The organism is Kitasatospora sp. NPDC085895 (genome assembly GCF_040702125.1).
Taxonomy (GTDB): Bacteria; Actinomycetota; Actinomycetes; order Streptomycetales; family Streptomycetaceae; genus Kitasatospora; species Kitasatospora arboriphila.
Window position 1 is genome coordinate 1 of sequence record NZ_JBFBJY010000025.1, and the last position, 56,413, is coordinate 56,413.

Annotated in this window: 52 protein-coding genes and 3 tRNA genes (1 of these 55 cut by a window edge); 34 read left to right on the forward strand and 21 right to left on the reverse strand. The window is 73.3% G+C overall.

Translation table 11 applies throughout. The annotated features are described in order from the left end of the window. Window positions 1–384 precede the first annotated feature (384 nt). From AB0442_RS17855 to AB0442_RS17915, 13 genes are all read left to right on the forward strand, one after another. Window positions 385–456 (forward strand) — tRNA-Arg (locus AB0442_RS17855). A 10-nt stretch (window positions 457–466) separates the two neighbouring features. Then, window positions 467–551, forward strand: a tRNA-Ser gene (locus tag AB0442_RS17860). 27 nt (window positions 552–578) lie between these two features. Further along, a tRNA-Tyr gene (locus tag AB0442_RS17865) sits at window positions 579–658 on the forward strand. A gap of 350 nt (window positions 659–1,008) precedes the next feature. Continuing rightward, window positions 1,009–2,652 carry an AMP-binding protein gene (locus AB0442_RS17870; RefSeq protein WP_366163848.1) on the forward strand — a complete coding sequence of 548 codons (1,644 nt, stop codon included), beginning with the start codon at window positions 1,009–1,011 and terminating at the stop codon, window positions 2,650–2,652. A gap of 229 nt (window positions 2,653–2,881) precedes the next feature. Beyond that, on the forward strand, window positions 2,882–3,202 hold the full coding sequence (locus AB0442_RS17875; RefSeq protein WP_366163850.1) for a phosphopantetheine-binding protein: 321 nt from the start codon (window positions 2,882–2,884) through the stop codon (window positions 3,200–3,202). Then, entirely contained in the window at window positions 3,199–4,611 is a 1,413-nt protein-coding gene (locus tag AB0442_RS17880; RefSeq protein ID WP_366163851.1) for an FAD-dependent oxidoreductase, read from the forward strand. Before AB0442_RS17875 ends, AB0442_RS17880 begins: the two co-directional genes overlap by 4 nt. 159 nt (window positions 4,612–4,770) lie before the next feature. Then, window positions 4,771–6,477, forward strand: coding sequence for a class I adenylate-forming enzyme family protein (locus AB0442_RS17885; RefSeq protein ID WP_366163853.1), 1,707 nt, complete (start codon window positions 4,771–4,773; stop codon window positions 6,475–6,477). 6 nt (window positions 6,478–6,483) lie between these two features. Then, window positions 6,484–7,899, forward strand: coding sequence for a lysine 2,3-aminomutase (locus AB0442_RS17890; protein WP_366163854.1), 1,416 nt, complete (start codon window positions 6,484–6,486; stop codon window positions 7,897–7,899). Window positions 7,900–7,936: 37 nt separating this feature from the next. Then, window positions 7,937–9,004 (forward strand): hypothetical protein, encoded by a 1,068-nt coding sequence (locus AB0442_RS17895; protein WP_366163856.1) that lies wholly within the window; start codon window positions 7,937–7,939, stop codon window positions 9,002–9,004. Between the two features lie 5 nt (window positions 9,005–9,009). After that, complete coding sequence (locus AB0442_RS17900) at window positions 9,010–10,227, forward strand: AMP-binding protein (protein WP_366163858.1); 1,218 nt, start codon at window positions 9,010–9,012, stop codon at window positions 10,225–10,227. After that, window positions 10,224–11,528, forward strand: a complete 1,305-nt coding sequence (locus AB0442_RS17905) for an MFS transporter (RefSeq protein ID WP_366163860.1) — start codon at window positions 10,224–10,226, stop codon at window positions 11,526–11,528. Before AB0442_RS17900 ends, AB0442_RS17905 begins: the two co-directional genes overlap by 4 nt. Continuing rightward, on the forward strand, window positions 11,525–12,394 hold the full coding sequence (locus tag AB0442_RS17910; RefSeq protein WP_366163861.1) for an SDR family NAD(P)-dependent oxidoreductase: 870 nt from the start codon (window positions 11,525–11,527) through the stop codon (window positions 12,392–12,394). Before AB0442_RS17905 ends, AB0442_RS17910 begins: the two co-directional genes overlap by 4 nt. Before the next feature lie 186 nt (window positions 12,395–12,580). Then, window positions 12,581–13,831 (forward strand): phenylacetate--CoA ligase family protein, encoded by a 1,251-nt coding sequence (locus AB0442_RS17915; RefSeq protein ID WP_366163862.1) that lies wholly within the window; start codon window positions 12,581–12,583, stop codon window positions 13,829–13,831. A 42-nt stretch (window positions 13,832–13,873) separates the two neighbouring features. On the opposite strand, the gene paaI is transcribed toward AB0442_RS17915, so the two are convergent. Together paaI and AB0442_RS17925 are read right to left on the reverse strand one after the other, a co-directional pair. Next, window positions 13,874–14,311, reverse strand: coding sequence for a hydroxyphenylacetyl-CoA thioesterase PaaI (paaI, locus tag AB0442_RS17920; protein WP_366163863.1), 438 nt, complete (start codon window positions 14,309–14,311; stop codon window positions 13,874–13,876). 190 nt (window positions 14,312–14,501) lie between these two features. Then, on the reverse strand, window positions 14,502–14,855 hold the full coding sequence (locus AB0442_RS17925; protein ID WP_366163865.1) for a hypothetical protein: 354 nt from the start codon (window positions 14,853–14,855) through the stop codon (window positions 14,502–14,504). Between the two features lie 335 nt (window positions 14,856–15,190). Between AB0442_RS17925 and AB0442_RS17930 the strand changes: the two genes are divergently transcribed. From AB0442_RS17930 to AB0442_RS17945, 4 genes are all read left to right on the forward strand, one after another. Further along, window positions 15,191–15,994, forward strand: a complete 804-nt coding sequence (locus tag AB0442_RS17930; RefSeq protein WP_366163867.1) for a methyltransferase domain-containing protein — start codon at window positions 15,191–15,193, stop codon at window positions 15,992–15,994. A 172-nt stretch (window positions 15,995–16,166) separates the two neighbouring features. Further along, window positions 16,167–16,679, forward strand: a complete 513-nt coding sequence (locus AB0442_RS17935) for an SUKH-4 family immunity protein (RefSeq protein ID WP_366163868.1) — start codon at window positions 16,167–16,169, stop codon at window positions 16,677–16,679. Window positions 16,680–16,824: 145 nt separating this feature from the next. Next, on the forward strand, window positions 16,825–17,415 hold the full coding sequence (locus AB0442_RS17940) for a hypothetical protein (RefSeq protein ID WP_366163870.1): 591 nt from the start codon (window positions 16,825–16,827) through the stop codon (window positions 17,413–17,415). After that, window positions 17,403–17,558 carry a hypothetical protein gene (locus AB0442_RS17945; RefSeq protein WP_366163871.1) on the forward strand — a complete coding sequence of 52 codons (156 nt, stop codon included), beginning with the start codon at window positions 17,403–17,405 and terminating at the stop codon, window positions 17,556–17,558. Before AB0442_RS17940 ends, AB0442_RS17945 begins: the two co-directional genes overlap by 13 nt. Window positions 17,559–17,806: 248 nt before the next feature. Here the strand turns inward: AB0442_RS17945 and AB0442_RS17950 are convergent, their stop codons facing one another. Continuing rightward, window positions 17,807–18,367 carry a TetR family transcriptional regulator gene (locus tag AB0442_RS17950; RefSeq protein ID WP_366163872.1) on the reverse strand — a complete coding sequence of 187 codons (561 nt, stop codon included), beginning with the start codon at window positions 18,365–18,367 and terminating at the stop codon, window positions 17,807–17,809. Window positions 18,368–18,449: 82 nt separating this feature from the next. On the opposite strand from AB0442_RS17950, the gene AB0442_RS17955 reads away from it, so the two are divergent. Next, window positions 18,450–19,304, forward strand: coding sequence for a patatin-like phospholipase family protein (locus tag AB0442_RS17955; RefSeq protein ID WP_366163874.1), 855 nt, complete (start codon window positions 18,450–18,452; stop codon window positions 19,302–19,304). Between the two features lie 515 nt (window positions 19,305–19,819). After that, window positions 19,820–20,524 carry a hypothetical protein gene (locus tag AB0442_RS17960; protein ID WP_366163875.1) on the forward strand — a complete coding sequence of 235 codons (705 nt, stop codon included), beginning with the start codon at window positions 19,820–19,822 and terminating at the stop codon, window positions 20,522–20,524. 103 nt (window positions 20,525–20,627) lie between these two features. Here the strand turns inward: AB0442_RS17960 and AB0442_RS17965 are convergent, their stop codons facing one another. Continuing rightward, the gene (locus AB0442_RS17965) at window positions 20,628–21,335 is read right to left on the reverse strand and encodes an HU family DNA-binding protein (RefSeq protein WP_366163876.1); all 708 of its coding nucleotides are present in this window, start codon (window positions 21,333–21,335) and stop codon (window positions 20,628–20,630) included. Window positions 21,336–22,238: 903 nt separating this feature from the next. Further along, window positions 22,239–23,393, reverse strand: a complete 1,155-nt coding sequence (locus tag AB0442_RS17970; protein WP_366163963.1) for an MFS transporter — start codon at window positions 23,391–23,393, stop codon at window positions 22,239–22,241. A gap of 331 nt (window positions 23,394–23,724) precedes the next feature. Between AB0442_RS17970 and AB0442_RS17975 the strand changes: the two genes are divergently transcribed. Further along, a complete protein-coding gene (locus AB0442_RS17975; RefSeq protein WP_366163877.1) occupies window positions 23,725–24,366 on the forward strand; it encodes a DedA family protein in 642 nt (213 codons plus the stop codon). Window positions 24,367–24,445: 79 nt separating this feature from the next. Here the strand turns inward: AB0442_RS17975 and AB0442_RS17980 are convergent, their stop codons facing one another. After that, window positions 24,446–24,823: a hypothetical protein gene (locus AB0442_RS17980; RefSeq protein WP_366163878.1), complete on the reverse strand. Its 378-nt coding sequence runs from the start codon at window positions 24,821–24,823 to the stop codon at window positions 24,446–24,448. Window positions 24,824–25,025: 202 nt separating this feature from the next. Between AB0442_RS17980 and AB0442_RS17985 the strand changes: the two genes are divergently transcribed. After that, window positions 25,026–26,465 carry an MFS transporter gene (locus tag AB0442_RS17985; protein ID WP_366163879.1) on the forward strand — a complete coding sequence of 480 codons (1,440 nt, stop codon included), beginning with the start codon at window positions 25,026–25,028 and terminating at the stop codon, window positions 26,463–26,465. Next, the gene (locus tag AB0442_RS17990; protein WP_363549158.1) at window positions 26,462–27,034 is read left to right on the forward strand and encodes a TetR family transcriptional regulator; all 573 of its coding nucleotides are present in this window, start codon (window positions 26,462–26,464) and stop codon (window positions 27,032–27,034) included. The genes AB0442_RS17985 and AB0442_RS17990 overlap by 4 nt, the downstream gene beginning before the upstream one ends. Window positions 27,035–27,297: 263 nt before the next feature. Here the strand turns inward: AB0442_RS17990 and AB0442_RS17995 are convergent, their stop codons facing one another. Beyond that, window positions 27,298–28,047: a helix-turn-helix domain-containing protein gene (locus AB0442_RS17995; protein ID WP_366163881.1), complete on the reverse strand. Its 750-nt coding sequence runs from the start codon at window positions 28,045–28,047 to the stop codon at window positions 27,298–27,300. A gap of 126 nt (window positions 28,048–28,173) precedes the next feature. On the opposite strand from AB0442_RS17995, the gene AB0442_RS18000 reads away from it, so the two are divergent. The 4 genes from AB0442_RS18000 (at window position 28,174) to AB0442_RS18015 (ending at window position 30,922) form a co-directional block, all read left to right on the forward strand. After that, window positions 28,174–28,764: a DUF2231 domain-containing protein gene (locus tag AB0442_RS18000; protein WP_366163883.1), complete on the forward strand. Its 591-nt coding sequence runs from the start codon at window positions 28,174–28,176 to the stop codon at window positions 28,762–28,764. A 173-nt stretch (window positions 28,765–28,937) separates the two neighbouring features. Further along, window positions 28,938–29,654 carry a GTP cyclohydrolase I FolE gene (gene folE / locus AB0442_RS18005; protein ID WP_366163884.1) on the forward strand — a complete coding sequence of 239 codons (717 nt, stop codon included), beginning with the start codon at window positions 28,938–28,940 and terminating at the stop codon, window positions 29,652–29,654. 60 nt (window positions 29,655–29,714) lie between these two features. Next, window positions 29,715–30,389 carry a helix-turn-helix domain-containing protein gene (locus tag AB0442_RS18010; RefSeq protein ID WP_366163886.1) on the forward strand — a complete coding sequence of 225 codons (675 nt, stop codon included), beginning with the start codon at window positions 29,715–29,717 and terminating at the stop codon, window positions 30,387–30,389. Window positions 30,390–30,421: 32 nt separating this feature from the next. Continuing rightward, window positions 30,422–30,922, forward strand: a complete 501-nt coding sequence (locus AB0442_RS18015) for a DUF3291 domain-containing protein (protein WP_363549146.1) — start codon at window positions 30,422–30,424, stop codon at window positions 30,920–30,922. A gap of 833 nt (window positions 30,923–31,755) precedes the next feature. Here AB0442_RS18015 and AB0442_RS18020 read toward each other — a convergent pair. Continuing rightward, entirely contained in the window at window positions 31,756–32,763 is a 1,008-nt protein-coding gene (locus AB0442_RS18020; protein WP_366163888.1) for a hemopexin repeat-containing protein, read from the reverse strand. Between the two features lie 319 nt (window positions 32,764–33,082). Between AB0442_RS18020 and AB0442_RS18025 the strand changes: the two genes are divergently transcribed. Then, window positions 33,083–34,003: a phosphatidylinositol-specific phospholipase C gene (locus AB0442_RS18025; protein WP_366163890.1), complete on the forward strand. Its 921-nt coding sequence runs from the start codon at window positions 33,083–33,085 to the stop codon at window positions 34,001–34,003. A gap of 118 nt (window positions 34,004–34,121) precedes the next feature. Here AB0442_RS18025 and AB0442_RS18030 read toward each other — a convergent pair whose 3' ends face one another. Next, window positions 34,122–35,231 carry an acyltransferase gene (locus tag AB0442_RS18030; protein ID WP_366163892.1) on the reverse strand — a complete coding sequence of 370 codons (1,110 nt, stop codon included), beginning with the start codon at window positions 35,229–35,231 and terminating at the stop codon, window positions 34,122–34,124. Window positions 35,232–36,155: 924 nt separating this feature from the next. Here AB0442_RS18030 and AB0442_RS18035 point away from each other — a divergent pair. From AB0442_RS18035 to AB0442_RS18050, 4 genes are all read left to right on the forward strand, one after another. Beyond that, window positions 36,156–37,676: an alpha/beta hydrolase gene (locus tag AB0442_RS18035; protein ID WP_366163894.1), complete on the forward strand. Its 1,521-nt coding sequence runs from the start codon at window positions 36,156–36,158 to the stop codon at window positions 37,674–37,676. A 304-nt stretch (window positions 37,677–37,980) separates the two neighbouring features. Next, the gene (locus tag AB0442_RS18040; protein WP_366163896.1) at window positions 37,981–38,946 is read left to right on the forward strand and encodes a DMT family transporter; all 966 of its coding nucleotides are present in this window, start codon (window positions 37,981–37,983) and stop codon (window positions 38,944–38,946) included. Between the two features lie 96 nt (window positions 38,947–39,042). Next, a complete protein-coding gene (locus AB0442_RS18045) occupies window positions 39,043–39,513 on the forward strand; it encodes a GNAT family N-acetyltransferase (RefSeq protein ID WP_366163898.1) in 471 nt (156 codons plus the stop codon). Window positions 39,514–39,704: 191 nt separating this feature from the next. Further along, the gene (locus AB0442_RS18050; protein WP_366163899.1) at window positions 39,705–40,949 is read left to right on the forward strand and encodes an MFS transporter; all 1,245 of its coding nucleotides are present in this window, start codon (window positions 39,705–39,707) and stop codon (window positions 40,947–40,949) included. 136 nt (window positions 40,950–41,085) lie between these two features. On the opposite strand, the gene AB0442_RS18055 is transcribed toward AB0442_RS18050, so the two are convergent. From AB0442_RS18055 to AB0442_RS18080, 6 genes are all read right to left on the reverse strand, one after another. Next, window positions 41,086–41,640 carry a DinB family protein gene (locus tag AB0442_RS18055; protein ID WP_366163901.1) on the reverse strand — a complete coding sequence of 185 codons (555 nt, stop codon included), beginning with the start codon at window positions 41,638–41,640 and terminating at the stop codon, window positions 41,086–41,088. Between the two features lie 205 nt (window positions 41,641–41,845). Continuing rightward, window positions 41,846–42,349: a DUF1877 family protein gene (locus AB0442_RS18060; RefSeq protein WP_366163902.1), complete on the reverse strand. Its 504-nt coding sequence runs from the start codon at window positions 42,347–42,349 to the stop codon at window positions 41,846–41,848. A gap of 116 nt (window positions 42,350–42,465) precedes the next feature. After that, window positions 42,466–43,311, reverse strand: a complete 846-nt coding sequence (gene bla, locus AB0442_RS18065) for a class A beta-lactamase (RefSeq protein WP_366163964.1) — start codon at window positions 43,309–43,311, stop codon at window positions 42,466–42,468. Window positions 43,312–43,707: 396 nt separating this feature from the next. Further along, window positions 43,708–44,193, reverse strand: a complete 486-nt coding sequence (locus AB0442_RS18070) for an NUDIX domain-containing protein (protein WP_366163904.1) — start codon at window positions 44,191–44,193, stop codon at window positions 43,708–43,710. Then, window positions 44,163–45,140, reverse strand: a complete 978-nt coding sequence (locus tag AB0442_RS18075) for an aminoglycoside phosphotransferase family protein (RefSeq protein ID WP_366163905.1) — start codon at window positions 45,138–45,140, stop codon at window positions 44,163–44,165. The genes AB0442_RS18070 and AB0442_RS18075 overlap by 31 nt, the downstream gene beginning before the upstream one ends. Next, window positions 45,137–45,646: an NUDIX domain-containing protein gene (locus AB0442_RS18080; protein ID WP_366163906.1), complete on the reverse strand. Its 510-nt coding sequence runs from the start codon at window positions 45,644–45,646 to the stop codon at window positions 45,137–45,139. Before AB0442_RS18080 ends, AB0442_RS18075 begins: the two co-directional genes overlap by 4 nt. A 1,282-nt stretch (window positions 45,647–46,928) precedes the next feature. On the opposite strand from AB0442_RS18080, the gene AB0442_RS18085 reads away from it, so the two are divergent. Continuing rightward, complete coding sequence (locus AB0442_RS18085) at window positions 46,929–48,635, forward strand: ricin-type beta-trefoil lectin domain protein (RefSeq protein ID WP_366163907.1); 1,707 nt, start codon at window positions 46,929–46,931, stop codon at window positions 48,633–48,635. Between the two features lie 58 nt (window positions 48,636–48,693). Here AB0442_RS18085 and AB0442_RS18090 read toward each other — a convergent pair whose 3' ends face one another. From AB0442_RS18090 to AB0442_RS18100, 3 genes are all read right to left on the reverse strand, one after another. Beyond that, window positions 48,694–49,059, reverse strand: a complete 366-nt coding sequence (locus AB0442_RS18090) for a hypothetical protein (RefSeq protein ID WP_366163908.1) — start codon at window positions 49,057–49,059, stop codon at window positions 48,694–48,696. Between the two features lie 716 nt (window positions 49,060–49,775). Then, window positions 49,776–50,657 (reverse strand): NADP-dependent oxidoreductase, encoded by an 882-nt coding sequence (locus tag AB0442_RS18095; protein ID WP_366163909.1) that lies wholly within the window; start codon window positions 50,655–50,657, stop codon window positions 49,776–49,778. 148 nt (window positions 50,658–50,805) lie between these two features. Beyond that, window positions 50,806–51,201 carry a MerR family transcriptional regulator gene (locus AB0442_RS18100; RefSeq protein WP_366163910.1) on the reverse strand — a complete coding sequence of 132 codons (396 nt, stop codon included), beginning with the start codon at window positions 51,199–51,201 and terminating at the stop codon, window positions 50,806–50,808. 269 nt (window positions 51,202–51,470) lie between these two features. Between AB0442_RS18100 and AB0442_RS18105 the strand changes: the two genes are divergently transcribed. Beyond that, a complete protein-coding gene (locus AB0442_RS18105; protein WP_366163912.1) occupies window positions 51,471–52,241 on the forward strand; it encodes a hypothetical protein in 771 nt (256 codons plus the stop codon). Between the two features lie 350 nt (window positions 52,242–52,591). Here AB0442_RS18105 and AB0442_RS18110 read toward each other — a convergent pair whose 3' ends face one another. The 3 genes from AB0442_RS18110 to AB0442_RS18120 all read right to left on the reverse strand — a co-directional run bounded on the left by AB0442_RS18110 (window position 52,592) and on the right by AB0442_RS18120 (window position 54,483). Then, entirely contained in the window at window positions 52,592–52,756 is a 165-nt protein-coding gene (locus AB0442_RS18110) for an ATP-binding protein (RefSeq protein ID WP_366163913.1), read from the reverse strand. After that, window positions 52,746–53,366, reverse strand: coding sequence for a hypothetical protein (locus tag AB0442_RS18115; RefSeq protein ID WP_366163914.1), 621 nt, complete (start codon window positions 53,364–53,366; stop codon window positions 52,746–52,748). The genes AB0442_RS18110 and AB0442_RS18115 overlap by 11 nt, the downstream gene beginning before the upstream one ends. Before the next feature lie 325 nt (window positions 53,367–53,691). Beyond that, window positions 53,692–54,483 (reverse strand): DUF3050 domain-containing protein, encoded by a 792-nt coding sequence (locus AB0442_RS18120; RefSeq protein WP_366163916.1) that lies wholly within the window; start codon window positions 54,481–54,483, stop codon window positions 53,692–53,694. 935 nt (window positions 54,484–55,418) lie between these two features. On the opposite strand from AB0442_RS18120, the gene AB0442_RS18125 reads away from it, so the two are divergent. After that, window positions 55,419–56,413: the 5' portion of a peptidoglycan-binding protein gene (locus AB0442_RS18125; RefSeq protein ID WP_366163918.1), read on the forward strand. It continues 493 nt past the right edge of the window; only the first 995 of its 1,488 coding nucleotides appear in the window; the start codon lies at window positions 55,419–55,421; its stop codon lies off the right edge, out of view.

Genomic DNA, 56,413 nt, shown 5'->3' on the forward strand with positions numbered 1-56,413 from the left:
GGCCCCCCCCCCGCCCCGCCCGGCGCCCCCCCCCCCCGGCGGGCGCCGCCGTCCGTCCGGATCGGGCCCGGAGAAATGCCCTCGGGGCGGCCGGTGACCGGTTCACGGGAAGACCGGTTCGGACCGAACGGGCAGGGGTGGCACCGGTGGGGGAGGAAAACCGTTTGTCCGTCGCGGCGATGGTGCGACAGAGTGGGCACATCGCGCCGCACAGGCCCAGGAAGGAGCGCGAACATGAACATCCTCGACCGTGTCCAGTCGTATCGACGCTCCTCGAGTCCCCGGATCGGCGGGACGTCCTCGTAGCGCGCTGACCGGCCCCGTTGCCGGGTCGCCCGCGGGGTCGCGCCCCGGTCGGGCGGCCCTTTCCGTGCGCCCGGCAATGCCGGACGGTGCAGCCGGAAGCACGCCTGACCGCGGATCAGGAAGGCCGAGGTTCGAATCCTCGTCCGGCCGTGCATGACCGGGAGAGTTGGCCGAGTGGTAAGGCAGCGGCTTGCTAAGCCGTCGTCGGGGTCACACCCGCGCGCGTTCGATCCGCGCACTCTCCGCGCACGTTTCACGACCTTCTCCACCAAGGGCGAGCTGGGCAAAGGAGAGCCCAAGGGCCTGTAAAGCCCCCGCTCCGGCTGTGGCGGTTCGAATCCGCCCTCGCCCACCCGTGATGCCGTCGCCGGCGGCCGACCCCGCCGCCGGCGCGCGCCCGGAGGTCGGGAGCCGGTGGCGCTCGGCAGGGTTGTCGGTGTCGCCCGTGCCGGCCGCCGAGGACCGGCCCCGTTCTGCTGCCGGATCGTCAACTCCTGCTCTCAGTAGCGGAAACCGTTGCCCAAGAGGGCCGGATCCGGCAAATGGGCGGGAGTGGGCGGCGAGCGGCCACACCCGTTCACGTTTCAAGCACAAGCTCTCGCACAGATCAACTCAACAACCATTGTGGCTACGCATGTTCGAAGGTAGAGTCCCGGTTCGCCGAGCGCGGAGTCGCTCGCGAGCATTCAATTTGGGGCGGGCATGTCAAAGATTCGAGGCGTCAATGGGGTCGCCTTCGACCTGTTTGACGCGTTCACGGAAATCGCTGGGCGATTTCCCGAACGTCCGGCGATCGTGCACGGCGGCCGCGCCGTGAGCTACCGCCGGCTGCAGGAGCTGGCGAACACCCTGGCAGCGCGCCTGGGGCCGGAGCCGGGCGCGGTCGCCGTGGAGGCGACCCACACGCCGGGAACGATCGTGGCGCTGTTGGGAGTTCTGGCGGCGGGCGGCACCCACTGCCCGGTCGATCCGGCCTTCCCGATCGAGCGGCAACGGGCGATGACGACCGCGGCCGGCTGTCGCACAATGGTGGCGCCGGGGCCCGGCTCCGCGGCCCGACTCGGCCTGGAATTAGTGGAGTCAGGCCCACTCGACGATTCCGCGGCAGCCCCGCGGGGAATCCCGGGAACCGGTCTGCCGCAATCCCCGGCCGACGGCGGTCCGTCCGCAGCGGACGCGCCCGTGGTGCCGGCCCCGCGCTCCGCCCCGAGCGCACACCGGGCCGACGCACCGGCCTACATCCTCTTCACCTCGGGCTCCACCGGGCAGCCGAAGCCCGTGGCGACCCCGCGGCGGGCGGTGTCCGCCACCGTCCACTCGCTGCGCGGACTCTTCGGTCTCACCCCCGAGGACCGCGTGCTGCAGTTCGCCTCGCTGAACTGGGACACCAGTTTCGAGGAGATCCTGCCGGCCCTCACCACCGGAGCGGCCCTCGTCCTGGACGACGACGCGTACGCCGGATCCTTCCCCCGCTTCCTGCGGACGGTCGAGCGCAACGGCATCACCGTCCTCGACCTGCCGACCGCCTTCTGGCACGAACTCGTGCTGCACCTCGCCGAGGACGGGCTCGCCCTGCCCGGCTGCGTGCGGACCCTCGTCATCGGCGGCGAGGCCGCGGCGCCCGCCCGGCTGGCGGACTGGAGCCGTCTCGACACCGGCCGGATCCGCCTGGTCAACACCTACGGCTGCACCGAGACCACCATGATCACGCACGCGGTCGACCTGCACGGGCCCGAGGCCCCGGCCGGCCTGCCCGCGTGGGACGGCACGGCGCGGGCACCGATCGGCCGCGCACTGCCGCACGTGGTGCAACGCATCGGCCAGCAGGACGAGTTGCTCATCGGCGGTCCCGCGGTCGCGCTGGGCTACGTCGGTCTCCCCGAGGCCACCGCGGCCCGGTTCACCGTCATCGACGGCGAGCGGTACTTCCGCACCGGCGACCGGGTCGTCGAAGCGCCGGACGGCGTACTCACCCACCAGGGCCGGTTGGACGGGGAGATCAAGGTGCGCGGCATCCGCGTCGACCCCGCCGAGGTGGAGGCGCACATCGCCGGTCACCCAGGCGTGGCCGCCGTCGCGGTGGCCGGGGCGACCCTCGCCGGGCGCTCGGTGCTGGTCGCCTACGTGGTGCCCCGCGCCGGGGCGGCCGGCCGCACCCTGGACGCCGACGTCCTGTCGTACCTCCGCACCAGGGTGCCCGCCCACCTGGTGCCCGGCCGGATCACGGTCGTCCCCGCCCTCGTCCACACCGCGAGCGGCAAGGTGGACCGGGCCGCCTCGCACCGGCGGCACTCCGCGCCCGCGGCAGTCGCCGCACCCGGCACGGCACTCGCCGCCAGCACCTGACCCCGCGCACCTCGGGTCCACCCGCCGCCCGCCCGCACCACCGGCGAGCCACCGCACCGGCAGCACGCTGCCCGCGTCACCCGCACCCGGCACCGCCGCACTTCACCGCACCGCCGTACCTCTCCGCACCGCCCGCCGCCGTCCGACACCCCGGAACGCGGCACCGACGCACAGCACCGCCGTGCCCGTAACCCGGCACGGGGCGCACGACAGGTCAAAGGAGACCTCCATGAGCGTTGACACCACCGACGCCACCCACCCCGCCACCGCCGATGCCATCGCCGATGCCGCCGGCGCAGCCGCCGACCCCGGGGCCCCGGCCGCGGCCGGTGACCGGGCCGAGGCGGTGGCGGCGATCTTCCGGCGGGTGCTGGAGACCTCCGACGTCACCGCGGACTCCGACTTCTTCGAGCTCGGCGGCGACTCGCTGATCGCCACCCGGGTGCTGAGCGCCGTCGCCCGCGACCACGGGGTGGAGCTCACCTTCGAGGACTTCCTGCTCGCCCGCACCCCCGAGGGCCTGGCCCGGGCGATCGAGGCCGCCCGGTGAGCGGCACCGAGCACCCCGCCGGCGGCCCTCCGGCCCCGTCCGGCGCCCCGAGAACGAGCAGGGCCCCGAGAGCGAGCAGGGCCCCGCGCACGAGCAGCGCCGTCGTGGTCGGCGCCGGGCTCGCCGGACTCACCGCCGCGGCCGGCCTGTCGGCGCACGGCGTCGAGGTCACCGTGCTGGAGGCCCGCGACCGGGTCGGCGGGCGGATGCACGGCCTCCAGGTCGCTCCGGGCAGCTGGGTCGACGCCGGCGCCGCCTACCTCGGTGAGCGCCACACCGAACTCCTCGCCCTGACGGCCGACCTGGGCCTCAAGACCACGCCCACGACGATGCTCGGCGCCAGCCGCTTCGCGCTCGGGGCCGAGGACGCCACCCGGGACGGCCGGTTCCCGCCGCTGAACGCCGTCGCGCTCGGCGACCTGTTCGAGCTGCTGGACGAACTCACCGCCGCCGTGCGGCCGGACGCGCCCTGGCTGACCCCGGACGCCGTGCGGCTCGACACCACGACCGCCGCCGCGTGGGCGGACCGGCACCTGACGCACCCGGACGCCCGGCTCTTCTTCCCGCTCTTCCTGGGCGAGATGATGGCCGCCGACCCGGCCGACGTCTCCGTCCTGCACATGGCGTTCTACCTGTGCTCCGGCGGCGGTCTGCGCTACCTCAACGCCTTCGAGGGCGGTGCCCAGCAGGACCGGATCGCCGGGGGCGCCCACCTGGTCTGCGAGCGGCTGGCCGCACGGCTGGGCGGGCGGGTGCGGCTCGGCGAGCGGGTCACCGCCGTCCACCAGGACGAGGACGGGGTCACCGTGCACGCCACCGGAGGCCCGTACCGCGCCGACGTCGTGGTGATGGCCGTGCCGCCGCTGCTCGCGGACACCGTGGAGTTCAGCCCGGCCCCGCAGGTCGGCCGCGCCGGAGAGCGGACGGCCCGAGGCTGCGCGGTCAAGGTCAGCCTGGTCTACCCGGCGCCGCTCTGGCGGGAGCACGGGCTCTCCGGCTGGTCGGTGAACGCCGAAGGCCCGCTGCTGTCGACCGTCGACGACTCGCCGGCCGAGGGCGGGGTCGGCGTGCTGACCGGCTTCGTCACCGGCAGCGAGGCGCACCGGTTCGCAGCCCTCGACCCGGACCGCCGGCGGGCGGCGGCCCTCGCACAGGCCGCCCGGCTGTTCCCGATGCTCCCGGAGCCGATCGGCTTCCACGTCACGGACTGGGTGAACGAGCCGTACAGCCGCGGCTGTTACGCGGCCCTGTTCGGGCCGGGGGACTGGCTCCGCAACGGGCCCGCCCTCACCGCTCCGCACGGCCGCGTCCACTGGGCCGGCACCGAGACCAGCACCGAGTTCTTCGGCCTGATGGAGGGCGCCGTCCGCTCCGGCCACCGGGTCGTCGCGGAGATCACCGCCCGCTGAGGCCGGCAACCCGCGGCGGACACCGCCGCACCCCGTGCAGACCGGCGCCACCACAAGCCCCCCACCTGCACCGATCCGCCCAACCGCACCCCCACCGGTGCCACGCACCAGCAGATCTGACGTGCCGTCAGACCGTCCCGCCCACTTCAGGAGAGCGACATGAGCGAGCAGACGTCCATCGCCCCCCTCGCCGCCCGGCAGCAGCTGATGACCGAGCCCGAGCTCGGCGCCGGCAACTTCCTCGACCACGCGATCGCCGCCAACCCCAACCGGTCGGTGCCGTACCTGTACACCCACCGCACCGACCACCGCGGCGCCGTCGTGCTGCGCGGCCACAGCCTGCTCGACGTCGCCGCGCTCCGCGACCGGTACGCCGCCTGGTACGTCGCGAACGGCGTGCGCCCGGGCGAGCCGGTCGGCATCGTCGTCGGCGAGGGCCTGGAGCCGCTGCTGCACTTCCTCGCGCTCACCGCGCTCGGCGCCGTCCCCGCCCTGATCAACGACGCCATGCGGCACGACGTGATGGTGCGCTACCTCGACCACGTCGGCGTGGTCGGCGTCGTCGCGGACGACCCGACCCGGCTCGCCGCCGCCTACCGCGAGGACCCGCAGCGCCGCCCGCGGTTCATCGCGATGGCCGCCGAGATCCAGGCCTTCGACGCCTCCGCCGTGCAGCTGCCGGAGCAGTACCCGTACCGGCACGCCGCCGAGGACGTCGTCGCGCTGATCCACTCCTCCGGCACCACCGGCACGCCGAAGTCGACCATGCTGGCGCACCGCCAGTTCTGGGACGGCAAGCAGCCGCGGATGGTGCGCTTCCCCGCGGAGCCGTACGACCGGCTGATGTCGCTGATGCCGCACACCCACGCCGGAGGGCTCAGCTACTTCCTCACCGCCACCCTGCTCGGCCTGCCCACGGTCGTCATGTCCGACTGGCGGCGCGCCGTCGTGGAGCCCGTCATGGAGGCCTTCCGGCCGACCATGGTCGCCTCCTTCCCGCGCACCTTCGTCGAACTGGCCACCGGGGAGCTGCCCGTGGCGGGCGCGGCGAAGGTGCACTCCTGGTTCAACACCGGCGACAGCGCCCACCACGGGCACATCCGCAGGCTGGTCCAGCTCGGCGAGCGCCCCTCCGGCCTGATCAAGCCGTGGCTGCTGCCGCAGGAGCAGGCCGAGCAGCCCGCCCTGTCCGGCTCGCAGTTCATCGACGGCCTGGGCTCCTCCGAGATGGGCATGGCCCTGTTCGGCCAGGTCACCACGCCCGAGACCGTCCGCAACGACCGCTGCGTCGGCAAGCCGCTGGAGGTGGTGACCCGGGCCGCCGTGCTCGACGAGAACGGCGAGGAGGTCCCCGACGGCACCGTCGGCATGCTCGGCGTCGTCACCCCGTCCCGCACGCCCGGCTACTGGAACAACCCCCGGCTGACCGCCACCTTCGAACTGTCCGGCTACTGGCTCACCGGCGACGTCGCCCGCCGCGACGCCGACGGCGCCTTCTACCACCTCGACCGCACCGTCGACGTCATCGACACCGCCCACGGCCCGGTCTACAGCCTGCCGATCGAGGAGGTGCTGCTCGCCGACTGCGACGACCTGGTGCAGGACTGCTCGGTGATCGGCGTCCCCGGCGCCGGGGGGGAGGGCCAACGGCCCATTGCCGTCGTCCGGTTGCAGGCCGGCGCCGCCGAGGCCGCCGCCGAGGACGTCCAGCGGGCCGCCAACAAGGCGCTCGCCGAGGCCGGACTCGCCGGACTCGCCGCCGTCAGCATCGCCCGGACCCCGGAGGACTTCCCGCTCGGGCCCACCGGCAAGGTGCTCAAGCGCGAACTCCGCACCCGCTTCGCCACCCACTTCACCGGCCAGTAGCCCCTGATGGACCACCACACCGTCCGGCAGCCGTACCAGTACGTACGGACCGCCCTGACCGAGCCGGACTGGCGCCGGCTGCCGGGCTGGCGCGACGTCACCGAGGCCCAGTGGCGCGACGCCCAGTGGCAGCGCGCCCACTGCGTCAAGAACCTCCGACAGCTGCGCGCCGTCGCCGGCCCGCTGCTCACCGACCGGTTCTACGAGGAACTCGCCGCCGACCAGGCCGAGTCCGCCACGATGCCGATGCTGCTGCCGCCGCAGATGCTCAACACGGTGGCACCGCACGGCCCGACCGAGCCGCAGGCGTTCACCGAGGCGTTCCTCACCGACCCCGTGCGGCGCTACATGCTGCCCGTGCGCGCCGACCGGCACCCGCGGTGGCCCAGCCACCCGAAGGCCGAACGCGACTCGCTGCACGAGGCCGACATGTGGGTCGCGGAGGGCCTCACCCACCGCTACCCGACCAAGGTGCTGGCCGAACTGGTCGCCACCTGCCCGCAGTACTGCGGCCACTGCACCCGGATGGACCTGGTCGGCACCTCCACCCCCCAGGTCGCCAAGACCCGGCTGGTGCTGCGGCCCGTCGACCGGCAGGAGCAGATGCTCGACTACCTCAAACGCACCCCGGCCGTGCGCGACGTGGTCGTCTCCGGCGGCGACCTGGCCAACGTGCCCTGGCCGCAGCTGGAGTCCTTCCTCGTCCGGCTGCTCGACCTCGGCTCGGTGCGCGACATCCGCCTCGCCAGCAAGGCCGTCGTCGGCCTGCCGCAGCACTGGCTGCAACCGCACGTCCTCGTCGGACTCGGCCGGGTCGCGGCACTCGCCGCCCGCCGCTCGGTGAACCTCGCCGTGCACACCCACGCCAACCACGTGCAGTCGGTGACCCCGCTGGTCGCCGAGGCCGCCAGGGCGCTGCTGGACGTCGGGGTCCGCGACGTCCGCAACCAGGGCGTGCTGATGCGCGGCGTCAACGACACCCCGGAGGACCTGCTCGACCTCTGCTTCGCCCTCCAGGGCGAGGCGAACGTCCTGCCCTACTACTTCTACCTCTGCGACCTGATCCCCGGCGCCGAACACTGGCGGACCCCGCTCCACCGGGCCCAGCACCTCCAGGAGGCGATCATGGGCTACCTGCCGGGCTACGCCACCCCGCGGCTGGTCTGCGACGTCCCGCACGTCGGCAAGCGGTGGGTGCACCAGGCGGTCGCCTACGACCGCGAACGCGGCATCTCCTACTGGACGAAGAACTACCGCACCGCGCTGGAACTCCGCACCCCCGACGGCGCCCCCGACGGCTCCGCGACCGAGGACCCGCTGGAGCGGCGCCACCCCTACTACGACCCGGTCGACACCCTGCCGGAGGCCGGCCGCCGCTGGTGGTCCGAGCAGTCCGCACCGCCCGGCGACCGAGCCCGCTGACGCACCCGCCCGCCTGCCGCACCCCGTGAGGACGACGATGACCCCACCCGCCCCGCACCTGCCGGACACCGGACCCGACACCGACACCGGACCCGGCGGCCCGCTGCGCCGGATGTGCTGGATCTTCCCCGACCGCGAGTCGACCCGCACCGGCGCCATGTGGAAGCACTACTTCTGGGACATGTACGCCGAGGTCGCCGAGGCGATGGGGATGAGCTGGACGCGGCACTCGCCCGACGCCGTCACCGTCGACGGCACCGACCTCCGCCGGCCCCGGGTCTACGTCGACGACCAGGAGGTCACCCCGCAGGACACCCTCTTCGTCACCGCGCTCTACTCGCTGCCCTACCAGTCGATGGACGTCTTCAACCAGTACGCGCTGTACGCCGTGCTGGAACAGGCCGGCTTCTACCTGCCGTTCCCGCCGCAGACGTCGCTCATCGGCAACGACAAGCTGGCCACCCTGCTCCACCTCGCCGACTCGCCCGTCCCGCCGATCCCGTCCGTGCGGATCGGCTCCGGCCGCGACGTCGGCAAGCACCTGTACGAGGTCGCGCTCGGCGGCATGACCTACCCGGCCATCGTGAAACCGGCCGGATGGTGCGGCGGCGGCGGGATCAACCTGGCGCGCAGCGCCGAGGACGTCCGCGGCCTCGCCAGCCTCGCCCAGGGCGGCGACACCACGCTCGTCGTCCAGCCCTACCTCGGCGACGGCACCGTCGACCACCGGGTCTACGTCGTCGACGGCAAGCCGTACGCCCTGCTCAAGCGCATCCCCGAGGACGGCTCGCCGGTCGCCAACGCCAGCCGCGGCGGCACCATGCAGTTCGCCGACATCCCGGACGAACTCGCCGCCGCCACCGCCTGGTTCGCCGAGCGGCTGCCGATCCCGTTCTTCTGCGTCGACTTCCTGCACGACGGCGAACGGTACTGGTTCTCCGAGTTGGAACCGGACGGCGTGATCGCCCCCGACTTCGACGACCCGAACCGCTCCGTCCAGCGGGACGTCACCCGGGCCCGCTTCGCCGCCTACCGCGATGCCCACGCGAAGTGGCTCGCCGACCGCGGCGAGGCCCCCACCACCGCCGAGCCGGAAGCGAGCTGACACCCGTGTTCTCCCTCACCCCCGAGGCCGCCGAACCGCGGCTGCACGTCGCCCGGCGCACCCTCGGACGGCTGCGGACCGTCCCCGCACTGGCCGCCCGCTACACCGGGCACGCCGAGCCGCACCACCTCGACGACCTGGCCGCGCTGCCGCCGCTCGCCAAGGACGACCTCAACACCGCCCTCGCCCACCTCGAACCCAAGGCCGAACACGGCGCCACCTGGCTCTTCCAGAGCGGCGGCAGCACCGGCGCCCCCAAGATCGGCTACGCACCCACCGGCTTCTACATGGCCGGCGTGCACGCCCACTGGCAGCCGCTCGACCCCGACGACGTCTTCGTCAACGCCTGGGGCGCCGGCCGGATGTGGGGCGCCCACTTCCTCGCCGCCGCGCTCGCCGACCTCTCCGGCTGTCAGATCATCGCGGTCGGCTCGGTCGCCGCCGACGAGTACCCCGACTGGCTGTCGTTCTTCGCCGCCCGCCGGGTCACCGCCATCGGCGGCACCCCGAGCGTGCTGCGGCTCTGGTTCGCCCGCGCGCGCGCCGCCGGCATCACCCTGCCCGACCTGCGCAAGGTGCTCTGGCTCGGCGAGGCCTGGCAGCCGCAGCTCGCCGAGGACATGGCCGCCGTCGCCCCGCGGGCCCGCCGACACGGCATGTTCGGCAGCACCGAGACCTGGGTGGTCGGCACCAACGGCCCCGAGTGCCCCGCCGACACCTTCCACACCCTGCCCGAGCAACTGGTGCACGTCGGCCCCGACGACCTGCTCGACTTCACCACCCTCAACCCCGAGATGCTCAACCCCGTGCTGCGCTACCGCACCGGCGACGCCGGCCGCCTGGTCGCCTGCCCCTGCGGCCGGCCCGGCCCCGCGATGCAGGTGCTCGGCCGCCGTGACAGCGTCGTCCAGGTCCGCGGCCTCGGCCTGCACGTGGAGCAGGTCGTCGCCCGGGCCGAACGCGAGCCCGGCGTGACACAGGCCCAGGTCCTGGTCACCGAGCAGGGCGGCCGTGCCTCCTCCGTCGAGGTGCTGCTGCTCACCGCCCCCGACGCCGAGGTCGACACCGAGCGGCTGCGCAAGGAGATCCTCTCGGCGACCTTCACCCTCAGCACCGCCTTCCAGCACGACCCGCAGTGCTTCCGGGTGCGCACCGTCGACGCACTGATCAGCAACGGCCGCACCGGCAAGACGTCCGACCTCGTCGTCCGGGAGGACTCGTGAAACCGCGCCTGCCCGCCTCCCTCGGCCGGAGCTTCAACCTGTTCTGGGCCGGTCAGACCATCAGCACCGTCGGCGACCGGGTCACCGTCTTCGTCGTCCCCACCCTGATGATCTTCGTACTGCACGCCTCCGCCCTCCAGGTCGGCATCGTCGCGATGGCCCAGTACCTCGGCATCCCGCTGCTCGGACCGATCGCCGGCGTGCTCGTCGACCGCTGGGACAAGCGGTGGACGATGCTCGCCTGCGACCTCGTCCGGCTGGTCGCCGTCGGCGTCATCCCGCTCGCCTACTGGCTCGGCCGGCTCTCCACCCCGCTGATCTTCGGCTGCGTCGCGGCGATCAGCGGTGCGACCATCTTCTTCACCGTCGGCTACCTGATCGCCGTCCCTGCCGTGGTGCCGAAGGACGACCTCGTCCGGGCCTACTCCCGACTGGAGGGCAGCCGCTCCGTCTCCGAGGTCTCCGGCCCGTCCGTCGCCGCCGCCCTCTACAGCGCCCTCGGCGTCGCCGCCCTCCTCGTCGACGCCGCCAGCTACCTCGTCTCGGCGCTCTGCCTGCGCTCGATGCCCTCCTGGGGCGACCGCACCCCCGTCACCGGCTCCGTCCGGGAGCGCCTCACCCTCGGCTTCCGGCTCAACTGGTCCGACCCGGTGCTGCGCCGGGTCGTCGTCGCCGCCATCACGCTGAACTGCGGCGGTCCGATCTTCGTCACCGTGCTGCCCGTCCTCGCCTACCGCGGACTCGGCGTCTCCGTCGCGGTGTTCGGCGCGGCCATGTCGGTCGCCGCGGTCGGCGCACTGCTCGGCGCCGTGGTCGCCCCCAAGCTCAGCGAGCGGTTCGGCACCGGCCGGACGATGGCCTACGGCCTGCTGCTGCACTGCCTGGTCGGCCTCGGCGTGCTCGCCGCCCCCGCCCTGCCGACCGGCCCGGTGATCGCCGTGACCATGGGCTGCTACGGCTTCTTCATGTCCTGCATCAACGTGTGCAGCGCACCCGCCCGGCAGTCCCGGATGTCCGCCCAGAACCAGGGCGTCATGCACGCCGCCTACCGCACCGTCACCTGGGGCGTGATCCCGCTCGCCGCCCTCGTCGGCGGCTGGGCCGTCAGCCTGCTGACCGACTCCCTCGGCATCCTCGACGCCGCCCGCGTCGTCATGGCCGGCGGCACCCTGCTCGCCGCGTTCTCCTTCCTGCCCGCGATCCGCATCCAGCCCCTGCTGGACGCCGCCGAACGCGAGAAGGCCCGCGCGGCGGCCGAGGACGGGGCGGCCGACGCGGCCCTCGCGGAGCGCACCTCATGACCACCACGCGCAGGACCGTCCTCATCACCGGAACCTCCTCCGGCATCGGCCTGGCCACCGCCGTCGCCGCCGCGCGGGCCGGGTACGCCGTGGTGGCCACGATGCGCGACCCCGACCGCGCCGGGGCCCTGCGCGAGGCCGCAGGGCGGGCCGGCGTGGAGGTCGACGTCCGCCGACTCGACGTCACCGACGCCGACTCCGTCACCGCCTGCCTCGACGCCGTCGCCGAGGAGCACGGAGGGCTGGACGCCGTCGTCAACAACGCCGGCATCTCCAACTTCGACCCCACCCTGGAGATGTCCACCATGGCCGCGCTGCGGACCAACCTGGAGGTCAACTTCTTCGGGGTGATCGCGGTCAGCCGGGCCGCGATGCCGCTGCTGCGGGCCGCCCGCGGCAGCCTGATCACCATCGGCAGCGTGCACGGTGTCGTCGGCCAGCCCTTCAACGAGGCCTACTGCGCCGCCAAGTTCGCCGTCGAGGGCTTCATGGAGAGCCTCGCCCCGGTCGCCGCCGCGCACGGCGTCCGGGTGTCCCTGGTGGTGCCCGGATTCGTCCGCGGCACCAACTTCGGCATCTTCCCGGACGTCAACCGCACCACCGTCCAGGCCGCCTCCGGCCCGTACGCCGACACCTTCGCCGACTACGTCGACTGGGTCCGCACCAAGGGCTGGGAAGGCGCCGGCCAGCAGCCCCAGGACGTCGCCGACGTCGTGGTCGACACCCTCGGCGCCGACGACCCGCCGTTCCGGATCCCGGCCGGCCGGTGGGCCGCCGACTACCTCGACCAGAAACTCACCGACCGCGACGGCACCCACGTGCAGACCCTCGCCCGCACCTGGATCGGCCGCCCCGACCTGCCCTAGCGACCGTTCTGCCACAAGGGGCGCGGGGAACTGCGCAATCCGGGAGCGGGTGCTCCTGACGAATCCGGCTCACCCCTGGTCCGCACGGTGGTCCACATCCGAATCGCGCAGTTCCCCGCGCCCCTGCACAGCACCCGTGCGCTTCGAGACACGCTCCAGCCGCCCCGACCCCCGTCCGGAGGACCCGTGCCCGCCAAGTCCCTGCAGGAACTCGTCGACCTCGCCCGCACCCACTCGCCGTTCTACGCCGAGGCCTACCGCGACGTCCCGCGGACCGTCTCGCACATCACCCAGCTGCCCCTCGTCGACCAGGACGCCTTCTGGACCGCGACCCGTGACAACCGCCTGCTCACCGGCCCGCTCACCGACGCCGGCGTCTACAAGTCCGGCGGCACCACCGGCGCCCCCAAGCTCTCGCCGTGGACCCGCACCGAGCACGCCGAGGCGCTCACCGCCTTCGGCGCGGGCATGGTCCAGGCCGGTCTCAAGCCGGGCCACCGGGTCGCCAACCTGTTCCGCGCCGGCGAGCTCTACAGCGGTTTCCTCTTCATCGAGGGCGCCCTGCACCACGCGCCGGTCGACAACGTCCGCCTGCCGGTCGGCGGCTCCGCGCCCAACGACTACATCGCCGACCTGGTCAACGGCTTCGGCGTGCACGTCCTCGCCGGCGAGCCGATGAAGCTCAGCGCCGTCGCCGAACACCTCGTCCAGCGCGGGGAGAGCGCCGAATCGGTCGAACTGCTGCTGTTCGGCGGCGACCTGCTCTTCACCGACCTGCGGCCGCTGCTCGCCCGGGCCTTCCCCAAGGCGGCGATCTCCTCGGTCGGCTACGCCTCGGTGGACGCCGGCCTGGTCGCCTCGCCCGTCCCCGGCGACGACGTCCGGGTGCACGAGGCCTTCTCGAACCGCACGCTGGTGGAGATCGTCGACAGCACGACCGGTGAGCCGATCACCACCCCCGGTGTGCCCGGACGCGTCGTCGTCACCAACCTCTTCCGCACCCTGATGCCGATCCTGCGCTACCCGGCCGGCGACCGCGCCGAATGGCTCGACGCGGACTGCCGCCGCTTCCGCCTGCTCGGCCGCTCCGAGGAGGGCGGCCGGGTCGGCATCGTCTCCATGCCGAGCGAGGACGTCCGTGCCGTCCTCGTCGCCGCCGACCCCGAACGGCACATCGCCGGCATGCAGATGGTGCAGCGCCGCCGGGACGGCCGGGACGGCATCGTCCTGCGCCTCGGCTGCACCGGGCAGCCGCCCGCCGACCTCACCGAGCGGTTGATCGCCGCCGTGTACGCCGCCCGCCCCACCTACCCCGAGGAGGTCGCGGCCGGCGCGATCCACCCCCTGACGATCGAGTGGGTGCCGCGCTCCGAACTCGTCACCAACCCACGCACGGGCAAGCTGCGCCAGGTCGTCGACGAGCGCCCCGAAGACTGAGGCCCGACCCGCCGGGCGGGGCGTCGCGCCCTCCGGAACTCCTCAGCCGTCGAGCGGCTTTCCGGAGAGCGTGACGCTCTGCCCGCGGAATTCCGCGACGACCTTCCCGGTGGATTGCCGGACGGTCACGTCGTAGATTCCCTGCCGCCCCGAGCGCGAGCGCTCGGCCGCCTCCGCCACCAACTCGTCGCCGACCGCCGCCGGAGCGAGGAAGGTGACCTGGGCGGCCTGCGCCACGGTGACCGGGCCGTAGCTGTTGCACGCGTACGAGAACGCGGCGTCGGCGAGCAGGAAGATGAAGCCGCCGTGCGCGATGCCGTGGCCGTTCACCATGTCGGCCGTCACCTTCATGCCCATGCTGGCGTGCCCCGCCGACACCGCGTCGAGGGAGATTCCCAGCGACCGGCACGTCCGGTCGCGCTCGAAGAGCGCAGCCATCCTGGAATTCCCGACAGTGTCGGGCTCCGCATTCTCGCCCATATTCCCCTGCCTCCCCCGGGACCGGCCCGAAAAACCCGATGATCCGCTCCCGGGAATTACATCGATCCGCACCGCCGGCTGTCAACGGTGACCCGATCCTCCCGCGGACACCGTGCGGCCGGGTGAATTCCGCAGGAGTCCGCCGCACCGGGGGAATGAACGGCGGGCAGTACCCGCACGACGCCACCGTTCACGAACTCCCGGCGCCCGCACCGCCGCCGTCCACGGCCGCGCGTGCGACCGTGACCGTGCCGTCCGGACGGAGCGTGAACCGCACGGCCTCCCCCTCGGCGGTACGGGTGTCGCTCGCGCCGTACGCCCTGAGCGTGAGGTCCTCGGCCTTCCCGTAGTGCAGGTCGGCCTCGGCCGCGTCCGCCCAGTCGTTCACCCGGACGCGGACGGACCAGTGCTCCAGCTCCTGCGACCGCCAGGCGCCCCAACTGGCCTCCGGCAGCAGCCCCGCCGCTGCGCCGCCCCGCACCCCCAGTCCGGCGAGCACGAGTGCGCAAGCCGTCGCCCCACCGAGAACCCCCCTCAGCTTCATGATCGTGAGCCTACCGGGCGGGGCTACCGGCGCTCTTGCGCATACGCCCTGATCCACGCCAGGGAACGGCCCGGCAGGACACGCCACGGGCGGGGCCACTCACGATCCGCCAAGAAGTCGGCCTTCTCCGGGTGCGTCACCGCGACCGTGACGGCCAGGGCGTCCTTGACGGTGAACCTCGGGCCGGGGCCGTCACCGACGACCCCGTGCCGCGTTGTGAGGGAGTGCGGCACACTGGCTGCGGACGACCGCGAAGGAACCGCACGCACGACGACGATCACTCTCCAGGCAGGGGTGGCACGGTGGCAGACGGTACCCGACAGGCGGAGCCCGCCATGAATCCCGCGGTGCGCGACACGTACGGCCCGGCGGACCTCGGCAACAACCCCGTGTTCGCCGGAGGGTTCATCAACTTCGGCCACTGGCAGGCGATCGACCTCGACCGGCCGCTCGACGAGGCCGACCGGATCCGCAGCCAGCAGGACCTCTACCGCCAGGTCCTGCGGGCCGCCGCACTGCCGGACGAACCGGAGATCCTCGAAGTCGGCTGCGGGCTCGGCATGGGCTGCGCCCTGACGCTGAGCGAGTGCGGGCGTGCCACCGTCACCGGCATGGACATCCACCCCGAGCAGCTGCAGCGGGCCCGCGACGCCCACGCCGACCTGCTGCGCCGGGAGCCGGACCGGCTGCGGTTCGTCCAGGGCGCGGCCGAGCGCATGCCGGTGGAGGGTGACGGGTTCGACGCCGTGATCAGCGTGGAGGCCGCCCAGCACTTCCCGGACCTCCGGGCCTTCGCCGAGGAGACGTCGAGGGTACTGCGGCCGGGTGGCCGGGCGGCCTTCGCCAGCTTCTTCACCGTCGACGGCGCCCCCGGCCGGCCCGGGGAACTCGCGGCCCTGCTGGACACCTTCGCCAACGGCCTGGACATCGCCCGCCCGGTGCAGCAGCTCGCGGACGCACTCACCGGGGCCGGTCTCGCCGGTGTGCACGTCGAATCGATCGGACGGCACGTCTGGCCGGGCTGGGACCGGTGGCTGAGCCGGTGGTGGGCCCCGGAGACCTGGCCGCGGAACTTCCTGCGGGCCTACGAGCGGGGAATCCTCGACTACTACCTGGTCACGGCGGAGCAGCCCCGGTAGCGGCCCGGCGCGACGGCCGCCGATCGCATCCCCGACGGCCTCCGGGCCCTGGTCGAACGGGCTGCCGGACCGCGGTCGAACGGCGTCGGCACCGGGCCGCCCGGCAAGTGGTCGCGCCCTCTCGACCGGAAAGGTGTCACCCGGGAGGGTCCGGTGCGGGAGGATCCCTCCCGTGAGCCACCACCCCCTGCCGCCCCTGCCGGAGCCCGCGTACGCCCTGATCCGCGTCGAGGCCCCGCCCGGGGTGCCCGCCCGGATCGCCGACCGCCTCCGGGAGCCCGGCATCCCGGCCGGTCTGATCGGCTACGAGTACCGGCCGCTGGGGGAGCCGCGGTTCCTCGGCGCGGTCGGCGAGCAGGGAGCGGTCGCCGTCGCCACCCGCGGCCTGTTCGGGTACATCGCCGTCGACGTGGCCACCGGGCGCATGGTGTACGTGCCCCGTGCCGACTCGGCGGAGGCCGGTCACGTGAACGGCGACCTGGACTCGTTCACCCGGTGCGTCGAGGCCGTGATCGCCCGCTTCCCGTTCTACGCGGCGGACGACGAGGGTGGTTTCGCGGAGGTGGCGGACGAGCTCCGCGCCCTCCTGCCCCGCATCGACCGGACCGCTCTCGCGCACAGCGGGTTCTGGGAGACGTTCTGCGACGACGTCGAGATGGGGAGTTACCCCGACGGCGACGACTGATCCACCGACGCCGGCCGTACTCGCAAGGGCTCCCGCCACCACCTCGGGACGGTGTCGGCACCGGCCCCTACAGTGACCCGGACCGACGGCGTCCGGCCCCGCAACCCGGCCGTGCGCCGCCCCCACCACCGAGGAGCCGCAGACCGTGGGGTACCACACCGAGTTCACCGGCCGGATCGAGGTCGTGCCGCCGCTCAACGCAGCCGAGCGGAGCTACCTGCGGAGGTTCGCCGGAAGCCGGCGGATGGACCGGGACGCCGGCCCCTACTACGTCGACGGCCCGCCGCACAGGCCGTTCGACCGCTCCGGACAGGCGGGGAACGACGACGTCCGCGACGCCGACCGGCCACCGGAAGGACAGCCCGGCCTGTGGTGCCACTGGGAACCCGTCGAGGACGGAAGCGGAATCGAGTGGAACGGGGCGGAGAAGTTCTACTTCGCCACCGAATGGATGAGCTACCTCGTCGACCACTTCCTCAAGCCCGGCGCGGCCGCCCAGGGCCACCCCGGGTTCGAGCACTTCACCTTCGACCACGTCCTCAACGGCACGGTCGAAGCGGTCGGCGAGGAACCGGGGGACGCGTGGCAGCTCCTCGTCCGGGACAACACCGTCAGCGCGATCGAACACGACCCCGGGGAGCCGGACCGGATGTGCGAGACCTGCCTGCGGATCGTCGAGAGCGAGGACACGGCCTGCTGCGTCCACGCGGAGACGGTGCCGGTATGGCCGGCCTGACGACCCGGGGCGGCCGTACTGCTGCCATGGCCGACGACGGCGAAGCCCCTCGTGCGGACAGCCTGCCGCCCGCGGCCCGGTACGTCGCCGCGGTCCTCGCCGACCCGCGCACCCGTGCCGAGGTGAACTCGAACGGTGGCTGACCGGCCTGGAAGCGCACCGGCCGGGGCTGCTCCACACCCACGCGGGAGACCCGGGTTCCTGGAACCTCGGTCGCGTGCTGCGGGCCCGGCGGGCGGGCGACGTCGTCCGCTCCCGCCCCCTGTTCATGGTCGGTCGTTGGGCGGAGGCCACCTGGGACCACCTCCCGGGTACCGAGTGGTCCCGCTGCTGACCGCCGCGGGCTCGAAGTCCCCGGTCGTCGCCTGGGCTCGTCGTCCCCGGTCGTCGTTCACGGCCGGAGGAGTGTGCAGAAGCGGTCCAGGGCGAGGTCCGTGCGGTGGCGGTCCCCGGTGGTCGTGAGATCGAACAGGAGGCCGCGGACGACCGCCATGACCAGAGTGGGAGTGACGGTGTCGCCAGGGCCGGTGGTGACGCCGCAAAGGGCGGCACCGAGGGTGTCGAACCATCCCGTGATCGCCTCGGCCCGGTCGGGGTGGTGCTCGGGGTGGGCGAGGCCGTCGGCGTGCACCTCGAAGATCAGGCGGACGTACGGGGCGCGCTCCGGTGCGCTGATCCAGGCCCAGATGCCGCGCAGGTGCTCCTCCGGCGAGGCCGCCTCCGCCGGCAGGCCCTCGGCCAGGCGGGCCGCACCGCGGCGGCGGGCCTCGGCCAGCACGGCGGACACCAACTCCTGCTTGCTGCCGAAGTCGTAGAGCAGCATCCGGGGGCTGGTCCCCAGTGCGGCGGCCAGCGGCCGCAGGCTCAGTCCGGCGAGGCCGTGCGCCAGCACGTAGTCGGTCGCCCGCGCCAGCGTGGCCTCCCGTCGGCCGGGATCCGGAGGTCGCCCCACGGTGGATCGTCCTTCCAGCAGCGAGAACCTGAGTCAACGTCAGTATATGGTACGACTGTTTCACTCATGAGGGGAGACAGTCATGCACGCACCGGACCGGGCACTCGTCCTGGGTGCCGGAGGGCCCGTCGGCACGGCCTGGACGGCCGGGTTCGCCTGCGGGCTGCGCCGCAGCGGAGTGGACCTCGGCGCGGCCGATCTGATCGTGGGCACCTCGGCCGGCGCGATCACCGCCGCGCTGCTGGCCACCGGTGAGGACCCCGGCCGGCTCGCCACCCCCGTACGCCCCGACGACGCGGGCAGCACTCCTCCCCGGGTGGACGGACGCCGACTCGGCGAGGCCTTCGCCGTGCTCGGCGCTGCCGCCTCGGACCCGGCCGGCGCGCGGCGCCGGGTCGGCCGGATCGCGCTCGAGGCCGAGACCGGCCCCGAGCAGGCACACGTCGAACGGATGCGCGCCATGGTCGGCGCCGACCGATGGCCCCACCGGCGGTTGCTGATCACCGCGGTGGACACCGGGACCGGCGAGCAGGAGGTCTTCGACCGCACGAGCGGCGCACCGCTGGCCTCCGCCGTGGCGGCGAGCACGGCCTTCCCCGGCATCTACCCGCCGATCACCGTCAACGGCCGCCGCTACATGGACGGGTCCCTGCGGTCGGCGACCAACGCCGGACTCGCGGCCGGAGCCCGCACGCTGGTCGTGATCGACCCGCAGGCGCACCTGTTCCCCCGCGAGCTCCTCCAGCAGGAGCTGGCGGCCGCCGCCGCACACACCGTGGTGACCGTCGGGCCCGATGCCGGATCACTGCGCGCCTTCGGCTCCGACCTGAACGACCGGGCGGCCTGGGAACCGGCCTACCGGGCGGGTCTTCGCCAGGCCGCCGACGCCGGTGAGCAGCTCCGCCTCGTCTGGAACACCGGCTCCGGCACGGACTGAGCGCAGCCCATGACCACCTCGTCCGGCGGATCGGCCGCGCCCTGCCGGCAAACCGGTCGTGCGACCGGCGGCGGGGTCCGTACGATCGTGGCAGCGGGACCGCGCGATCCCGCAGGATGCGGCCCGTGACAGAGTGGCCCATTGCCATCGGTGCACCGGAGGCACCCCGGGTATCGATCGGTGGAGGAGGAGCGGTCCTGCTCCGATCCCGCCCGTGGGTTCGAGTCCCACCGGCTCCCGCATCCGCCCTCCGCGCCGCGGCAGGGCCTTGTGTTCGTAGGGATCCGCCGCGCTGCGAGCGCGCCGCCGGACAGGCACGGTTGAGGTGCTCGGCCCCCGCCCGAGTGCGGCCTCACCGCGGGCCGTTGTCCGTTCAACCGCCGCCCCGCCGGGTAGGTGGGGCAGGGCAGGGTGCCGGGCTCGCAGGGCCAGCGGACCGGTGCGCGCTTCGGCTATCGTTCCGGCAGATCGCCGCCGCTCAGGCACGGCGATCCCAGGACCGATCGGGGGACTTGATGCAGTATCCGTCGCAGGACCCGCCACCGCACTGGACCCCGCCGCACCAGACCCCGCCGTCCGGCCCGCCGACGGCCGGATCGCCGACGGCCGGTCACCCGGCGCCGCACCGCTCGAACGCGAAGACCTGGGGCGTGGTCGCCGCGGTGGTCAGCGCCGCAGCGGGCGTGGCCAGCGCGATCGCGGCGTTCACGGGCGGCGGTTCGGGGCCCTCCGCGGCGCCCGGACCGGCACCGCAGGTCACCGTCACGGTCGCCGGGCAGGGTGCGTCGGCGGGCACGGGCGATGCTGCGACCGCCGTCTCCCCGGCGCCCGCGGGGGCCGGCGCGGGCGCCGCGGTGCGCTGGTCGGGGAAGATCCTCTTCGGCATGGAGGGCATCGACCTGTCCGCCCTGCCGCCCCGGAAGGGCGCCGGCGCCGTCAACTTCCCGAGCGCCCAGCGCAGCGGCAGCAGCGGCATGAAGATCAAGGGTCAGGTCGCTCCCTGGGAGGGGCCGGGCGAGCCCACGGCGGAGGGCTGCCGGGACCTGCTGCAGACGCGGGCGCGCCAGGAGGTCGACGTCGCCGAGGGCGACCGGGTCTGCGTGGTGAACGAGAGTTCGCCGATCGGCCTGGTGGCCGTCACCGGGACCCACTACGACCAGGGCAGCTACGGAGAGCTGGACGCCGACCTGAAGGTCTGGAACCTGCGGCTCGCCCACTGACCGTTCCTGCGCCCCGGTGCTGCCAGGGCGTTCGTGGCCGCGCAGGGGAACGGGCCGGCCCCGGTACCGAGTACCGGGGCCGGCCCGTCCTGATCGGGCCGTTTCAGGCCGTCGTGCGGCGGGTGGCCCGCTTGGCCGGTGCCGCCTTCTTGGCGGTGCGCGGCGCGGTCTTCTTCGCGGTGGCGGCCTTCTTGGCGGGCGCGGTCGACTTCTTCGCCGCCGCGGTGGTCTTCCGCGTGGTGGTCTTCTCGGCGGGTGCCGCGGTCTTCTTGACCGCGGTGGCGGCCTTCGTCGCGGTGGACTTCGTTGCCGTGGCCCTGGCCGCGGTGGCCTTGGTCGGAGCGGCCTTCTTGGCCGTGGTCTTCCCGGTGGTGGTCCGCTTCACGGCGGCCGGCGCGGTGGCGGCGGTGGTGGCAGCGGCGGCGGTGCGCTTCGCCGCCGTCCGCTTGCGGGCGGGCGCGGCGGCGGCGGACTTGCCCGCGGTGAGCGAGCCCTTGGGGGCCTTGGCCGTGGCGGGGCCGGACTTCGGCAGCTTCTTCGCGCCGGAGACCAGGTCCTTGAAGCCCTGGCCGGGGCGGAAGCGCGGCACGTTGGTCTTCTTGACCCGCACGCGCTCGCCGGTCTGCGGGTTGCGGGCGTAGCGGCCGGCGCGCTCGACCTTCTCCAGCGTGCCGAAGCCGGTGACCTGCACCCGCTCCCCGGCCACCACGGCACGGACCATGGCGTCGAGGACCGCGTCCACGGCGTCCTCGGCGGCGGTGCGGCTGCCGAGCTGCCCGGCTACCGCCTCGACGAGTTGTCCCTTGTTCATGACGACATCTCCACAACCACATCGGGGATGGTTTGTCCTGTTTCATCCTCAACATAGAGGCCATCCAGGCGCTCCGCCCGCCCAACGGGCCCCATTCGGGCACCTCGTGCCGCGGATTTCGGGGTCGGGGACGCCGATCGGCGACCCCGCGGCGATGCCACCTGCGTCAACGGACCGGACGGGCACCGGCGATAGGCGGGTTCCGTACCGGTTGCCGCCGACCCCGGGAGCCGGTCCGGCCGGGCCGGCGGCGGCAGTTGCCGGGTCGGGTGCGGGCCGGTCGCAGGCGATGAACGGCGCGGTCCTCGCGGTGCCGTCCTCGGCGAAGCGCGGGCGGGTTCCGGGCCGCCGATGAGGTCCGCCGTGCGGCTCCCGGGGGCATCCGTGCTGGTGACGGGGCCGCATCGGCGACTTCGGCGCGGTCCGCGGCATCCCGCGGGACGCCCTGCTGTCGCGGCGCGGTCCGTCGGGCGCCAACTACCGGGCGCCGTCGCAGCCAGGCTGCCGGCGCGGTTCCTCGGCCGACCGGACGTGGCGGACCTCCGACCGGCCGCGCTGCGCCGTCGGCGACGGCAGGGGATCCGAGGACCACGTACACCGGCCCCGGTGGTGCGGAGTCCGTCGGGCCCGCCGGCCGCAGGACGTTCGGCCGTTCGCGTGGCCGCGGCCGTCGCGCGGGGCGGTGCCACGGCCGGGACGCAGGCTCCGAGCCGACGGACGGGGGAGTGCGTGGCCGGACGGACGCGGCTGCCGGTGCCCGACGAAGGCGCGGACGCGCACGGCGAGGCCCTCGGCGCTGTCGGTGTCGGAGTCCGCCGCCAGCAGCCCACGGCGGGCCAGGAGTTCCAGGGGCGCGATCCGGGCGCGAAGGCCCGGGCGCTTCCCGCCGCCGCGGACGATCCCCTACACGGCCGACGGATCCTCGGGCGGTGCCTGCGCAGGGCGCCGGGCGGCCACCGGTGCGGCGAGTGCGACCAGCGCGGCCAGCACCGCGAAGCCGGCGCCGAGCGTGGTCGCCGAGGCGGCCGATGCGAGGACCAGCGGGCCCCCGGCGTCGCCGAGTTCGCGGCCCAGTTCGGCGGCGCCCATGGTCTGACCGAGCCGCTCGGCGGGCGCCGCGGCGGCGAGCGAGGCGAAGGCGAGCGGGGTGACGAGACCCGTGCCGGCGCCGACGGCCACGGCCGCGGTCAGCAGACCGACGAGGCCGGGAACCAGCGCTGCCGCCAGGCCGGCGGCGGTGAGCAGGAGGCCCGTGGCGATGCCGGTCGTCAGGCCGATCCGTCCCGTGTCCAACGCCCGGCCCGCGCGCGGTTGGGCGATCGCGGCGCAGAGCGCCAGCAGGGACACCGCGGCACCGGTCGCGACCGGTCCGAGGCCGGCCCGGTGTCCGATCACCGGCAGGAAGCCGACCCCGGCCGACAGCGCGGCCGTTGCGCAGGCCAGTGCCAGCGTCGGCCGCACGAAGGAGCCTTCGGCGAGGTGACGGGCGAGGTCCAGGACGGTCTGGCGGGCGCGCGGCAGCGGCGCCACCACCGGCACCGTCACGGCGGCCCGGACGGTGACCGCCCCGGCGAGGGCGGCGGTCACCGCGAATAGCAACGGCAGTCCGCCCAGCCGCACCAACGCGCCGCCGAGCAGCGGGCCCGCGGTGTAGCCGATGCTCTTCCAGAAGCCGTAACCGCCGTACGCACGTCCGTGCCCGGCCCGCGGGTTGAGCCGGGCCACCAGCATCGACGCGGCCGGGGAGAACGCGGAGGCGGCGGCGCCCTGCCCGAGCCGCGCGAGCCACAGGAGTTCCGCGTCCGCGGACAGCGCGAAGCACGCCGAGGCGGCGGCGAAGGCGATCAGGCCGCCGAGGAGCACCGGCCGCGGCCCGACCCGGTCGGCCAATGTGCCGAACACCGGCTTGAGCAGGACCTCGGCCCCGTCGTAGAGCGCGAGCAGTCCACCGAGGACCAGCCAGGACGCGTGCCGTTCGGCCGTGAAGCCGCCCAGGTTGGCGGCGATGCCGTGCGCGCCGAAGGCGGTGGTGAACCCGGCCGCGTACAGCGGTCGCATCTGCCGCCGTACGGCTCGTTCCCCGGTCCGCGCTTCGGCCACGACCGCACCTTCCGTGTCAGCCCCGACGGAGAGCGGAGAGGCCCTGCCCGATGCGGTCGTCCGCCCGGGCCGTGGCGAAAGGCCCGTGGACCCCCACCGCCGGAGCCCTGTCTCCGACCGGCCCCTCGGACGGCTCCCGCTGCGCCGCGACCCGCTGCCGGGGCGGCTCCGCCGGGAGGGACACGAGCGGCAACGCGCATCGTCGGCGGGGATGCGTCGTCATATCCCCCAAAGTAGCAACCGCTACATTAGGGGAGGAAAGGGGCGCCGATCCCGAACGAGGTGGCTGATGCACTCGATCACCGACTGGCTCTCCGGCCTGTCCGGTCCGGTCGTGTACGCGGTCGTCGCCGCCCTGGTCTTCGCCGAGGACGCGCTCTTCTTCGGCTTCGTCATCCCCGGCGAGACGGCCGCCGTCCTCGGCGGCGTCCTCGCCCACCAGGGCAAGGTCTCCCTCGGCCTGATGATCCTCGTGGTGGTGGGTGCGGCGATCCTCGGCGACTCCGTCGGCTACGAGGTCGGCCACCGGGCGGGCCCGGCGATCCTCGGCACCCGCCCCATGCGGCGCCACGGCGAGCGCATCGCCAGGGCCCAGGACCTGATCCGCCGACGCGGGCCGGCCGCCGTCTTCTTCGGCCGGTTCGTCGCCTTCTTCCGCGCGATGATGCCCGCCCTGGCCGGCATCTCCCACATGCCCTACCGCCGCTTCCTGCTCTTCAACGCCCTCGGCGGCCTGGCCTGGGGCGTCGGCTTCACCCTCCTCGGCTACTTCGCCGGAGCCGCGTACACCCGCGTCGAGGGACTGGTCGGCCGTGCCCTCGCCATCGCCCTCGCCGTCCTGGTGGTGGTGGCCCTGACCGTCTGGCACCTGCGGCGCCGCCGGCACGAGTCCCGCTCGCCGCAGCCCGACGGCCACGACGAGCGGTCCTGACGCCGGACGGGCGCCCCGCCCGGCGCGCCGTCAACGGCTCGCGGCGCCGACGGAGTTGCGGCCACGGGCCCCGGCGTCGCTACTCCACACCCGACCCGTGCGCCGCGAGCACCTCGTGCACCGCCGCGGCCAGGGCCGCCCGGTCCTCGTAGAACGCCATGAAGGTGTCGTAGCGGGGGTCGATCAGGCGCAGTGCGGCCGCCTTGGTCAGCTCCACGTTCTCGGTGTCCTCGGTGAGCGGGGCGCGCAGCACGTCGAGCATCACCGTCCGGAGCGCCGGGTGGTCCTGGTCCTGGACCAGCTGCACCAGGGCGATCCGCCGCGACCAGTCGTCCAACGTCCAGTAGAACGCCGCGAGGGCCTCGACGTGCCCGGGCCGGACGGCGGGACGGGCGAACTCGATCTCGACCCAGGACAGAGACCGGACGAGGGACCGGAACCGCTCCAGCGCGTACATGCGCCGCATCCTATGCCGCGGCCGCAACCCGGTCGGGTGCCCGCCCCGCTGGCGTGCCCGGCCCCGGCCCCGGCCCCCTCCCGCAGCCGTCCGACCGCATGTCATCATGTGAAGACATCGCATGATGACAAACGAGCGGAGAGGCGGACCGGCCATGCGGGCGAGCGCGGAGACGGGCGCGGGGGGACGGCAACGGGCACTCGTGCCGGTCCTGGTCTTCCTCGGCACGGTGGTGGCCGTGATCAGCAGCCTCGGGGCACCGATGGTCCCGACGATCGCCGCCGTCGACCACGTCTCCCTCGCGGACGCCCAGTGGTCGCTCACCGTCACCATGCTGGTCGGCGCGGTGGCCACCCCCGTCATGGGACGGCTCGGCGACGGCCCGCACCGCCGCACCGTGATGCTGGCCGCCGCCGCGACCGTCCTCGCCGGCAGCGTGCTCGCCGCCCTCCCCCTGGGATTCCCCGCACTGATGGCCGGCCGCGCCCTGCAGGGCGTCGGACTGGGCCTCACCCCGCTGGCCATCGCCACCGCCCGCGACAGCGTGCCCGGCGAACGCTCCCGCTCCGCCCTCGCCGTCCTCTCCCTCACCACGGTCGCCGGCGTCGGCCTCGGCTACCCCCTCACCGGACTGATCGCCCAGTCCCTCGGCGTCCACGCCGCCTTCTGGTTCGGCGCCGCCATCAGCGCCGCCGCGCTCACCGCCGGCATCCTCGTCCTGCCGCCGACCACCCACCGCCCCGCCCGGCCGCTCGACCTGCTCGGTGCCTGCCTGCTCGGCACCGGCCTCGGCGGACTGCTCCTCGCCCTCAGCGAGGGCGAAGTCCTCGGCTGGACCTCCCCGGCCCTGCTCGCCCTCGCGGCCGCCTCCGCCCTCCTGCTCCTGTGGTGGGTCCGGCACGAACTGCGCACCCCGCACCCGCTCGTCGACCTCCGCTCGCTGCGCAACCCGGTGGTGCTCACCGCCGACGTGGCCGGCCTGGTCGCCGGCATCGGGATGTACCTGCTGATGTCCCTGGTGACCCGGTTCGTCCAGACGCCCGCCTCCGCGGGGTACGGCTTCGGCGCCACCGTCACCGTCGCCGGACTCGCACTGCTGCCGTTCTCCGCGGCCAGCATCCTGACCAGCCGGATCGCATCCCGCCTCGCCCGGCGCACCGGCACCGCGGCGATCCTGCCGATCGGCTGCGCGGTCTCCCTGCTCGCCACCCTGGCCTTCCTGTCCGGCCGCGACCGGCTGTGGGAGCCGTTCGCCGTCATGGGCCTCGCCGGGCTGGGCGTAGGCCTGACCTTCGCCGTCATGCCCGGACTGATCGTCGGCGCCGTCCCCGCCCACGAGACCGGCAGCGCCATCAGCTTCAACCAGGTGCTCCGCTACGTCGGCTACTCCACCGGCAGCGCCCTCAGCGGCGCGGTGCTCCAGGCCCACACGCCCGTCGGGCACGCCCTGCCCACGGGCGACGCCTACACGGCCGCCGCGCTGATCGGCTGCGCGGTCTGGGCGGTGGTCGGGGCGGCTACCATCGTCCTGCCGCGGCGCGGGGCCACGGCGGCCACCGGGAACGGACTGCGCATCACCGTCCGGGCGGCGGGCGGCGAGGCCGAGGGCGAGGGCGCCCGGGAGGAGGGAGCACCCGCGTGAGCGAGGCGAGTGCGGGGGAGCGGCGCCGGGACGCGGCGCGCAGCCGGGAGCTGCTGCTGCGGGCGGCCATCGAACTCTTCGCCGAGCGCGGCTTCGACCGCACCACCATCCGCGAGATCGGCGAACGGGCCGGCGTCGACCCGGCGCTGATCGCCCGTTACTACGGGGGCAAGACCCAGCTGTACCTGGCCACCGTGCAGGCCGAGCACGGCGACGCCACACCGGCCGACCTGCTCGACGAGGAACGCCTCGCCGGACTGCTCGACCGCTTCGAGCAGCGCGGCCCCGGGCCCGCCTTCCAGACCGTCGTCCTGCCCTCCGACGACTCCGCCGTCCAGGACGCCGTCCGGGCCCACCTGCACCGCCGGCTGGTGGACCCGCTGCGCGAACGCCTCGAACGCGAGGGCCTGGACCGCCCGCAGCTGCGCGCCGAGCTCGCCGTCGCGGCCTTCACCGGCGTGGTCCTCGCCCGCAGCGGCGGCGGCATGCCCGAACTCGCCGCCGCCGACCCGGCCGAGGTCCGCGCCCTCCTGCACGACCTCCTCGCCGCCACCGCAGGCACGGCCTGAGGCGTGTCCCCAAGGGCGCTCGGGTGGCCACACCGGGGGCGCGTGGGGGTACTTCCCGGCCGCCGGGCCGGGGGAGAGCCGCGCGATGCGGCGGCGGGCAGCCGTGCGGACAGGGGTGAGCCGGATGCGCCAGGAACGCCACTCCCGGGCCGAGCGGCTCGCCCCCGGCCTCCGGCCGGGAAGTGCTCCCGCGCGCCCCTGACATCTACCGTCCGGGCGCCCGTCGAAGGCAACTGCCGGGCGTTCCTCCGGGGCCGGCCGTCTCAGCGGTCGGCGCCGGGCGCGGGGGGAGCGGGCTGCAGGCGGACGCAGCACTCCCCGGGAACGGGGTCGAGGACGGCTTCGACGCCCGGGACCTCCAGGCCCCGGAGGTAGCCGTCGAGGAAGGCGTGGTTCATGCCGCACACCAGCTCCGGCGCCTTGGCGGCGAGCGGGTGGAACGGACAGTTGCGCAGCCGGACCTCGGTCGGCGACTCCCGGACGGGCTCGTACCCGTAGGTCTCCAGCATCTGCTCGCACATCGTCAGCCCGCGTTCCACCCCGAGCCGCCCGGGACGCCCGGACTCGCGCTCCTCCTCGCCGAGCCGGCGGCCGCGGCCGGCCGCCACGTCCACGGCGGCCCGGGCCGCGCTGCCGCCGCCGCTCTGGGCCAGGACGGCGTCCAGGAGCAGGTCGGCCAGCAACTCGTGGCGACGGTCGGGGATCGAGACGGTGATCTGGGCGTCGGTCGGCTCGTAGACCTTGGGCTGGCGGCCCACCTTGCGGACGGCCCCGGGCGCGCCGTAGCGGGCCTGCAGCAGACCGGCGTCGACGAGCTTGTCGAGGTGGAAGGCGGCGAGCTTGCGGGAGATGCCCACGCTCGCGGCCGCCTCGTCCCGGGTCACCGGCCGGCCGGCGCGTCGGACGAAGGCGAACATCCGCCGACGCGACTCCTCGCCGAGCACGCTCACCGACCGGATGCGGTCGGCCGGCTCCTGCGGTGCCGTGCCCCGGTCGCTCTCGTCACTGGTCACCTGTTCACGATAACTCCCACGCACGGCGACACGCCCCCGTTGGTGGAGCTGTGGCCTGCCCGTCTTGACGGGCGACCCGAATAAGGACAACACTTGTTGGTGAAAAGGCGGAGAAAGGGGCCCGGCATGACCAGCGAGCAGCAGACCCGGGCGAAGCAGTCGGGAGAAGCGGCGCGGCCGGGTGAAGCGACGCGGCCGGCGGAGGCGAAGCGGCCGGTCGGTGCGGTGGTGGCAGGCCCCCACGGCCACCCGTTCCACCCGATGCTGGTCACCGTCCCGATCGGGGCGTGGGTGGCCGCCCTGGTCTTCGACACCGCCTCGCACCTGGTGGACGACCCCGCCTTCCTGGCGCGGGGAGCGATGTGGCTGATCGCGGTGGGCGTGCTCGGTGCGCTGGCCGCGGCACTGGTCGGGTTCCTCGACCTGCTCACCATCCCGCGCGGCACCCCGGCGATGCGCACGGCGCTCGTGCACATGTCGCTCAACCTCCTGGTGACCTGCGCGTACGCCGCCGGCTTCCTCTGGCGGCACGCCGACGGCGCCACCGGCAGCGTCGGAGCGGGGAAGCTCGCGCTGTCGGCGGTGAGCCTCGCCGTGCTCGGCGTCTCCGGGTACCTCGGCGGCGAGCCCGCCCACCGCTACGGCGTCCGGGTCGCCGACGGGGCCGCCCGGGCGGAGGGCTGCACCCTCACTCGGACCGGCCCCGACCGCACCTGATCGCCCCTCGGCCGAATCCCGGCCTCGCCCGCCGGCCGCCCCTCGAACCGTCCCTTCCGGAGGGTCCCCCGTGGACATCGCAGCTCTCGTCACCCGGCCGATCGAAGCGCCGACCGGCCCCGTCGGGGCCGCCGGCCGGAACGCGCCCGTTCTCGACACCACCGGCCGCTGACATGAGCAGCCACCCCGCTCCCGACCTCTCCGCGGTGATCGCCATGTACGACTTCTCGACACCCGAGTCCACCACCACGTACGACTTCCCGACCCGTGCGTCGGCTCCTGCACCGGTCCCGGCGCCGGCCGCGGTGCCGCTGCACGTCGTCCACGACGGCGACGGCGTCGACCTCGCCGCGGCGGAGGACGCCGCCGCCCGGTTCCTGCACGCCCTGGGCATCTCCACCGACTCGGAGAGCCTGCGCGGCACACCGGGCCGCATGGCCCGCGCCTACGCCGAGATGTTCAGCCCCCGGCCGTTCGACCTGACCACCTTCCCCAACGACGAGGGCTACGACGAACTCGTCCTCGCGCGCTCGATCCCGCTGCGCTCGGTCTGCGAACACCACCTGCTGCCGTTCGTGGGCACCGCGCACGTCGGCTACCTGCCGGGCCGGCGGATCCTGGGCCTGTCGAAACTCGCCCGGGTCGTCGAGCACTTCGCCTGCCGCCCGCAGGTCCAGGAACGCCTGACCAAGCAGGTCGCCGACTGGCTGCAGGACCGACTCGCCCCGAAGGGCGTCGGGGTGGTCATCGAGGCGGAGCACACCTGCATGACCCTGCGCGGCGTCCAGGCCGGCGGCTCCAGGACCCTCACCTCCACCCTGCTGGGAACCCTGCGGGAGGACGCGCGCTCCCGCGCCGAGTTCCTGATGCTCACCGGTCTGTCCCGGTGACCCCGCGGAGGTAGCGGCCGCCTTTCTATCTCCTACCTGCATTGTTCCTAGAATGGCCGGATGGAGGACATCGACGCGATCGCCGTGCTGCAGGATCCGGTGCGGCGCCGCCTGTACGAGTACGTGGCCGCCCAGGGGCGCGAGGTCGGCCGCAACGAGGCCGCCGAGGCGACGGGAGTGGCGCGCACGCTCGCCGCGCACCACCTGGACAGACTGGCCGAGGCCGGGCTGCTGGAGACCGGCATGCGCCGGCTGACGGGACGTTCCGGGCCGGGCGCCGGCCGCCCCGCCAAGGTCTACACGAGGGCGAAGGCCGAACGGTCGGTGTCACTGCCGGCCCGCGACTACCGCACCGCCGCCGAACTGCTCGCCGAGGCGGCCGAACAGGCCGGTCTGGACGCCGGGCTGTGCGAGGCGGCGCGCCGGCGGGGCGAGGCGCTGCGCGGTTCGGCCGCACCCTGCGGGGGCCTCGACGAGGCCGTGGCGGTGCTGGCGGCCCGCGGCTACGAGCCGCACGCGGAGGGCGGCGGCGAGGGAGCCGCGGCGCGCGTCGTCCGGATGCGCAACTGCCCCTTCCACGCGGTGGCGGAGCGCTTCCCACCGTTGGTGTGCGGCATGAACCTCGCCCTGCTGGAGGGGTTGCTCGGCGCCGACGGACCCGTCCGCGCCCGTATGGACGCCAGGCCGGGGGAGTGCTGCGTGGTGGTCGAGGATTCTAAAAACAATGATGATTGACATAGAGAGAGCGACCGTGCTGGGATGACACCATGACCGCATCCACGCGCGCCGCCCACCTCGCCCAACTCAACCTCGCCACGCTCCGGTACCCCCTCGAAGACCCCCGCATCGCGCCGTTCGTCGAGATGTTCGACCCGGTCAACACGGCCGCGGACGCGGCGCCCGGCTTCGTGTGGCGGCTCGTGGGGGACGGCGAGACCAACGCCGCCGCCCTGCGTCCGGCAGGCGAGGACGTCATCGTCAACCTGTCGGTGTGGGAGAGCCAGGAGGCGCTGTGGGACTTCACCTACCGCAGCGGGCACCTGGAGGTCATGCGGCGGCGCCGCGACTGGTTCGAACGGCACGTCGAGGCGCACCTGGTCCTCTGGTGGGTGCCCGCCGGCCACCTGCCGCCGGTCGGTGAGGCCCTGGAACGGCTGGCGGAGCTCCGGGCGAACGGTCCGTCCCCGCGCGCCTTCACCTTCGCCTCGTCCTTCACCGCGGAGGAGGCCGCCCGGCACCTCCCGCCCGTGCCGACGGCGCGGGCCTGACGTGCCGATCGGCGGCAACCGCCTGCCTGCCTGACCGCCTGCCTGCCGGGCGTGGTCGCCGGAGGTTCCGGCAGGTCCGCGGCGCCCGCCGTCGGCGGGGCGTGTCCGGTCGGTCGTGGATGCCGAAGGCCAGGACGGTGGCCCAGTCGTCGGTGACCGGCAGCAGGTTGCGCCACTGGATGCTGCCCGTGTGCGGGCCGCCGACGTCGTCGGAGCATCGGACGGGCCCCGGGTGCGCCTCGATCAGGTCGCAGACACGATCGGCGAGTTCGCCCGTCCGCCGGAGCCGGGCGGGCGTGCGCAGGCCGGGATCCGAGTACCGCCGGGCGGGCTGCATGAACCCGTCGGTCACCTGACGGCGGAGAACCTCCCGCCGGGCCTGCGGTGACTCGAACGGCTCGACCGGCGTCCCCACCCGGTATCCACCGGGCCCCGCGTCGTACACGGCCTGAGCGAGACGCCTCATCGGGTCGGGACCGGGTGCCGTCCCGGTGACGGGGAGGACGTGGCACAGCTCCACGGACGCCACGTGGTTGCAGTCGTCGAGCAGGTCCTCGAGCGGTTCGGCCGCGGCCGAGACCGCCGCCGGGGCGTCGAACGGGTTCAGCATGGGCGTCCGGATCCTCCGTGCCGCTCTGCGCGTCGGCCTCAGTGTGTCAGCCCGGCGGAACGTCCTGCCGCGGGATCCGGGAGGCAAGGGGCCCGCGGGTTCGCCTCCCGGTGGTCTCGGCAGCGGCCGGGGGTCGAAGACCTGGGTCCCCGGCCGCTCCGGGCACCCGCAGGTGACGCCGACCCTGCGCGATCGGCGCTCGCCCGGCACGGTCGGGTCCAGGTCAGCGCACCCGGACGTACTGGTCGCCCTTGAAGAAGTACAGGTCGCCGGTGCCGCCGGGGACCCGGCAGGCGTCGTCGAGCCCCTTGGCGAAGACGCCGTCGATGCCCCAGAGCGACGCCAGGCTCTTGGGTCCGGAGGTGATCTTCTCGTCGCGGGTGCGGTAGAGCACGTACTGGTCGCCCTTGAACAGGTACAGGCTGGTCGGCTCGCCGGGAACGCTGCAGGCCGCGGAGACGCCGGTGGCGAAGGCGGTGCCCTTGAGGCCGGACCAGCCTTCCGCGAGGCTCTTGGGTCCGGAGGTGATCTTCTCGTCACCGGTGCGGTAGCGCAGGTACTGGTCGCCCTTGAACAGGTAGACGTCGGTGGTGTTGTCCGGGACGAGCGAGGCCGCGTCGATGCCGCTGGCGAAGGCGGTGCCCTTGAGGCCGGACCAGCCGTCCCCGAGGCTCCTGGGCCCCGAGGCGATCTTCTCCTCGGCGACCTTGTAGCGCAGGTACTGGTCGCCCTTGAAGAGGTACAGGTCGGTGGCGTTGTCCGGTACGCCGCACACGGCGTCGATGCCGGAGGCGAAGGCGGTGCCCTTCAGGGCCGGCCAGCCGTTCGACAGCGACTTGGTCTGGAGGGTCGCAGGGGCGGAGGACGTCGTGCCGGCCGCCGTCGCCCCGTTGACCTCGCGCGTGAGCGTCGAGCTCCAGGGGCACCAGAAGCAGCCGGGCAGGAAGGCGCCGCAGGCCTCGTCGAGGTGGTCCTCGACGTACGCGGGGCTGGCGTCGCACACCTCGATGGCCATCTCGAAGAAGCTGATGGTGGTCGGGTCCATGTGGTAGCTCCAGCCCGGGTTGTAGGAGGCCGGCCGCTTGACGAGCCGCCCCGTCACATGGACCTTGTCCTTCTGCTCGCCGCGGAGGATCTTGCGTGCCTCCTCGATCTTCGCGTCCTCGGTCAGCTTGAAGACGAACTCCTGCGAAGTGGGAAAGCACTGGAACGCGAAGTAGGCCTCAGCCATCGGATGCCCCTCTCAGTCATTTGTGCACGCACGGTTGGGTGCGGCGCACCGCCCAACGACGCGCGCGCGGCGCGGTTACGCAGGCTCGGGCATCCGGGGCAGGGTGTGGTCGACCGCGTGCCGGCGGTGTGCACCACCACCGTGGACCTCGTGGACCTCGTGGACCTCGTGGTCGAGGAGGCGCGGCGCGCCCGGAGGGGACGCCGCACACCCGGCGGCCGTCCGGCGGGTTGCGTCGCGGGTCTGGCCGGAAGGTCGGACCGCCGCCAATAATGGGCATGCCCATGACCTGTCGGACCGTCACCAGGAGGTTGACCCCTTGTCCCTGTCCGGTACTCCGATCACCAGACGCACCTTCGCCCGCTCCGCGTTCGCCGCCACCCTCGCCGGCGCCGGGCTCGGGCTCGGTGCGCCGCGGGCCTCCGCCGCCCGGGCCGCGGCCGTCCCCGGCGGAGCCGACTGGCTCGGCGCCCTCGGCCCCGACGCGGTGCTGTCCCGGCTCACCCTGCCCGGGACCCACGACACCTGCGCCCTGTACGGCGGGGCGCTGGTGCAGACGCAGACCCTCGGAGTCCCGGACCAACTGGCCGCGGGCGTGAGGTTCCTGGACATCCGGTGCCGGGCGATCGACGGAGTCTTCGCGATCCACCACTCGCAGTTCTTCCAGAAGATCTTCTTCGGTGACGTGCTCAACCAGGTCGGCGCCTTCCTCGCCGCCCACCCCGGCGAGACCGTGGTGATGCGGGTCAAGCAGGAGTACTCCAGCGTCTCCGACGCCGACTTCGGGGCGATCTTCGCCGACTACCAGCGCCGCTGGCCGGGCCTGATGTGGAGTGAGGACCGCATACCGCGGCTCGGCGACGTCCGTGGCCGGATCGTGCTGCTCGCCGACAACGGCGCGCTCCCCGGCATCCGCTGGGGCGGGTCGAGGACCGACATCGAGGACGACTACGACATCGGCACGATCTTCGACTTCTACAACCGCAAGTGGCCCGAGGTCTCCGCGCACCTGGACGCCGCCCGGGCCTCCGGCGACCCGAACCGGCTGTTCCTCACCTTCACCTCCAGCTCCGGCTGGGGCCTGTGGCCGCGCCAGGCGGCCGACGCCGCCGCCTCCAAGCTCCGCGGCTACCTCGGCGGACTCGACCACGCCTCGCGCCCGGTGCTCGGCACCGTCCCGATGGACTTCGTGACCGCGGACTCCGTACGCAGCCTCTACGCACTGAACTTCGGCGGCTGACGGCCGAGGCACCCGCTCCGGCCGCCGCACCCCCGGCGGCCGGGGCGGGCGCCAGCCGCGCGGACGACCCGGCCCGGGGCGGTGTCCACCCCTGGGGTCCGCTCCCCGAACGGTCGGCTCAGCGGTGCCGCGCGCGGCTCGCCCGCGGCCGCCGCGGGTAGGGGAACAGCCGGGGTCTGCGCTTCGCAGCGAGGTCCTCGATCCAGCCGAAGGTCACGATGCACAGGCCGATCAGCGGCCAGGCGAACGCCATCGCCAGCCATTCGCTGTCGAGCAGCCACGGCACGTTCTCGGCGAGCAGCGGCACCCCCCAGGTGAGTCCGATCAGTCCGATGGCCGCGGTGATCGCCAGGTTGTGCCGGAGGTGGACGGTGACGGCGCGTGAGTTCAGCAGGCCGATCCAGCCGCTCCAGCGCCGCAGCGCCTGCGGCCGCTCCTGCCAGTTCGGCGCGGCGTTCAGCAGGATCAGCACGTAGCCGAAGGACCAGACGGCCCGGCCGAGGGTGCTGTCCTCCAGGGTGTTCGGCCCGCCCGTGTCGTTGGTGCCGTTGAGCGTCCACCAGAGCACGGCGGCCATCACGAACGGGGTGATGGACGGCACCAGGAAGCGGGGGATCCGGGCGAGCACGCCCTCCTGGTAGGCCAGCCGAGCAGCCAGCAGGAGCCGTAGATCGCCGGGCCGTCGACGATGCCGTACAGCTCCGGGCGCAGGTCCACCCAGCCCGTTTCGAGGACGCCGCAGAAGAGCATCGGCACCGGGACGACCAACCGCGGCACGCGCCGCAGCAGCGGGAGCACCAGCGGGGAGATCAGCACGAACCACAGGCAGGCGCGCAGGTACCAGAGCGGGTCCGGCGGCGTGCTCGCCCCAGTAGGTGTCCAGCAGCCCGTGCACGCCGGGCAGGTGCTCGGCGTACGGCGGGTCGGCGACCGGCAGGATCCACAGCAGCATCCGGCCCCACCAGCCCGCCACGCCGTGGCCGGAGCCGGCCGCCGTCCAGCCCTGCAGCAGCATGCCCGGTACGGCGATGGCGCCCATCAGCCACAGCGGCGGCAGCAGGCGGCGCAGCCGGCCCCGGATCACCGAGAGGGCGGGCCGGGAGAGCGAGCGGGCCATCAGCGAGCCGGCCAGCGCGAACATGACGCCCATCGACGGGAAGACGATCGGCAGCCACGCCCAGGCGAACATGTGCAGGAAGACGACGCGGACCAGCGCCAGCGCACGCAACAGGTCGAGGTAGCGGTCGCGGCCCGGGCCGGCCGGGCGGCCTCCTGCCGGGGTCCGACACCGGAGCCGGGCGCAGCACCCGAGCCGGAACCAGACGTCGGCGCAGGAACGGGCACGGGAACGGGAGCGGGAGCGGGGGAGCCGGCGGACGGCCCGGTGCCGGGCGGGGAGTACCCGGAGTGGGCAGGCGCGGTCATGGTGGCCTTTCGGGTGGTGGGGAGCAGGACCGGGGCAGGTCGGAACGGCAGGGGGAGCGGGTCAGACGGCGACGGGCGCGTCGACCTCGCCGGTGCGCCGCAGCTTCTGCCAGCGCAGCCGGCCGCCGGTCAGCGCGGTGATCCAGGACTGCAGCATGTCGGACGGAATTACCGGACGGGTCCTCAGGAATACGCGGACGAATGGTGCTCACGTGCGCCTGGCCAAATTTCGAGGTCCCGCGCCGGACCGGTGGCGCCTGACGGCGCCGGCCTTCGGGCGGACGGGTGGGGCGGGCACCTTCCGAGGAGCTCCCGCACCTCGGCGGCCTTGCGGGACGGCCTGTCGCCCATGATGCCCACCCCGTGCTCGGCGGTCGTACGCTACGCGCGCTGGATGATGGAAAACTGAACGACCAGTCCGGTATGTCAGATCACGTCTCGATCGTCATCAGACGTGATCGGCTTTTTGGAACCCTTTTACCATTGATCTGATGGGGTCTCGTCAGAATTCTCCCTCAAGGGCCACCGGCGGATATTCCGCGAATTCCACCGAACGAATTCCTGACACCGGGTCAGGGTGCCCGGGCGGCCACCTCGGGGCCGCACATGGGCGCACCGCCGACCCCGGGGTGGGGCGAGCCCCCGGATGCGGGTGAAGCCCGCACCAGGCCGGATCCGGGTGCCGACAGGATCGCCCCGCCGATCCCGGCCGCGAAGACTGCTCGGCATGCGAATCGCCCACGCCACGGCCGCGACGGCCGCCGCCGCACTCCTCACCCTCCTCGGCACCGCCCCGCCCGCGACCGCCGCCACCCGGCCCGCCCCGCCCGCGACCGCCGTCACCCGGCCGGCCGCCCCGATCGCCTGGGGCAGCTGCCCCGACAGCACGGCCGACACCCGCCAGCAGTGCGCCACCCTCGTCGTCCCGCTCGACCACGCCGATCCCGCCGGCCCGCAGCTGGACCTCGCCGTCTCCCGGATCACCGCCGCCCGCCCCGACCAGCGCCGCGGCGCCCTGCTCATCGTCCCCGGCGGACCCGGCAACCCCGGACTCAACGGCCCCACCAACGCCGTCCGCCGACTGCCCCGGTCCGTCCTCGACCGCTACGACCTCATCGGCTTCGACCCCCGCGGCGTCGGCCGCAGCAGCCCCGTCGACTGCGGGCTCGCCCACGAAGACCTGTCGATGACCACCCTGCTGCCCTGGCCCGCACCCGACGGCTCCGTCACCGGCAACCTCGCCGCCGCCCGCCGGATCGCCGACGCCTGCACCCGCAACGGCGGCCCCGTGCTCCGCAGCATCAGCACCCGCAACGAGGCCCGCGACATGGACCGCATCCGCCAGGCCCTCGGCGAACGCCGGATCTCCGCCTGGGGCGTCTCCTACGGCACCTACGCCGGCGCCGTGTACGCCACCATGTACCCCGACCGCACCGACCGGATCGTCCTCGACAGCAACGACGACCCCGACCCGCGCCGCGTCGAACGCGGTTGGCTCGCCGCCTACGCCACCGGCGCGGAGGACCGCTTCCCGGACTTCGCCGCCTGGGCCTCCGCCCCCGCCGCCGGAGACCAGCGGATCGCCGACACCCCGCAGCAGGTACGCGACCTGTTCCTGCGGCTCGCCGGCCGCCTCGACACCGCCCCGCTGCCCTGGCCCGGCGCCAATCCCGCCCGACTCGACGGCAACGCCCTGCGTGCGGCCATGCTCGACACCCTCTACGACGACGCCCGCTTCCCCCGGCTCGCCCGCCTGATGCTCGCCGCCGACGGCCGCGCCGAGCTGCCCCCGGCCGCCACCCCGCCCGACGCCGCGATGCAGAACACCGTCGCAGCCTCCGCCGCCACCATGTGCAACGACGTCCGCTGGCCCCGCTCCGCCGACGGCTACGCCCGCGCCGTCACCGCCGACCGCACCGCGCACCCGTTGACCGCCGGCATGCCGGTCAACGTCATGCCCTGCGCCTTCTGGCCCACCGACCCGGCCGAACCGCCGACCCGGATCACGCCCGACGGGCCGTCGAACATCCTCATGGTGCAGAACCTCCGCGACCCCGCCACGCCCTACGCCGGCGCCCTGCGCCTGCGCGCCGCACTCGGCGACCGGGCCCGCCTGGTGAGCGTCGACTCCGGCGGCCACGACGCCTACGCCGCGCACGGCAACGCCTGCGGCGACCAGCTGGTGACCCGCTTCCTCGTCGACGGCCGACGCCCCGCACACGACACCCTCTGCCCGGCCGAGCACTGAGCCCACATCCGTCCCGCCCCGGCGTCCCCGCCCCTCGGTGTCCCGGCGCCGGTGCCCCCGCCGTTGCTGCCCACGGTGGCGCCGGGGCGGTCGGTGCGGGTCCGGCCGGACCGGCCCGTGCATGGAGCGGGCCGATCCCGGGCAGGCGCCGCCCTGCGAGGCACTCCCGGCCCGTGCCGTTCCGGGCCTCCTGACCGGCCGGGCACGAACGGCAGGAGCCGCAGGGCCGGCCCGTTCCGTCCCGACGGCAGCGGACACCGACGAACACCGCCGAGGGAGCAAGGGCTGATCCACCGTGCTGAGTGTGCTGCTGGCAGTACTGGCCGCCTTCGCCAACGGCCTGGCCTCCGTGCTGCAACGCCGCGAGGCACGCACCCGGCCGGCGAGCGAGAGCCTGAACTGGCGCCTGGTCTGGCACCTGCTGCACCGGCCGGTCTGGTTCGGCGGGGTCACCGCGGTCACGTTCGGATTCCTGCTCCAGGCCGAGGCCCTCGCCAACGGCAAGCTCTCGGTGGTCGAGTCCCTGCTCGTCCTCGACCTGCCCGCCACGCTCCTGCTGTCCTCGCTCCTCCTGCACAGCCGGATGCGGTGGCGCGAGTGGGGCGCCGTGGCGGCGATGGCCGGCGGCCTGGCCGGGCTGCTGCTCGGTCTGTCGCCGTCCGCCGACTCCGGTACCCGGGCGTCCGGTCCGACCTGGGCCCTGGCCCTGGGGGTCAACGCCCTGCTGATCGCCGCAGGCGTGTGGTGGGCGCTGTCCGCCGACGGCACCCGCAGGGCGGCGATCCTCGGCGTCGCCACCGGCTGCGGCTTCGGGCTGACCGCAGGTCTGATCAAAGGGGCGACCGCCGACGCCTCCGCCGGCATCGGCAGCGTGTTCGCGGCGTGGCAGCTGTACGCGATGCTCGCCGTCGGCGCCGGATCCATGTTCCTGCTGCAGTCGGCGGTGCATGCCGGAAGCCTGCTCGCCGTACAGCCCGGGCTGTCGCTGGGCGACCCGGTGGTCTCCGTCCTGTGGGGGACCCTGGTGTTCGGCGAGAAGGTGCGCAGCGGGCTGCCCCTGGTCCTGGCGGCCGCTTCCGCCGCCGTGGTCTGCGCCGCCGTCCTTGTGCTGACCCGATCGCCCCTGCTGACCGACGACGCCGAAGGGGCCGAGGAGACCGATCAGGCCGACGACGCCGAGAGGGCCGAGGAGACCGACCGGGCCGAGCACGTCGAGCAGTCCCGCCAGGAGGCCCGGAGCCCGCGGCAGGCAGGCCGTCCTCCCGACTGACCCGGCGGGTGCTGCTTGCCGTCCGTCTCCGGATGACGCGCACCCCGGTGTCCGGGCGGTGCACGGCGTCCACGCCCGGCCTGCCATGATCCCGGAGTGCGACCACACATCACACCCGGCACCATCGCCGACCTCCACCAGGTCCTCGCCGACCACCACCGCTACTGGGGCGAGCGGGACCTCCGGTCCCTCCACCTCGACGCGCTGGTCCACGAGTTCGGCGAGACCTGGCTGGTCGCCCGCGCGGACGACGGCATCCACGGCTACCTCATCGGGTTCACCACCCCCGACGGCACCGGATACGTCCACCTGGTCGCCACCCGGGACGACGCCCGGGGCACCGGCCTCGGCCGCCGGCTGTACGCGGCCTTCGCCGCCATCGCGCACCGACAAGGCGCACGGCAGCTCAAGGCGATCACCTCGCCCGGCAACACCGGCTCGATCGCCTTCCACCGCAGCCTCGGCTTCGACGCCACTTCGGTCGAGGACTACAACGGCCCCGGCCGGGCCCGGGTCGTCTTCCACCGCCCGCTGCCCTTCGAGGCGGCCGTGCCCGGCATGCCCTGAGCGGTCCGCGGTCCCGGCCGGTGAACGGTGCCCCGGCGCCCCCGCTGCCCTCGGAAGGGCGCGGGGCGATCGGTCCCGAGGCGGTCCTGACCCCCGGTAGGGTGCTCCCTCTGAACGGTTCGATCGCGGACCGATCGTTCGGGTCACGGGTACGGGTACGGGTCACTGGTGCGGGGCGAGGGGTGTCGGACGTGCGGAGCGGACACCGGCCGGGGCGGCCGTTCGGGTGGCTCTGGGCAGCGTACGGGACGAGTGCGCTCGGCACGTGGCTCGCCTTCGGGGCCTTCCCGCTGATCGCCGTCCGGGTGCTGCACGCCGGACCGGCCGAGGTCGCCGTGCTCTCCGCCGCGGGCGCCGCGGTCGGGGCGGCCGCGGCCGTGCCGCTCGGCCCCTGGGTGGAGTTCCGCCGCAAACGGCCCGTGCTGATCGCGGCGGACCTGGTGCGGTGCGCCGCACTGCTGACGATCCCCACCGCGTTCGCGCTCGGCGTGCTCACCTTCGTCCAGCTCCTGCTGGTCTCGGTCGTCGTCGCGGCCGCCGACATCACCTTCCGTGCCGCCTCCGGCGCGTACCTGAAGATCCTGCTGCCGGCCGAGGACCTGCTCGTCGCCAACGCCCGGTTCGAGTCCACCGCCTGGACGACCACCATCGTCGGCCCCCCACTGGGCGGCGCCGCGATCGGTCTCCTCGGACCGGTGGCGACAGTGGCGGCCGACGCGGCCAGCTACCTGCTCTCGGCCCTCGGCATCCGCGCCACGGGCGGGACCGAGCCACCGCCCGAACCCCGACCGGCCCAGCGCCTGCGGGCCCGCGACCTGCTCGACGGCTGGCGGTACATCCTCGCCGACCCGACCCTGCGCGCCCTGTTCTTCAACACCGCGCTGTTCAACGGCCTGGTGATGGCCGCGGAGCCACTGCTCGCCGTCCTCATGCTCGGCCGGCTCGACTTCGCAGCCTGGCAGTACGGCCTCGCCTTCGCCGTCCCCTCGATCGGCGGACTGCTCGGTGCGCGCCTGGCCCGACCCCTCGCCGCCGGGTTCGGACAACGACGGGTCCTCGTCACGGCCGGCGCCCTGCGCGCACCGTGGCCCGTGGGCCTCGCCTTCGTCGGACCGGGAACCGCAGGCCTGCTCCTGGTGATGGGCGTCGAACTCGGCCTCATCTTCTGCTGCGCGGTCTTCAACCCCGTCTGCGCCACCTACCGCCTCGAACGGACCCCGACCGACCGGACCACCCGCACGCTGTCCGCCTGGGCGGTGACGACCAAGGCCGCGACGGCCCTCCTCACCGCCGTCTGGGGCGTGCTCGGCGCCCTGCTCGGTCCGCGCACGGCCATCGCCCTGGCCGGCGTGCTCGTGCTGGCGACCCCACTGCTCCTCCCGCGGCGCATCCCTGCCCCGCAGCCCGAGCCGGTACCCGCCGCCAGCGGCGGCTGACGGCCACCACGTGCTGTAGTCGCCCGTCGTCGAGGCAGTCGCAGTCGCGGTGGAGGTCGCAGTGGCAGCCCGCAGGCCCGTGTCCGGCAGTCGGCCACCGACTGCCGGACACGGGCCGCGGGACTGCGGGCGCGGGTCAGCCCATGCTCTTCGAGCCGTCCAGGGACTCGCGGATGATGTCGGCGTGGCCGGCGTGCTGAGCGGTCTCGGCGACCACGTGCAGCAGCACGCGACGGGCCGACCACGCCTCGTCGGCCTGGAACCAGGGGGCCTTCGGCAGCGGCTGGGCGGTGTCCAGGTCCGGGAGCGCGGCGACCAGCTCGTCGGTGCGCCGGGCGACCTCCTCGTAGTCGGCGAGCACGCCGGCGAGGGTGTCGCCGGGCAGCATCCGGAACTCGTCGGCGCGGCGGGCGAAGTCGGCCTCGGTCATCGCGGTGAAGTCGGGCATCGCCGACGGACCCTCCACGATGAAGGCCGCCCAGGTCCGCTCCACCGAGGCGACGTGCTTGACCAGGCCGCCCAGACACAGCTCACTGGCCGTGGTCCGCTGTCCGGCCTGCTCGTCGGTGAGGTCGCGGGTGGTGAAGCGCAGGAAGTGCCGCTGCTTGGCCAGCGCCACCAGCAGGTCGGCACGCTCCCCGGTGGGGGTGGGCGCAGTGGTGGGCTCGTCGATCGTCCGGGTCTCGTTCAAGGTGTCCGCCTTACGGTGAGTACGTGCTCCGTCGGTCAGGAACTACGTTATGAGGCATTGAGGTCAGATCCCGACCTGAATTGCCGCGAGATCCGAAGACACGTCGAATCTTCTCTCCGGGCTTCTGCTGTGCGGCGGTTGGCGTGCTTGCTGCCCCGTCCGCCGCCCGAATCCTCTGGCCGGGGGAGCGGTCGGGGCCGGACGGTCAGCCGAGGCGGACCAGCAGGGCGTGCCGGTAGCGGGCGGCCGTGCGGACGAACGCCGCCAACTCCAAGTAGTGCCCGGCCACCACCTCCAGCGCGTCCTCCCGCTGCCACAGACCGGCCGGGTGCACGTGCGCCTGCGCCAGATCGTCGGTAGCGACACCTTCCGTCAGGACGTGGGGCGGGAGTTCGGCGAGGGAGTCGGCGGCGAGCCGGACGCGTTCCGGGACCAGCAACCGCGGCGGCCCGTAGCCGGGTGCGGCCGTGTCCGGTACCTCCGCTGCGTCGTGGAGCAGGTCCACCGGAAAGCCCCGACGGTCGAGCAGGAAGGCGAGTGCGTGCCAGGCCGTGCCGACCCCGTGGCACCGCCGGTCCGCCACGGACAACTGCCGCTCCGCCTCCGCCTCGGCGAGTTCCTCCGCCAACTCCCGTGCCCAGCCGGGCTCCCGCACCGCGCGGTCCGACTGAGCCGGTGTCAGGCGCGTGTACCGTCCGACGATGCTCATGACCGGATCGTAGCCGCGGCCCCGGTCCGCCCTGACCTGCCCGGCCTGGCCTGGCCTGGCCAGGCCTGCTCCCGGCCCGCCCCCGTCCGGGCCGGGAGCAGGCCGGTGCAGGGCCGTCAGCCGAGTGCCGGCACGACCAGGGCGGTCGCGCGGGCGATCAGGGCTTCGTCGGCGGTGGCGTCCGCGCGGGTCGTGGTGGACAACACGGACAGGACCAGGGGCGTCCCGTCCGGCGTCCAGGCGATCCCGACGTCGTTGGTGGCTCCGTAGTCTCCGGTGCCGGTCTTGTCCGCGAGTGCCCAGCCCGAGGGGAGGCCGGCGCGCAGGCGGCCGGCGCCGGTGGTGTTGGCGAGCATCCACTCCGTCAGCCGGCGGCGGTCCCGCGGGGCGAGAGCGGTGCCGAGGAGGAGATCGGTGAGAGTCCGCGCGATGGCCGCCGGACTCGTGGTGTCGCTGACGCGCCCCGGCTCGGCGGAGTTCAGGGCGGGCTCCCAGCGGTCCAGGCGCGTCACCCGGTCGCCGAGGGACCTGCAGAACCGGGTGATCGCCGTGGGCCCGCCCAGCTCGCGGAGCAGGAGGTTGTCGGCGGCGTTGTCGCTGTGGTCGAGCGCCGCGGCGCACAGTTCGGCCACCGTCATGCCGGAGGCCAGATGTTCGGGCGTGCCCGTGATCGGCGCGTACCCGGAGGCGGTGACGTCCTCGGCGGTGTAGTGGATGCGTCGGGCGAGGAACTCCCCGTCCCGGTCGCGGTCACGCAGCACCGCGGCCGCCGTCACGATCTTGTGTACGGAACAGATCGGGAACAACTCCTCTGCGCGGTGCCGGACCTGCGCACCTGTGACCGTGTTCCGCGCGAACACACCCAACCGGGCGCCGTGCTCGCGCTCGAGATCGGCGAGCGCCCGGGTGACCCCGCCGCCGCGCTGCGACACCCTGTCCTCCGCACGGGCCGTCCCGCCCATCGGCACCGCGAGGGCCAGGACCGCCCCCGCACCCGCACCCAGCACCGCTCGCCGGCCCGTGTGCTTCCCACTCGTCGTCACAACCGTGTCCCTTCCGACTGAAGTCCGTCATTGACAGGGACACTCCTGATCCCCGTTCAGTTCGTCGTACCCGATCAGTTCCTTCCTCCGATCGCGGGCCGCTACGCTCTGCTCGCCTCCGGCCGCAGAGGTGACCGGCCGGTGCGCGGTCCGGTAGGCGTACGGGACGGTGGGCGTACGGGACGGTGCTGCCGGGGAAGACGGCGACGCCCTCCTCCTCGACGGGCTGCCCGCCGGCGATGGCCTGCAGCCGGGCGTCGGCGTCGTCAGGCAACCGGGGTGCGGGCGGCCGCCGGTGCCGGCCCGCGGTGCTGCTCACGCGCCGACCAGGGTGCGCGGATCGAAGGCCCCGCCGTCGTAGCCGTACGTGGAGAAGCCGCGCCCGCCGGACAGGTGGTGGGTGAGGGCGGCGTGCGAGGTCGGGAACATCGGCAGCGGCAGCGCGTCGGCCGGAGACCAGACGACGGCGAGGTGCTTGTCCGGCTCGGCGTTCACCAGTTCGCCGCGCCAGGCCGTGGCGAGGAACACCGACAGCAGGAACGGGCCCTTGCCGTCCCAGCCGGCGCTGACCTGGACGGTGTGGACGAGGGCCAGGTCCTCGGGCTCGACGATCAGCCCGGTCTCCTCCCGCAGTTCGCGGGCGGCGGCCCCGTCCAGGAGTTCACCGACCTCGACCTTGCCGCCGGGGATCGTCCATGCCGGTGCCGTGCTCCAGCTGTTCGCGGCGTAGTGGACGGTCACGACCAGGTTCCGGGCCCGGTCGTGGGCGATCACGGCCACCGCTTGGCGAAGGCTCTCCACGGTGCTACCTCCAGGGATGTTCGACGGACAGGGGGCTTCGGACGGCAGGCCCGGGACGGCGCAGCTGGTCCAGAACGGTGCGGGCGCAGCCCAGGATCTCCTCGTCGTGGTGGTGGTCGCGGGCCCAGCGCAAGGCGGCGGGGCAGTCGATCGCCGCCCAGGCCCGGCACGCCGCCCACTCCTCGGGCGTCAGCCCGCGCCCGTAGCCGTCGAGGAACGCCGCGCGGAGATCGGGACGCCGCGCGGAGATCGGGACGTCGCGGAGTCAGCTGGAACACGACCCGCATCAGGTCCCGGCGCACCGGCTCCTTGACCTGGCTGCGCTCGAAGTCGACGACACCGACGGTGAGGCGGCCGCCGTCCTCGCGGTGGACGAGCCAGTTCCGCGGGCCGAAGTCGCCGTGGCAGGCGGCGGGGGAGGTGTGCGGGGGCTCGACGCGGGTGGCCTCGGCCAGGACCTCGATGTCCTCGGCGGGGAGCCGGGCCTCGCGGGCTCGGTCGAGCGCCCGCTCGCGCTCGCGGCCCCACGGCAGCCGCTCGCCGACCACGCCCCCGATGGCAGGGTGGGCGTGGATGCGTGCGGCGAGCAGGCCGGCCTGCCGGTACACCTCGCGTTCCTCGGCCGGGCCGAGCGCCGCCTTCACGGCCGGGGTGCCCGGCAGCGCCGTGGTGACGACGAGCCGCGAGCGGGTGTCCTCGGCCAGCAGGACCGGGGCCCGGCCCGGGCCGAGGGCCGGCACGAGGCCGCGGTGGGCAGCGGTCTCGCGCCGGTGCATGAGCTCGTTCTTGAGCTGCTTGGCGAACAGACGGCGACCGTCACCGGTACGGACCTCCCACACCGTCGGCAGACCCGCCCGGTCCCGCGAGTGCGCGCCCAGCACCACGTACGGGCCGGCCGTCTCGTGGAGCAGTCGGTCGGCCGCGTCGGGGAGCGCCGGCCGGATCATGCCGCCCAACCGAGGGTGGAGAGCGGATTGCCACGGGCGATCTCGGTGAGGGCGTGCGCGGTGTAAGGGACGGTGTCGGCCGGCAGCCGGTCGAGCGGCCACCGGCGAAGTTCCGCGCACTTGTGCGGCTCCGCGTTGCGCACCCGGCCGTCGAAGCGCGCGGTGCTGAAGAACAGCTGGAGGCGGCTGCGCCCGTCGTCGGCGTCGAGGTGGTGCAGCGTGTGGACGAGGGCGAGGTCGGCCTCGGCGATGGTGATGCCGAGTTCTTCCTCGGCCTCGCGGGTCATGGAGCGGGTGACGGGTTCGCCCCGCTCCATGTGTCCGGCGGGAAGGTGCCAGAGGCCGTCGGCGTAGGAGGTGTTGCGGCGCCGGCCGAGCAGCACCGTCCCTTCGTCGGCGAGGACGAGGTGGACGCCGACGACCAACGTGGGCGGGCCCGTTCCGGACGGTCGGAGCGCGGGGCCGGCCGGGTCGGCCGGGACGTCGGTGCGGTGGAGGTGGGGCACGGGGTCCTCCGGATGGGTTGGTCGGCTGCTGCGGCGGTACGCGCGGCAGGCGGGAGTGCGGGGTATGGCGGGATCCTGAGACCGGGCGCGTCGGTCGGGGCCCCGTAGTCGATCAACGGGCGGACTCCTCGCTCTCTCGTGCGGGTGCGGCGTGCAGGTCGGTCTCGCCCCCTTGCCGTGGACTCTTCGGAGAGCGGCTCGGCGCGCGGGCGTGCAGGACGAGCGAGTCGGCACGCTCCGAGCCACAAGTGGGGTGACAGAAAGCGGAGTTCAGTGAATCGGTGCAGGCGGACGGCTCGATGATGGTGCTGTTCGAATGGCCCGTTCAAGTGGATTACCTCCGGGCGAGCCCGGGTCGAACAGGTACTTTTCGAGCACCTCTCCGAGTCGGCCCGGGTGTCCTCCGGCCCGGCGTGCGCCGACCCGGGCGAGCGGCGGAACCCAGTACCCAGGCGGGCGAGCGGGCGTTCGAGCGCGGCTGACCGGCCGGCGGGGGAGTGGCTACGGAGTCCTTCGTGGGTGAGGTCGCCCTGTGGTGGGAGGCCGTCGCGAGTTTCACCCGTTCGGATGTGCGCTCGGCTCCGGTCGCCGGCGTGTCGCGGTCGGCATTGCCGAGCACACTCGGTGGGGGGTGATGACGCGGCCGGGCCATCGTCCGGCCTGGCGGGTCGGGGGAGTGCCGGCGCTCCGGGTCTCGCCCGGTCGACCCGTCCCGTGCCCTGCTCGGCGAGTTGCGCCGGCTGACCAGGCGTCGGCCAAACACGGCTCGCTCTCGTGCACTGCTCGGGCTCAAGGAGTCATGAGTTCCCGCTGCCGCGCGGATGCCCTCGCAGAGATGGACGTGGTGCGTGACCTTGACGGCATTGGTTCAGTCCAATAAGTTCACCGCGCAGAAACCAACACAGGCCAACACCCGTGTGGTGTTCATGCCTTGACGCTCGGTCACCGCACTTCAGGAGGGCAGCTGGGGTTTCCCGCCGTTCCTTCCCGGCCGCGTTGGGCGCTACCACCACAGCCGCACCCAGCCCGTCCTCGCCCCTTGCCCGCTCTGCGGCGGCGGGAGTCCTCCTCCCGGTGAAGCCGGCGGACGACTCCGGCCGCGTCGCGGCCTGTGTCCACCTGTCCGGCACCGGCGGATGCGGCCGGTGCGGCAGGGCGCAGGGCCGCGCACCACCTGCTGCGGCAGGTCGCCAGGGGGCTGCGGAGCGACCCAGCACCATCGAACCCGTCTTCGGAGGTCCGACACATGCAAGGGAAATTCGCACAGGCACCACGCCGCGCCATGAAGAGAGCGCTCTCAATCCTTCCCGTCGTTGCGATCACGGTGGCGGCGATCGTCGTCCCGACGGTGAACGTCGCGGCGGTGAAGGCCGAGGCGGCGGTGCCCCCCGCACCGTCGGGCTTCACGCTCACCTGGAGCGACGACTTCAACGGCGCGTCCGGGACCGGCATCGACCAGAGCCTGTGGAAGTACGACACCGGGCCGGGCAGCAACTTCGGCACCGGCGAGATCGAGACCATGACCAGCAGCACGTCGAACGTCTACTACGACGGCCAGGGCCATCTCGTGCTCCAGGCACTGCACTCCGGGTCCGACCCGCGGAGCGGATGGACGTCCGGGCGCGTGGAGACCCAGTCGGCGTCCTTCGGAGCCCCGGCGGGCGGAGTCGTCCGGATCGAGTCCGTCCTCCAGCAGCCCGACGTCAACACCGCCAACGGCGCGGGCTACTGGCCGGCGTTCTGGATGCTCGGCGCGCCGCTGCGCTCCGGCGTGACCTGGCCGAAGTCCGGCGAGATCGACATCATGGAGGACATCAACGGCCGCGGTTCCGTCTTCAGCACCATCCACTGCGGGGTGAACCCGGGCGGCCCGTGCAACGAGTCGACCGGCATCGGCTCGGGCGAGCGCGCCTGTTCGGGCTGTCAGACCGGCTTCCACGACTACGCGGCGGAGATCGACCGTTCGGTGTCGCCGGAGCAGGTCCGGTTCTACCTCGACGGGAACAACTTCTTCACCGTCAACGCCAACCAGGTGGACCCGACGACCTGGGCCGACGCGATCGACCACCCGTTCTTCATCATCTACGACCTGGCGATCGGCGGCGGCTTCCCGGACGCCTTCGGCGGCGGCCCGAACGCGGCCACCGTCTCCGGCGGCAAGCTGGTCATCGACTCGGTCGCCGTCTACAACAAGGGCCCGGGCACCGGCGGCGGCGGTGGTTCGGTGACCGGCCGGACGATCACCGGCCCGGGCGGCAAGTGCGTGGACGTGGCGGGTGACGACACCGGCGGCGACGGCACCGCGGTCCAGCTGTGGGACTGCCAGTCGGGGGCCAAGGACCAGCACTGGACCTGGAACGGCCAGACCCTGCAGACCCTCGGCAAGTGCCTGGACATCGCCGGCGGCAACAGCGCCGCGGGCACGCAGCTGCAGCTCGCCACCTGCAACAGCGGCGGCTACCAGTCGTGGGTGCGGCAGACCGACGGCTCACTGCGGAACCCGACCAGCGGCCGGTGCATCGACTCGCCGTCGGGCGCCACCGCGAACGGCACCCGGCTGCAGATCTGGGACTGCAACGGTTCCGGCGCCCAGAAGTTCGCCATCGGCACCCCGATCTACGGTCCGGGCGGCAAGTGCGTGGACGTGGCGGGCGACGACACCGGCGGCGACGGCACCGCGGTCCAGCTCTGGGACTGCCAGCAGGCGACCTCGCTCGACCAGAAGTGGACCTGGAGCGGCCAGACCCTGCAGACCCTCGGCAAGTGCCTGGACATCGCCGGCGGTGTCAACGCGGCCGGCACCAAGCTCCAGCTGGCCACCTGCAACGGTGGCGGCTACCAGAACTGGGTCCCCAACGCCGACGGCTCGATGTCCAACCCGACCACGGGCCGGTGCATCGACTCGCCGTCGGGCGCCACCGCGAACGGCACCCGGCTGCAGATCTGGGACTGCAACGGATCCGGCGCCCAGAAGTTCTCCCTGGCCTGAGAACGGGCCGGACCTCGGCCGTGCACGGTGAGGGGCCCCACCACGGAGGTGGGACCCCTCACCCCGAGAAGCCGTCACGCTGCCGAGCGGCAAGCAGGCGTGGCCCGTCGACCACGAGCTGCACGGCCTCGGCCGCTGTCAGGCTTCGATGCGCAGCCACGTGTCGCCGGTGCGAAGCCACAGAAGACCCGTCACGACCCTGACCGCAGCGCATGACCACCCGTCCGGGCACGCGAATCCTGCGTCGCTCGGTCACGCTCCACGTATCACCGTCCAACTCGGCTCGCACCACTTCGGTTGACCGCCGGTTGTGATCGCGCTCGGTCAGGACCGCTCGACGGCCGCGCACGGCGAACCCGTCCGGGTCGCGCACCGGGCTCGGCCACGTGGTCACCTCACCGGTCGAGGGGGTGATCCGCGTCAAGAACGTGCCTCCCCGCCGACTGCCGGAATACCGGACCAGCCAGACCCGGTCTCCTTCGGTGGCAGCGGTGCATCCCTCCAGAGGCGTGCCAGGAAAGCGACCCCCGGAGCCCAGGTCGCCGACCTCCGGCACTCCAGCCGGCAAGACCGGCTGCGGACTCCGGATGCCCTCCGTAGACGCCTTCGTCTCCGTAGGCCGTCCAGATCGGTCCCCCGCGATCGGTCACCAGAGCAGGGATGTCGTCGCCGATGCAGAAGGCGGCCTCTTGTTCACCGCTTTCCAGGGAGAACACCACGGCGTTCGGGCTCCATGCACCGGACTCCTCCCTGCCCGTCCGACCCCTTGCGATGAGGAGCCGGGACTCCGGGAGAAGAGTGATGCGGCTCGGCCTGACCGGAATGTCCTTGACCGGTCGCCGTCGAAGCGACCCGTCAGCCCGGCGAATCACGAGCACCGCATCGAACGGCACCTGCGGGCCCCAGCCCGGCCAGCCCTTCACGTAGCGGCTTCGGCGAAGGAACTGCCGATGGACGAGCAGAACTGCCGGCTCCCCCGCCGGGCGGGCGGTCCACCACAGAGGGCGTCGTCCCGTGTCGGCGTACGCCTGAACGTGCTCAACCCCGTACAGGTGAACGTGCTCAGTTGATGATGCGCTGACCACGGGTTCCCGTCAGTCCGCGATGGACCGTCGACAGCGTCGGGCGGCCGGGCACTCCTCATGCCACCTTGATGACAACCTTGCCCGAGGTGTGACCGTTCTCGACGGTGGCGAGGGCGGCCGGGGCGTCGGAGAGCGGGTGGACCGCGGTGATCACGGGTGCGAGGAGTCCGTCGAGGGCCAGCCGGGCCGACCGCTCCAGGTTCTCGCGGTCGACGCGACGCTCGACGAAACGCCCACCGAGATCGGGCACAGACATATCGCCCACAGCGATGACGTTGCGAGGGTCCTGGGCCAGCGGAGCGACCGTCCGCAGCGAGGCGCCTCCGACCAGGTCGACGATCCCGTCGAAGCCGTCCGGAACCAGCTCGCGTGCCGCGGCGACGACGTCCCCGGCCGTGTAATCGATGAACCGCACCCCGATGGCCTCGGCGTGCTCGCGTTTGGCGGTACTCCCGGTGCCGATCACACGCAGCTCGCGCCCGATGGCCAGCCGGGCGACGGCGAGGCCGACCCCGCCCCCGGCCCCGTTGACCAGAACCGTGGCACCGGCCGGGAGGCCGAGCTGGTCGAGCACGTCCACCGCGGTTGTCCCGGCCACTGGCAGCGTCGCCGCCACGGTCGCGGACAGACCCTCCGGAATGCGCGCGGTGTTCGGCGCGGACAGCACCGTCGTCTCGGCGTAGGTGCCGCCACCAGTGAGGGCGAAGCCGAAGACCGCGTCACCCACCTCGAGCCCCTCGACGTCCTCGCCCCGCGCGAGGACCGTTCCGGCTGCCTCCATGCCCAGCACGCGGGGAAACGGACGTCCGCCGTCGAGCCCGTCGACCAGACCCGAGCGCAGGAGGTGGTCGAGGGGATTCACGCCGGCGACGTCGACCCGGATCTGCACCTCGCCGCGACCGGGGAGGGGATCGGGACGATCGAAGAACTCCTGCACCTCGGGCCCGCCATACCTGCCGAAACCCCACGCCTGCCCCATCTTCCGCCGCCTCTCGTATGACCGCCCCGGTGATTCCGGGCGTTGTCGCCATCCTCACCTCTGACATTGATGTCAGGGGCAAGCGGCTGAGATGCAGATCACAGCATCAGGCCGACTGCGCCCCCGGTTCCGGGGTCGTGGACAGCTCCGCCCGGTGCCGGCTGTTGGCCCTGAGGAGCACGTCGAGTGCATCCCGGGTCTCGATCAGGTGCGCGATGTCGGCGTTGATCCGGTCGCGCTCGCGCATCATCGCCGTGAACGTCTCCTCAGCGACGCCCAGGTCACCCGGGACGTCCACACACGGCAGCACAGTCGCGATCACCCGGCTGGACATACCCGCGTCGAACAGCTGTCGGATGAGCGACACGCGCTGGACCGCGGCATCGGAATAGTGACGCTGCCCCGCGTCGGAGCGTGAGCTGGTCAGCAGGCCCTGCTCTTCGTAGTACCGCAGTGAGCGCGGACTCACGCCCGTGCGCTTGGACAACTCGCCTATCCGCATCCCCGAGAGCCTACGCCCGCGTGCTCCAAGTCCAGACCGCCGGCGAGTCATGGACGCTCGCGGACACCCCCACGGCCGCAAGGTCGTCGTCCCGGTCCACGACTGAGCACGTTCGTCGGTTCTGTCGCTGATCTTGTGACGGCATCAGTCGGCAACCGACGGTGCACCGCGGGGAGGACGCGGCCTTGCTCGTCATACCGGCCTGTCTACCGGTAGCGTAGCGATCTTCGCCAGGCACAGGCCCGCGGAGTCCTTGAAGGCGAACGCCTATGACCGACTCGCACGCGCGACATGCGCGGACTCGTCTCGACGCGGCCCTGGAGGCCGTTGCCGTCGTCTTCCACGGCGCGACGGCGCACCCGAAGGAGTACAACTGCCCGTGCCACTGGGGCAGTGCCGAGGAGCTCGCACTCCTCAAGGTGCCGGGTGTCGAACTCGATCCTGACCTTCTCCGGCGGTCCTGGCAGGCCCCCGACTGGAGCGATCACGGCGTGGTGCTCCGCCGTGTCCTGCCTCAGCTCGCGGCCGCCGTCGTCGACTGCCGGTCGGAGTCGTTCCGGTACCGGGACGAAATCGGCCTGTCGTTCGCCCGCGGCCGCTGGCAGGAATGGCCCCGGGAGCAGGCCTCGGCCGTTCGGGAGTTCCTGCACGCGTTCTGGGCCTACAGCCTGGTCAGCCCCGACCCCGTCGCGGGCGCGCAGGAGACGCTCGTCCTGTGCGTCGAGGCATCCGGCGAGCTGGAGCCCTGGCTCGAGGTCTGGGAGGTACTGGAGCACCCGATGGCCGACCGGCATCTCGCCAAGGCCGTCGACACGTGGGACTACGACCTGCTCGTCGACGAGCTTCCCTGGAGCACCTGGCACGACAACAAGGACGAGATGGTGGCCGTTCTCACTGACTGGCTCACCCGTCACGCCCCTGCCCGGCTGGCCGCCCACAACGCCCCGGACGACCTGCTCCAACGTCTGAGGCTGATCGGCCTTACCGGGCCCGCCCGTTGGAACGATCCACATTGGCCCCACCACTACTACAAGTACTGACCATGACGCAGAGAAGCTGGGGGCGACGCACGCCGGGCAGGCGGAGCCATCACAAGATCAGCGACAGAGCACGTTCGTCTGTACACGCCTGCGCACTTTTCTCAGTACGCCGACATCCCGCCCAGCGTTCCGTCACGGACGGTTTCCAGACCTCTGTAGGCCGACCGCCGACATCACATCCCCCTGCTATTCGGGCGCAGCACCGGAACGTGGGCGCTGATGGGAGGAGTGTATTGATGCCGGAACCAGGACCTGCGCCGCGTCGTCCGGTCACCCCCGGTGGGCTCACGGGGCTGACCTGACGCCGGGGCGTGTCGCGCCCGTCCGGTCTCGTGCAGCGGCCCCGTCGGTCAGGCCGCGGCGGCTGCCTTGCGCTTGGCCGTGGTACTGGCGAACCGGAAGGACCGGGTGCCGGTCTCGATGACGCGGGCCTCGAAGGTCAGCCGGTCGACGATCGCCGGGCAGAGCCGCTTGTCGGTGAACGTCTGGTCCCACTCGGTGAAGTCATTCGTCACGGGCCCACACGTGCACGGCATCGTCGTGCGGAGAGGTGGTGAACCAGGTGCCGTCGCCGAGCGCGTGGGGAAGTCCGGTTACGGGGAAGGGGTAGACGATCTGCCCGGTCACCTGTGATGCGGCAAGATCCACGAGCCAGTGCCGGCCGTCCCCGAACTCCTCGTCGCTCTCGACCGTTCCGACGACTGCCCTGTTCTCGTCGACGAACCCGCCCTCGTAGTCGAAGAAGACCTGGGCATCGTCGTTGTCTGCCGCAACCGCGGCATGTGCGGGCAGCAGGTCCGCGTGCAGTTCCGTCTCCACGGACCCGTCGTCGACCCGAAGCACGGAAAGGGTTCCCTGGTGGTGCGTCACGGTCAGCAGCCGCTCACCGGACGGGCTCACCGCTACGGGAACGCGGTCCTCGTCCCGGAACCGGTCGACGGTGAGCGCCCCGCTGCCCCGGCATCCCCAGCGCAGTGGCGCACCTTCCTGTCCTTCGCCGATGGCGAGCCCCATCCGGCGCGGATCACGATGTGGCACGTGGACCGAGCCGGCGGCCGCCGTACCCGTCACCGTCCGTGCCGGCACCGTGCCGTCGCAGGCGTCGACGACCAGCCACTCCTCCACCCCCGGGCCCGGGCGGTCGGCCGGCGGCCAACAGTCCCGACCGTGCCGCCGGGCGGCTTCCCCCGCAGGAGACCGCGTTGGTCGGGTCTGCTCGCCGTCGCACCGCCGTACTCGCGCCGCCGGACCCGGCCGAGCACGGCCTCTGGGCGGCGCTCACCCATCTGCTGCCCGGGGGGCGACGCCACCGGCGCGCGCCGGGAACGGCCGAGGATGCGGTGCGCCCCGTCGCCGGAGACGGGGCGCAGACCGAGGCACGGCCCTCGGGCGGACGGCTGCCGGGTCGGCGTGGAGGGCGGCCTCCGAGCAGGCGGCCGCCGGGTCGGGGTCAGGCGCCGAAGGCTGCCAGGATGCCGTCCCACAGTGCGACGCGGGCGGCGAGCGCCCGGCGCACCGTTGCGGCGCACTCGTCCCAGCGCTCCGCGTCGTCGCCGCACAGGTCGATCAGCATCTGCATCGCCATCGGCGTGTGCTGCTCGCCGTCCACCTCGATGTGGCGGGCCAGGTAGTCCTTGAAGATCGTCAACCGGCCGTCCGCGTCCTCGATCCGGATCACCTGCTCGAACATCTCCGGGATCAGGTCCTCGCGCCCGAAGGCGAAAGCGGCGGCCTGGCAGTGCACCGGTGCGTTCTCGATGATGTCCCAGGTCACCGCGACGAAGTCGGCCGCCGCGGTCGGCATCTCGGCCTCCTTGGCGGCCTCGGCCACGCCGACGCCGCGGCGGAGACGGCCGAGGAAGGCGTCCACGGCGGTGGTGTCGGCGCCGGCCCGGGCCATCCCGTCCACGTAGAGCTCGAAGTGGCTGATGTAGCCCTCGCCCAGTTCGTCGCTCTCCTCGACCAGGACGATCTCGTTGATCAGTCTGCGGCTCGCGGTCGGGCCGGTCGGCACCCACGGCAGCTCCACACAGGTCAGCTGCCGCTGCAGGCACTTGAGGAGCGACATGAAGTCCCAGACCGCGAACACGTGGTGTTCCTGGAAGGACCGGACCCGCTCGACGGAGTCGATCTGCCGGTAGATCGGGTGGCCGACGACCTCCTGGCGCACCGGCTCGATGGCCTCGCGCAGGGCGGTGAGCCCGGGGTGCGAGCGGTCCCAGTGGTAACGGTCAGAACTCATGGGGTCTCCATGGCGTCGATTCGCGCAGATTGCGTGATGAAGGTGCGCTGACTGTGTGTTCGTCACCGCGCGCATCAGGCTACGCGTGTCGCGCCACGGATCCGATACCCCTGCCGCCACTTCTTTGCGCAACTCTGCTGTGACGTACCGTCACATCCCTTCTTCACTACGGGGTGTGAAGGTCGCCGGCGCACTCGTGCGACCAGTGGCCGGAGATTCGAATCGCCGTCGGGCGGGGGAGTCGGCCGGGGTGCCACCCGGCCCCGGGCGTGCACGCTCGGTGTGCACGGCGCGGTCCGTGTCCTCACCCGCCGTCGGCCCGGAGGGTGCTGAGCGCCGTCGAGCCCCGCGGTGACGCCGCGTCAGCGTCGAACCGGGGCCGGGATCCGCTCGACGCCGTCCACTGCGACCTCGCTGCCACGCCCCGGCTTCCCACCGCCCCCGCACCCACCACGCGAATGAATACACGTCAAGTCATTTTGTCCACAAAGGCATTGCCTCGATCGGGTGGCCGCAGAAATCTCACCGAAGTGCGTTTTCGAACGTCCGCGGAGAGGAACAAACCCCGGCACGGCGCAGGCAGGTGCCGCACGCGCGAGGGGTGCGCACCCGGGGCGGCGTCGGATCGACCGAACACGCATCCGCGAGGAGGCATCCATGGCCGAGCCCTGCACTCCTATGACAACTCCGCGTGTTCCCGTTGCCCGTACTTCGCAGCGGCCGGCGGTTCCTCCGGCCCGGTTCGCCCGGGCGCAGACGCCGACCTGGGACGGCGGCGCCAGGGACGGCGCGCCGGGATGCCCCTTGGTCCTGGGGCCCACCCGGCTGAGGCCCACCCTGCTCCGGCACTCGCCGTCACATCGGCAACAAGTCCACCACGCCGTCGCGGAACACACATCGAATCGAATGTGCGTCGATCGAACGGAGCCCGGCAGATGAACCCTTCAAGACCCACGACCACGGGCAGTGGTCTCTCCGGAACCGTCTCCCCCCTGGCGGCTGCCTGGCTCGTCAGCGTCATGGGTGAGCACGGCTACGAGACGCTGCTGGAGTGGGAGTCGACGCCGCCGCACCGGGCGGTGCTGCCGTGCGGGCTCCGGTGGGACGTCGTGCGGATGCCCGAGAGCCTCGGCCTGGCCGTCCTCGCACACCTCGGCGGGACGGACCCGGATCAGGTCGGCCCGGTCCTGCGGGATCTGCTCGGCCACCGGATGTACTGGTTCATCCCGCTCGGCCACACCGGGGCGTGGCGGCAACTGGGAACGGACGTCGACCTCCTGAGCAGGGGGTGCTTCCTCGTCGTGCCTCACCCGGACATCCAGGGCGACGGCTCGTCCGAGTGGGAGCACTGGCCCGCTCGCACCGGCACGCTGACCAACCCCGGCCGGCTGGCCGCCACGGTGGCTGAGGCGCTCACCATCGGTTCCACTGCTCACGCGCGGTCCGAGGAGGACCGGCCCATCGGGACACAGCCGGACCGCAACACCGGGTACACCGAAGACGCATCGACGGTCCGCCCGTACGTTCCGGGTCCCTCGGCGGAGCCCCGGCCCGCACCGATGCCCGGTCGGGACCTGTCCGACACAACGATCCTGCCCCTGGGTACCGCCGCTCCGACGCCTGCCCGGCCGACCCCGGCTCTGTCGACGCCTCTTCATACCCGGACGGCGGCGGCACATCCCGTGCCCCCGATGCCGACCGCGTCCGAGGCGCCCGTCGGGCTGTCCGAGGAGCAGCACCCGGAGGGTCGGCCCGACCTCGGCACCTCGAACTCCCTCGTGGAGCCGCAGAGCTCCCCGGACGGCTGCACCGGGCGACGCCACGAGCGGAAGGTGAGCCGCCAACGGAGCATCATCACCCGGGCCGGCCTGGGCATCGTGGCAGTCGGCGTGGGGATCGCCCTCCTGCCCGCCTCCTCGGGCGGGAACGG

What these genes read in the sequence shown, in the direction of transcription:
- AB0442_RS17870 (WP_366163848.1), top strand. Translation starts at nt 1,009, where the DNA reads ATGTCAAAGATTCGAGGCGTCAATGGGGTCGCCTTCGACCTGTTTGAC.
- AB0442_RS17875 (WP_366163850.1), top strand. Translation starts at nt 2,882, where the DNA reads ATGAGCGTTGACACCACCGACGCCACCCACCCCGCCACCGCCGATGCC.
- AB0442_RS17885 (WP_366163853.1), top strand. Translation starts at nt 4,771, where the DNA reads ATGAGCGAGCAGACGTCCATCGCCCCCCTCGCCGCCCGGCAGCAGCTG.
- AB0442_RS17890 (WP_366163854.1), top strand. Translation starts at nt 6,484, where the DNA reads ATGGACCACCACACCGTCCGGCAGCCGTACCAGTACGTACGGACCGCC.
- AB0442_RS17895 (WP_366163856.1), top strand. Translation starts at nt 7,937, where the DNA reads ATGACCCCACCCGCCCCGCACCTGCCGGACACCGGACCCGACACCGAC.
- AB0442_RS17910 (WP_366163861.1), top strand. Translation starts at nt 11,525, where the DNA reads ATGACCACCACGCGCAGGACCGTCCTCATCACCGGAACCTCCTCCGGC.
- paaI (WP_366163863.1), bottom strand. Translation starts at nt 14,311, where the DNA reads ATGGGCGAGAATGCGGAGCCCGACACTGTCGGGAATTCCAGGATGGCT.
- AB0442_RS17925 (WP_366163865.1), bottom strand. Translation starts at nt 14,855, where the DNA reads ATGAAGCTGAGGGGGGTTCTCGGTGGGGCGACGGCTTGCGCACTCGTG.
- AB0442_RS17930 (WP_366163867.1), top strand. Translation starts at nt 15,191, where the DNA reads ATGAATCCCGCGGTGCGCGACACGTACGGCCCGGCGGACCTCGGCAAC.
- AB0442_RS17945 (WP_366163871.1), top strand. Translation starts at nt 17,403, where the DNA reads ATGGCCGGCCTGACGACCCGGGGCGGCCGTACTGCTGCCATGGCCGAC.
- AB0442_RS17955 (WP_366163874.1), top strand. Translation starts at nt 18,450, where the DNA reads ATGCACGCACCGGACCGGGCACTCGTCCTGGGTGCCGGAGGGCCCGTC.
- AB0442_RS17960 (WP_366163875.1), top strand. Translation starts at nt 19,820, where the DNA reads ATGCAGTATCCGTCGCAGGACCCGCCACCGCACTGGACCCCGCCGCAC.
- AB0442_RS17965 (WP_366163876.1), bottom strand. Translation starts at nt 21,335, where the DNA reads ATGAACAAGGGACAACTCGTCGAGGCGGTAGCCGGGCAGCTCGGCAGC.
- AB0442_RS17970 (WP_366163963.1), bottom strand. Translation starts at nt 23,393, where the DNA reads ATGCGACCGCTGTACGCGGCCGGGTTCACCACCGCCTTCGGCGCGCAC.
- AB0442_RS17975 (WP_366163877.1), top strand. Translation starts at nt 23,725, where the DNA reads ATGCACTCGATCACCGACTGGCTCTCCGGCCTGTCCGGTCCGGTCGTG.
- AB0442_RS17980 (WP_366163878.1), bottom strand. Translation starts at nt 24,823, where the DNA reads ATGTACGCGCTGGAGCGGTTCCGGTCCCTCGTCCGGTCTCTGTCCTGG.
- AB0442_RS18000 (WP_366163883.1), top strand. Translation starts at nt 28,174, where the DNA reads ATGACCAGCGAGCAGCAGACCCGGGCGAAGCAGTCGGGAGAAGCGGCG.
- folE (WP_366163884.1), top strand. Translation starts at nt 28,938, where the DNA reads ATGAGCAGCCACCCCGCTCCCGACCTCTCCGCGGTGATCGCCATGTAC.
- AB0442_RS18010 (WP_366163886.1), top strand. Translation starts at nt 29,715, where the DNA reads ATGGAGGACATCGACGCGATCGCCGTGCTGCAGGATCCGGTGCGGCGC.
- AB0442_RS18015 (WP_363549146.1), top strand. Translation starts at nt 30,422, where the DNA reads ATGACCGCATCCACGCGCGCCGCCCACCTCGCCCAACTCAACCTCGCC.
- AB0442_RS18020 (WP_366163888.1), bottom strand. Translation starts at nt 32,763, where the DNA reads ATGGCTGAGGCCTACTTCGCGTTCCAGTGCTTTCCCACTTCGCAGGAG.
- AB0442_RS18035 (WP_366163894.1), top strand. Translation starts at nt 36,156, where the DNA reads ATGCGAATCGCCCACGCCACGGCCGCGACGGCCGCCGCCGCACTCCTC.
- AB0442_RS18060 (WP_366163902.1), bottom strand. Translation starts at nt 42,349, where the DNA reads ATGAGCATCGTCGGACGGTACACGCGCCTGACACCGGCTCAGTCGGAC.
- bla (WP_366163964.1), bottom strand. Translation starts at nt 43,311, where the DNA reads ATGGGCGGGACGGCCCGTGCGGAGGACAGGGTGTCGCAGCGCGGCGGC.
- AB0442_RS18075 (WP_366163905.1), bottom strand. Translation starts at nt 45,140, where the DNA reads ATGATCCGGCCGGCGCTCCCCGACGCGGCCGACCGACTGCTCCACGAG.
- AB0442_RS18085 (WP_366163907.1), top strand. Translation starts at nt 46,929, where the DNA reads ATGAAGAGAGCGCTCTCAATCCTTCCCGTCGTTGCGATCACGGTGGCG.
- AB0442_RS18100 (WP_366163910.1), bottom strand. Translation starts at nt 51,201, where the DNA reads ATGCGGATAGGCGAGTTGTCCAAGCGCACGGGCGTGAGTCCGCGCTCA.
- AB0442_RS18105 (WP_366163912.1), top strand. Translation starts at nt 51,471, where the DNA reads ATGACCGACTCGCACGCGCGACATGCGCGGACTCGTCTCGACGCGGCC.
- AB0442_RS18120 (WP_366163916.1), bottom strand. Translation starts at nt 54,483, where the DNA reads ATGAGTTCTGACCGTTACCACTGGGACCGCTCGCACCCCGGGCTCACC.